This window comes from Robertmurraya mesotrionivorans (assembly GCF_050971805.1).
Lineage (GTDB): Bacteria > Bacillota > Bacilli > Bacillales > Cytobacillaceae > Robertmurraya_A.
The window spans coordinates 57,672-115,342 of sequence record NZ_JBPCCH010000012.1; the positions used below are offsets into that span (position 1 = coordinate 57,672).

A 57,671-nucleotide genomic window follows, 5' to 3' on the forward strand; every position below is an offset into this window, starting at 1 on the left:
TTGCGGAAAAATTTTAAAATTATTTTCATTATCTTCTTTATTTTAGTTATAGTTATTTCTTACTTTTTAACTATTGTACTAAAAGATGATGTTAAAGAAATCGAAAGAGCAGTATCTTCTATGAACCAACCTTTAACAACTATTATCCATATTAATGTTTTAGATAATAATAAGGCAATCGTATTTTATAAGTACGAATCTGCTAATATAGAGTATTTTGGAAATGCAAGGTTAATGAAAAATATATTTGGTTGGAAATTAGTAAGTAGTAGTAGTAGTAGTAGTAGTAGTAGTAGTAGTAGTAGTAGTAGTCAATCCCCTGATGATTATAAATTAGGTTGGCACTTTTCTAATTTGGAATATGATTTCCCTAAGTATACAGATTTGTTGAGTGGAGAGATTTTAGATTCTGGAATAAAAGATGTTGTCATTGTAACAAAAAATAATAAAGAATATCACGCTAAAATCATCGAATATACCAATGGTGAGAGGTTTTGGTACTTAGTAACTGATGGACAGGAATTACCTGGTTCTACTGTTTCTGGGCTAACATCTAATGGAAAAGTAATAGAGCAGATAACTATGTGAAAAAACTACTGAAGCATATAGAAATTTGTGACTAACTTATTCAACAACGGGGACTTTCCTTTTAGAACAGGCTGCGATCCAGTCGGGTTCTTTCTTCTTCTTTAACAATAGAAGCAGTTTTGTGGAAGAAGAAATTGTTTAATAGCAATTGTTGTGACATTCAAAAAAGACGGGTTTCCCCGTCTATTTGATTGGTTTATCAAGCTTATCTGAAATCGATTTGAGTATAATATTCTTTTCCTCTTGTATCTTAATTATTTTAATTAAAAACCAAATAACAAACACAATAGGGGCTAGGGATAGTAAAAGCGGAAGAATAGTGCCAAGTGTAGCTGCCATTAGTAAGTCTCCTTTTGTTTAGGATAATTGTACCACATAGGGTAATTGGTTAGTTTGAAAATTATTTGAATTATTACTGGATAGTAAAATTCTAAAGTATTAAAGAAATGTCTTGTTGAATAAAAGAAGCAGGTTTTCGTTTCTTTATAGAGGGAGTTTTGTTTAAGAAGGAAAAAAACTAGTTAGAATAGAATTTATTATATAATAATAAAAGGGAGTGTTTTCCATTGCTTTCATCTCGTACGTTAAATGAAAAAATTGCTTTTATAATTGGTTTAGTTGGAGCAATCCTTGGAGCTACAGTTTGGGGGCTATACCATTGGGATGGAAGTTTATTATGGGGGTTAATTAATTTTAATACCTCATACCTATCAACTAGTGGTACAGAAGCAAGTATTAGTGAAATGCAATCAGAGAGAATGATGTATTACATATTATTGTTTATCCCTGCTTGTTTAGCTTTTACATCAGTATTATTTAATAAAAAATACCTGATGTTTTTAGCAGTTTTCTTACACCTACCAATTGGTGATTTCATCAGTGGTTCAACAGGTTTTTCTTCTTTTACAACTATTCAAATTGTTTGGCTTTGTTATTTACTTTCAGGGGTCATTTCCATAATAAAAATAAATCCGTCTAGTAATAAGAATGAACGTGTTAGTACAGTAAGTAAACCTAGGGGTATTTAAAAAAATCTAATTGGGCGCTGTGTAAACAATGTCCTTTTTATTTGGCTCACATAATATAGTAAGAATGTGAAACTTTACACTTAAATTATAGGGGGCAATAACTTAATAAAAAACTATAAATCTAGTATATTTAATAGTTTTCAGGTGAATACTGTAGTAAAAGAACGATCGGGGAGATGTTCAAAATGCTTGTATCCGAAGCCTGGAATTTATATAAAGCAGATAAACAAATTCAGGGATATTCTACTCAAACATTGAAGGTGTATAGTGTTCAGTTATCCTTATTGATTAGATACCTTGGCGATATCCAGATCACTGATATTACGACTGAATCTATTAAACTATATCTTGGAGAAGTAGCTGCCGAATTGAAGGCCTCTAGTCTTTGCCATCGAATTCGATTTATAAAATCATTGTTTAAGTGGGCTCAAGAGGAGAAGTATGTCTCTACAAATCCAGTGTCTACAATTAAAGAACCAAAGCCTGAAAGCAGAATTCCTAAGTTTTTAACAGAGGAAGAAATCGAGTTATTGCGTGAAGCTTGTGATTCTACTTTTGAGAAAGCGTTATTTGAGTTTATGTATTAAACTGGTTGTAGAATCGGGGAAGTTGTAAACTTAGATAGAAATTCAATCAACTTTTTTGAGCAGTCTGTCATTGTATTCGGGAAAGGAAAAAAAGAAAGAGAAGTGTATTTTAATACTCGGTGTAGTATTTGGTTAAAAAGGTATTTAGAACAACGAACAGATGATCAAAAGGCGTTATTTGTCACTATCCGGGCACCACATCGAATGAGTATTGCTCAAATGAGATATGTTATAAAACAGATTTCTAAAAGAGCAGGAATCAATAAGAGTATTCATCCACATCAATTACGACATAGTTATGCCACAACACTTATAAATAATGGAGCACCATTAGAGGTTATACAGAATTTAATGGGACACGAAAAGAGTGAAACTACAAGAGTATATGCTTATCTGAGTGGGCATTTGAGACGTGAGTTATATAAGAAATTCTTTTAAGTGCTGATTTGATACAGCACTTTTTATTGTGCTAAAGGAGCAGGTTTGTGGAAGAAGGATTCCCTGCTTGGGAGGTCGAATTTAGGTTTTATTATATTGCGCCTATGTAGGGAGAATCTTATGAGTTATAAAATAGTTTTTTTCGATGTTGATGGAACTATTACACATCACGAAGATGGTACCATCCCTTCTTTTACTATTGAAGCTATAAAAACTTTGAAAAGCAAAGGGATTAAAGTGGTAGTTGCAACAGGGAGACCGTTATCAATGTGTAAAGAACTACAAGAAATTGGTATAGAAACGTTTATAACAGCAAATGGTGGGTACGTAAAGCACATCGATAATATTATTCATAAAGTACCAATGGATAAAAGTATTATCAAAGAAGTAATGGAATTTGCCAAATTAGAGAATAATGGTTTGTCATTCTATACAGAAGAATTTAGTATGAATGGTGTAACAGAGAAGGAAATCTTAACAGCTTTGAAAGAAACTTTGTCTCTGAATGAGTATCCTGAAAATAATCAATTAATCCATAATGAAGAAGTATTTCTATTGTGTTTGTTTGCAAATGATCAAACAGTTGAGAAGTACATACAGAAGTTTCCTCAACTAACATTTAAACGATGGCATCCTTATGTGTTAAATGTTTTACAGGAGAATGTCTCAAAGTCTCTAGCTATATTGAAAACTTTGGAGTTTTTCGGCATTGATAGATCGGAAGCTGTTGCTTTTGGTGACGGTGAAAATGATATTGATATGTTGGAGGTAGTTGGGCTTGGTATAGCAATGGGGAATGGAAATGAAAAACTAAAAAAAATTGCAAATTTTGTTACTAAGCCATCTAGTGAAGATGGAATTGACTACGCATTAAAAAAATATGGACTTATCTAGATTTGGTTCAGACAGCAATGGTTCTGTGAAAGAATATTGCTGTTTCTTGTTGTGCTAAAGGAGCAGGATAGTGAAAGAAGGAAAAGATAAAATGAGTCGGAGTTGTAAAAACTAAATGACTTGTATCTTGTTGGTCTTAAATTTTAATACCACCTTCTTGATGAAACATAGAAGATGGTAGGGAAGTAACTATAGAGTAGATGTATGCTGTTACTAATCATGACAGCATGGTTAGAGAGACGTTTTAAAGATAGCCTCGACGTGGATTTAGTTTAAACGTACTCATAACTAATTAGTATTTTGACATATTGCAAATATACAATGTATAATAGTGTTCATGAACAATCCAGTAGATATTTTTAAGGCATTAGCTAATGAGTCGCGTATTCAAATACTAGAATGGTTAAAAAACCCAGAAGCTCACTTTTCACCCCAAGAAGGGATTGATCTTGTTGAAGTAGGGGTATGTGTGAGTCAAATAACTAGTAAAATGAATATGAATCAATCCACTGCGTCTCAATATCTCTCAATATTACATCGAGTTGGTTTAATTAATGCCAAACGTATTGGTAAATGGACATATTATAAGAGAAACGAAGATGCAATTAATCAAATTGGTCTGTATCTCCAGAAAGGTGAATGATACTGAATTAACAATCGTTCAGTATCATTCACCTGATTTCCACAACAACATATTGTTAGTTTGCAATATATAAATATGTTATTCCGAATAATTCTTAAGGGGGGATGATGTTGGTGGTGGAATCACACAAGTTGTTCCAGAATGCACAAATAATGCACCAATCCTTATACAAGGATTAATTAAATGTAGTTAGAAAGAAGGCTTATCAATGAATAATAGAAAAAAACTAAAACTGGGAGCTGCGATTGAAGGGGTTGGGTTCAACTATATGGGGTGGCGACATCCAGACATGCCTAGCAATGCAAGTGAAAATATTGATTACTATGTAAAACAAGCAAAAATAGCAGAAGCAGGAAAGTTTGACACAATATTTTTATTCGATGTCAGTCATGTTGGACCAGGGAATATTCCACATCACTTGAGTATGTTTGAGGGTATCAGTATTTTGTCGGTACTTAGTATGGCAACGACAAATATAGGTCTTATAGCAACAATCGCTACGTCGTATGCTGATCCATTTACTGCTGCGAGACAGATCCTTTCACTTGATAAAATTAGTAAGGGACGAGCAGGTTTGAATGCCGTTACGTCAAATCCGGGAGGTATGGTGAATTATAGCAGGTCACATCTTTCAAAAGCAGATCAATATCCTATGCAAAAAGAATTTATGGAAATTTTATTAGGTCTATGGGATTCATATGAAGATGATGCATTTATACGTGATAAAGCGAATGGTATTTACCTCGATCCGCAAAAAATGCACGCTTTAAGATATAGAGGGAAGTATTTCTCAGTAGATGGTCCGTTGAATCTTAGCCGTTCGATTCAAGGCAGACCGGCACTCTTCACGGCGGGTAGTTCTTCTAATTTTGTAGAAAACGCTGCGAAATATACAGATGGTGGTTTTATAGCTTCTTCTTCACTTGAATATGCTAAAGGAATTGCAGCAGAGCTTAGAAAGCGAGTAGCTTTGGAAGGACGATCAACAGAAGATTTTATTGTTGTGACTTCACAAATGCCGATTGTCGGTAGTACTGAAGCAGAAGCAGAAGAAAAATTCCAAGAAATGCAAAGTTTGATGCCAGTTTATAGAATACCAAGACCTTTGTTTTTTGGTTCAGCCGAGAAAGTAGCCGATCAAGTTCAGGAATGGTATGAAGAAGGTACGATGGATATGTTATTGATACAACAGGAATATCCAACAGGGTTACAAGATTTCGTTGATTTAGTTGTTCCGATTTTACAGGATAGAGGCATTTTTCATACAGAATATGAATCAAATACGTTACGGGGTAATTTGGGTCTACCTTATCCAGAAAATAAATATTCATTATAAATTACATTTTATTTTGATTAAGTAGTAAAAAACAGAGGAATAACAAAATAATCCATTAATCGTTACGTAGAAAAGTGATTAGGTAATTACTAATGGTTACTCGCCCATTTGGGTTGACTAAAGGGAAGGGAGGAACAAAGAATTGGTTAGAGTGGAGATTACAAGAAGCACTACTAACGGTAAAATAATATCTTACAAATTGGAGGGTCACGCATACTATAACGAATACGGCAAGGACATTGTTTGTGCCGGTGTTTCAGCTGTATCAATTGGAACGGTTAACTCAATAGAAGCATTGTTGGGAATTGTGCCAGAACACACAATATATGAAGGTTTTTTGAAAGTAGACATACCTGAACGAATTGAGTCAAAAACTTTTGAGCAGGTACAGCTTTTGTTGGAATCAATGGTAATTATGCTGAAATCTATCCAAGAATCTTACGGTGAATTTTTAACAATTGAAGAAACTATACAATAGACTATAGAGAATTTGGAGGTATTGAAAAAAATTATGTATCCTTTTTATACTATGGTCTATACAAATTAGGGGCATTTCTTCAATGAAGAAAAGCTCCTTTTTTAATGTTACTATAGGGCTGCATTACTAAAATAAAAGAATTGTAAAGGAGGGCAGTTTGTGAATGGTTACACTTAAACTAACGGGTGCTTTTATGAAATAAGACCTGTTACTTTAAGTTTCACCAACGTACAATTAAACTCGTATAGAGAGATCATGTTGATTAATAAGAAGAAGGTATAGTTCTCTATATATTGTTACTATTTTAGTATCTTTTCCCTCACATAGATAAAGAGTATATAGAAGCGGGTACAGACACTGTATTAACCCACCGACATCTCATGTGTTGCCACATACACTATAGAAATGGTGAAGCGTTCGCAAGGTTGGAGTTTGTATAATAGAAAAGCAGTTGATATAGAAATCTATACCAGCTGCTTTTTTGTTTAAAAAAATACCATTTTGGGCCGATTTTCGTTAAAATAAACATTGTCGATTTTCACAAATGATAAATGTCCAAATGTACTTGTGTTTGATCATAAGTTATTAAGCATGATATAAGTGTAAAAGAAGTGGAACATTTGACTTTATTTTTATTAACCCAGAGTTTGAAGTTGTATTCATAGTGAGAGGATTTGAGTTTGAAATGATAGATAATTTTTGGCGTGATTTACCACGGCCATTTTTTGTACTTGCCCCCATGGAAGATGTGACAGATGTTGTTTTTCGTCACGTAGTAAGTGCAGCCGGTCGACCGGATGTATTTTTCACAGAGTTTACAAACTCGGATAGCTATTGTCATCCAGAGGGCATGAAAAGTGTGCGTGGCCGTTTGACTTTTACAGAAGATGAACAGCCAATGGTGGCACATATTTGGGGAGATAATCCCGACTATTTCCGTCAAATGAGTATTGGTATGGCAGAGCTAGGATTTAAAGGTTTCGATATTAATATGGGCTGCCCTGTACCGAATGTGGCATCGAGAGGGAAGGGTAGTGGCCTTATTCTGCGTCCAGACGTGGCAGCAAAACTTATTCAAGCAGCAAAAGCGGGCGGCCTGCCTGTCAGTGTAAAAACACGACTTGGCGATAAGAAGGTTGAGGAGTGGGAGGAGTGGCTCACGCATATTTTCAAACAGGATATTGCGAACCTTTCTATTCATTTACGTACCAGAAAGGAAATGAGCCAGGTAGATGCGCACTGGGAGCTCATACCGGAAATCAAAAAATTACGTGACCGTATCGCACCAAATACGCTGCTAACAATTAATGGAGACATTCCTGACCGTCAAATCGGGCTACAACTTGCTGAACAATATGGGATTGATGGCGTTATGATCGGGCGAGGTATTTTTAAAAATCCTTTTGCTTTTGAAAAAGAGCCCAAAGAGCATAGCAGCAAAGAATACCTTGATCTATTAAGACTGCAGCTTGATCTTCAAGATCAATATGCGGAATTAGTGCCACGTTCAATCACAGGGCTTCATCGCTTTTTCAAAATTTATGTCAAAGGATTCCGTGGAGCTGGGGAATTAAGAAATCAGTTGATGAACACAAAATCAACAGATGAAGTGCGTGTGTTGCTTGATAACTTTGAAAACTCATAACTTGACGGTAATAACAGAAAATTCTAGTTTAAATCCCTGGACTTAAAGTAAAAATTGATTTAAGAGAAGCAAAAATGATAATAATAAACAATAAAAAAGATCAACTAATGAAGGAGCTCCTCAGTTTTGGACTCCTTTTTATTATGTAGTCAACCACAAAAACATATTTTTCCATTATAATATATTTAAAAACTCCAAAAAGGTGACCCAATATGATAGTCTACGAATCCACAAAACAAGAATTCCTAAACGACGTGTTCGAAGACCAGCTAGTAACTAACATATGTAATAACTACAATGAGAAGATTGGTCGAATTAATGAGAGAGAAGTGCGAGCTTGGGATAACTCGATGCAATATATGTATAGAGTTTTAAGTGATGCTGAAATTCCTACTAATGCTGGGGTAGCCATTGAGTTTAAGATTCCTCATACCTCAAGAAGAGTCGACTTTTTGATCACTGGATCTGATCAGGACTCTCGTCAATCTGTTGTAATCGTTGAGCTTAAGCAATGGGAAAGCATTGAAAAGGTGGAAGGCAAGGAAGCAATCGTAAAGACGGCAATGAATAGAGGAATTGTTGAAACCACTCACCCATCGTATCAGGCATGGTCGTACGCTGCTCTTATCAAAGATTACAATGAGAGTGCTCAAGAAGAAAATATGGGATTGTATCCTTGTGCATATTTACATAACTATATTAACCAAGGGGAAGAAGACCCCCTAACGGATTCTATTTATAGTTACTATGTGGAGCAGGCACCTGTTTTTGTTAAGGGTGATGCAGGGAATCTTAGAAGTTTTATAAAGAAGTATATTCAATATGGTGATGATAAAGAAAATCTTTATAAGATTGAAAATGGTAGAATTCGTCCGTCGAAGTCGTTACAGGATACGCTTAACAGTATGTTGCAGGGAAATCAAGAATTTATCATGATTGATGATCAGAAGGTCGTATACGAGACAGCCCTTCAGCTAGCAAACACTGCTCTACGTACCAATACGAAGCAAGTTGTTATTGTGCAAGGTGGGCCAGGCACAGGGAAGTCCGTACTTGCGATTAACTTATTAGTAGAGGCAACAAATCGTAGCTATGTGGCGCAATATGTTACTAAAAATGCAGCCCCTAGAAATGTCTATGCAACTAAGTTAAAACAGAACTTTAGAAAGGGACATATTGATAACTTATTTACTGGTTCAGGTAGTTACATAAATGCTCCTAAGAATGAGTTTGATGTGTTAATTGTGGATGAGGCTCATCGATTAAATGAAAAATCAGGCCTTTTTAGTAATCTTGGTGAAAACCAAATTAAAGAAATCATGCATGCCTCTAAACTCTCGGTCTTCTTTATAGACGAACGTCAAAGAGTGACCCTCAAGGACATCGGAAGTATTGGAGAAATAGAGAAGTATGCAAAAGAACAATCTGCAAGTATTACTCGTGTTAAGCTAGATTCACAGTTTCGCTGCAATGGTTCAGATGGTTATATAAGCTGGCTAGACGATGTTTTACAGATTCGTGAGACTGCAAATAGTAACTATTTAGGGATAAAATACGATTTTAGAATATATTCGGACCCTAATGAGCTAAGAGACGAGATAAATAAATTGAATAAACAAGCTAACAAGTCACGATTAGTGGCGGGCTATTGTTGGAACTGGTTAAAAGAGGGGAAAGCAAACACGAATGTTCATGATATAACCATCCCTGAGCATTTATTCGGGATGAGTTGGAATCTAAATAACTCTGAAACATGGGCCATAGATGAGACCTCTGTCCAAGAAGTGGGATGTATACATACCTGTCAGGGACTTGAATTTGATTATGTTGGAGTAATTATCGGTAATGATCTTATCTATCGAGATGGAAAAGTACTAACAGATCATATAGAACGAGCTAAAACAGATAATTCCCTAAAGGGATTGAAAAAAATGCTAAAAGAATCACCAGATGAGGCAGAGAGAGTAGCTGATGAGATTATAAGGAATACTTACCGAACCTTAATGACACGAGGGCAGAAGGGGTGTTTCATTTATTGTACAGATAGTGAGTTAGGTGAGTATTTTAGACAAAGGGTTAGTAGACTTGAAACAGAATATGTTGAAAATGAGTTTTTTAAATTGAATTCGAGGGTAGCTGAGGAGAAAGGAACGTATAAAAATTAGTACCAACTTAATGCTCGTAGTGACTATAAAGAACCGTCCCTGTGTTTTAGCGCGAGGACTACGAGTGCTTGAGGATGATAAATTCAGCCAGATAATATGTCTCAGCATATGTCAGGTAGAGTACGTATCAGAAATAATTTTAAAAGAAGAAGCAGGATCCCGTTAACGGTTTACCTGCTTCTATTCAAATTGGGGAGCCGAGAAAATTTAATTTATCACTCCAATACTGCCTAGCAATTTGAATAAGCTCTTCCATAACATCTGTATCAAGGTTTGAAACACCCCAACGTAAGATCTTACCTTCTTTTTTCAATTGCTCCATGCCTTCAATCGTTTCCTCTAAAGGAACTCCACCTCTGGCATACATTTCAGCTGTATCAATTAATGTAATTCCTAATTCCATTCCAAGCTGCAACGCTTGAATTTCTTGCTCTTTTGTTCGTGGATTTTCACCCATTAACCATGTGCCTTGTCCTAAACCAGGTACTACCGTGCCATCCCCTAAAGTGACCTTTTTGCTTTCTACATGACTTATAATTGTTGCGATCTTCATGTCATCAAGGGATTTCATTTCCCTTTCTCCAATTATTTACTAAGAAGTGTAATAGTACTTTACGTAATTAATAAATTATTAAAAGGAAATAATTTGAGGAGGGGATATTATTAAAATAATTATAGCTCAAAAGGGAGATACATTATGGAAAATTGCAGCAAAATATGAAACAGACATTCAATCATTATTCAATCTTAATCATCACATTTCAAGTCCTGATCAAGTACTTACAAATATGATGGTGTATCTTCCAACAATACCTACCTCTAAAAGCGGGATTCCTCCAGTATGTTATCCAGAAATGCCTGAGAAATATTTAGATTATTGGATTCCAACAACCCCAATTGAAAAAATGGCAACAGAAGAATATGACGTTCTTATAGTAGGAAGTGGAGCAGGGGGAAGTGCAGCTCTTTATCGAGTGTGTGAACAGTGGAAAGGAAAAGGAAAAAAGATTGGAATAATTGAAGCTGGAGGATTATTGTTGCCAACTCATGCACAAAATATTTCAACGTTAGAAGTGGAACGCTTCCAAAGGTATTTTTTAAATCCAAAAATCTCCACACCTATTGGGTGGGAGCTTCCACAATTCCCTGGAGCAAGACTTGTGTTTGCTTTGGGAGGAAGAACATTATTTTGGTCAGCCGTTTGTCCAAGGATGAATGAAATGGAGTTTGAGCTCGGGGATTGGCCAATTTCTTATAAAGAGTTAATCAGTTATTATAATAACGTTGAGAAGGTATTGAGTGTTACGCAGGAATTTACAAAAGATTCTCAAATTACTGATATACTACTAGACCGTCTTAGAGAGAACGGTTTTCCTCAAGCTACTGCAGTACCAATCGCAACGGATATTTCACAGGCGAAGTTTGGGAAAGTTGGTTCGGATGTTTTCTTTAGTTCTATTGATTTCTTTGCAAGGTCTCTTAATTTAAGTCCATTTGATTTGGCAATCTATTCTCGTGCAGTTCAGGTGTACGTTGAAAATAATAAGGCTACAGGAGTTAAGGTTCTAACATGGGGAGGGAAAACTTATAAAGTAAGAGCGAAAAATATTATTTTATCAACTAGTACACTTGAGACCCCAAGAATTCTATTGAATTCAGGAATTGAGGGGAAAGCCATAGGACATTATTTGGTCAATCATTCCTTTTTAGAGGTAAATGGCAATTTTGATCGTTCGGAATTTCCCGAAAACTTCGGGAACCTGGGTATATTAGTACCGCAAGCAGAAGAAGATTCATATCAACTTCAAATGTATGGACGTGGAGGGACCTTTTTTTATCATGAGAGAAGAATACCATTAAGAGATAAAGTTCCTTTTTATTTACAAGGATTTGGAAAAGTTGAACCTCAATTCAATAATAGAGTAACATTACATCCTACGAAAAAAGACTATTTTGGTATCCCAAAAATTCATGTTGATTTTTCTTATAGTGAAAAAGATATTAAACTTATTAGCATTATTCAACAGAAAATGGAAGATTCCTTAGTTGTTATGAAGGGGACAAAGGAAGAAGAAATTTGTTTACGACCACCTGGACTAGATTATCATGAAATGGGAACATGTAGAATGGGACATAATAGTGAAACATCTGTTACAAATAAATATGGGCAAGTCCATAATATTTCTGGCCTTTTTATAGCTGATAATAGTGTATTACCACATTCAGGTGCAGCGAATCCAACCCTTACAATGATGGCCTTAGCTTTCCATACCGCAGATTATATTTCACAAAGATAGAATATTAAGCGAATAGAATAGTAATCTAATATACTGTTATAGTTCTCATCTTGTGTAATTCACCTTGATTTTCAATCATTTTATAGAGAAAATTCCTGATGCCTGATCCCAAATACTATGCTGGGGGTCAGGCACTTTTAATATCTTGTATGAATGACAATAAAGAATGATGGACGATTTCACAAACAAACCCTAAATGCAAAAAAAAGGACACTGAGATCATCTCAGAGGCCTTTCCTTTTACTATTTATCATTAGATAAGAAGTTATAAATATTAGCTTCGCCAGCTCCATAAAGTGGATCTGCTCCGACTTTACCAAAATCAAGAGCACTATTTCTGATGGCTGCCGCTACTTGAGCAGGTGAGTACTCAGGATGAGCTGCTTTAATGACTCCAGCTACACCAGCAACTTTAGGAGCTGCCATGGAAGTTCCGTGTAAATAGGAATATCCATGCCATTGAGCGTCACTAAATTGAGTTGTAGCATTTGTGCCACCATTAGCTCCTACAGGATAGGAAGGGTAGGTTGATAATGTACGATACGTAAAGTCACGTTTATTTAAATAGTCTCCTTTTGGATCTTTACGATATAAGCTATCGTATAATGGACCGTTATCTCCACCAGGGCCAGCAACGTCAATTGGATTTCCATAATTAGAATAGAAGGCAATGGTATCTGTAGACCACTGACTAGATGATGAAACGGTGATCACTCCAGGGATTTGGGCTGGTACTACACGGGAAGGTCCTTTAATGTCTAAGCCGTAAGTATCCTTCCAATAGGCTTGCATATCGTGTAAATTATTTAGGTCTTTGGAATCGTTACCAGAGGATACGACTACCGTAACTCCTTTTTGAGTCGCATATTGAACGGCACGATGATAAGCAACCATTGAAGCAGAGTCACCTTTATCTTCGAGGTTATGAGCCATCCAACGCCAGCCACCAATCGACATATTTATAACTTCCACACCATCGTTAGCTGCTGCGACAATCGCGTCAGTAATCCAAGATTGTTGTGCTCCTCCTGAGGCACCAAAAACACGATAAGCTCGGACGGTTAAATTTGGTCCTACTCCTTTAACCTTTCCATTAGCAGCAATGGATCCAGCAACATGTGTACCATGACCGTTTTTATCCCAAGCATCTGTTGTTCCAGGTACAAAGGTTTTTGATCCCTCAAGATCAGCATTCTCTTTCAAATCAGGATGGCTAAAGTCAATTCCCGTATCAATAACAGCCACGACGGTTTCGGCGTTCCCCTCATTTAGCTTATAAGAATCACCATCATTTGTTAAACGTTGCATATCCCATTGTTTGTCCCAATAGCTGTCTGCATTTGGATCTAATGTCACTTTGCCTCCATCAGGGGTACCAGGAGTAAAATTTATTCTATTATCTGGATCAGTTTCTAAGTACGCTTCAAGTTCTCTGCCGGCAGTCTGAATATTGGTATCTTTTTTTACATTCGAAAGAAAAGTTGGATCAGATGACGCAACCTCAATAACTCCAATTTCAGGAATTACTCTTTCAACTTTCCCTCCGGCCTTCAAGATGGTCTCTGAGTAATTACCTGGCAACTTACCTTTATACGCTATCACGTAATGTTCATTCACCGCGGTTGCCTTCGTTTTATTGGGCACGACACCAACCAATAAAGAAAATGATAGAGCAGAACAAATTGATAGGATTGCTAGTTTCTTTTTCATACCCATTTCTCCTTTATGTAAAAGTAATTTGATCCACGAACAAACTAATTTTAATACAACCTCTGTAATAAGATTGTCGGTTGATGGGCTGGAAATTTTAAATATTATGACGAAAATCGACTGAATAATCTTTTTAATTGAAATTAGAAGTCGACTCACTAATTTACCAGGTAACAAAGGTTTTGCGCCAATTTATTTATGTGTGGTTTGGCAGTGTGTTTATAGCTTGTTATATATTATTAAACCTATTGATATTGTAAATAGACTAACTATTATAAAAGCTGAGATAGGTGTCGCTTATGACGGTGACCCTTGGTTTATGATTGGGTTACTTGTAAAGAATATCGATGGAAATATGTTATTGTTGATGCCTTTGGGTTATTTAGTTCCTATCCTGTGGAAAAAGTTTAAGAGAAAGCAAATCATATTATTAGGTTTATGTGTATCTATATTGATAGAGTTTTTACAGTTTTGGGAAATTAAACTTGGAGCGTTTAGTCATGTAACTGATATAGATGAGGTAATCTTCAATGTTTTAGGAGTTTTTGTAGGTTATTTATTTTACCGATTAACTACAATAATAATTGCTAAACTTACTAATCAGATAAGCTCTAAAATACAGGTAAAAGCGTAAATTAAGAGAATAAACATAGCCCATCAAAAAAATGATGGGCTATACCTATACCAGTTTGAATATTTCATTGTTCAATTAAACTGGTCACAGAAACAGTTTGCTTTTTATTGGGTTCATCTAGGGGATGAATAGTGGCCATTCCTTTTTGTTGATCCACATGTTCTATGTAGATTTGCTTTCCGTTATAAGTTACATTGGTCATTACCGATGAAGACGATATTTCTTGTGCCCTTTGTGAGTCCATAATTTGTCTTCCTCCTTTTTTGATTAACAACATATTTAATATTTACCAGAGTGGAACAAATTATGTGAAGAAACGTACTTAAGCATTATTAATAGCACTTTACTATTCTATTATTTATTAGAGAAAAGTGAATGATTATATGATTTTAACTTCGAAACTATGAATATAAATAAAAAAAGAGGGAATAATGAGTGTAAGACCATGTTAGAGATGAGGGATATGAATGACTGAACAGGAGAAAAAATTGTGTTATAAAACTACGATTATATTAGGGAAAGATACTAGTCAGATGAAGTTAAACGATATTATCGAGGAACTAGTTTATGTGATTGAACAAAAAGGTAACGTTAAAACAGTAAACATCTAAAATAAGTAGAAAATAAGAACGGGAAAATTCAATCAAACGTTTGATTGAATTTTTTTCTCGAGCAAACTGCCTCCGAAAAACAGTTTTCAAAACTCAAATGGGAACCTATAAGATAACGAAAAAAAGGATTTGGGCTATTTGATTGAAAGGGTGCATTCGTTAGTGGGACATTTTTACCATAAAAACCCGGTTGACGAATTCAAAGATAGTATTGTAGTATAAGAAGATAATTGAATAAGACCTCACTTTTAACAGTGGGGTAGAGGCGCGATATTTAACAGTCTTTAGTGGAGTTTGAGAAGCAATGATGCTAAGGAGAAGGAAATGTCGCCGAAGTTTGTAATATTCTCAGTATTACATGCTGGGTCTGTAGTTAAGAGCTGCAGGACTGTCTCGATAAACGGTTCCGTTTATTGAGTTGTGCTATCTCATTTGGGATAAAAGAGAGGACTTTGGGCTACTATGCATAACGCGACCTGAGTTTATCTCAGGTCGTTTTTTGTTGTTTTAGTACCATAGAATAACAGGGGGAGAGACTTCATGAAAAACAAGTTATCATTATTCATAGTTTTGTTGGTTTCATCTATTCTACTATTAGCAGGATGCGGGACAAGTAACGGTTCTGATTCTGGATCATCAGAGGATAAAACATTTAAGGTTGGTCTTGAAGCGGGTTATGCTCCTTTTAACTGGACTCAGAACGACGATTCTAACGGTGGAGTTAAAATTGATGGTTCTGCAGAGTATGCAGGTGGATATGATGTGGAAATCGCTAAGAAGGTCGCTGAAGGATTAGGAAAAGAATTAGTGATTGTTAAAACAGAGTGGGATGGCCTAGTACCAGCTTTAACATCAGGTAAAATTGATGCCATTATAGCTGGAATGTCACCAACAGCTGAGCGTAAAGAAACAATTGATTTTACGGATAATTACTATAAATCTAATCTAGTTATGGTTATGAAAAAAGGAAGCAAGTATGAAGGTGCTACTTCTATCCAAGATTTCAAAGGTGCGAAGATTACAGCGCAGTTAAATACATTCCATTACAATGTAATTGATCAAATTGAAGGTGTAAACAAGAAAACGGCGATGGACAACTTCCCAGCAATGAGAGTTGCTCTTGAATCAGGGATCATTGATGGATACGTTTCAGAACGTCCAGAAGGAGTTAGTGCATCAGCTGCAAATGAAAACTATGTGATGGTTGAATTTGAAGATGGTTTCGAAACATCAGAAGATGATACAGCGATCGCTGTCGGTTTGAAAAAAGACAGTGATTTAACAGAAAAAATCAATGAAATTTTAGCAGGGATCTCAGAGGAAGAACAAACAAGCATCATGGATGCCGCTATTAAGAATCAACCAGCAGCAAAATAAGATATAGAAACCGGCTGTATATATGCATACAGTCGGTTTTATACGGTAAGGAGGAGAAAAGATGAGTGTTGAGTGGGTTATTAAAATCATCGCGGAAAACTGGCCTATGTTCCTTCGTGGTGCTGGTTTAACACTTTTAATTGCTCTTATTGGAACGATTTTTGGGGCAATGATAGGATTATTAGCAGGCGTTATACGAACGATTCCCGTACCTGAACGTGGTGCGAAAAAAATACTTTTAAAAGTGATTAACCTAATCCTTTCTATATATATTGAGTTTTTCCGTGGAACACCGATGATTGTACAAGCAATGGTTATTTTCTATGGATCCGCATTAGCATTTGGTATAGATATGAATGTGTTTGTGGCAGCTATTTTTGTAGTATCGATTAATACAGGAGCCTATATGGCTGAGATTGTTCGTGGTGGAATTGTTTCGATTGAAAAAGGACAGTTTGAAGCCGCTCATGCGATCGGAATGAATCATCTACAAACGATGTGGAATGTGGTTTTGCCACAGGTAATTCGAAATATTCTACCTGCAACAGGAAATCAATTTGTTATTAATATTAAAGATACGTCCGTTCTGAATGTGATTTCCGTGACAGAATTATTTTTCGTTACCAAATCGATTTCAGGCAATAACTTTAGATATTTTGAATCCTTCTTCGTCGCATGTCTAATTTATTTTGTGATGACTTTTATCGTAACAAGAATCTTGCTATATATTGAAAAGAAATTAGATGGCTCTGACAGCTATACGGTTATTGGAAACGACGCACAAGTAGAAGTAGCTCAAAAATAATGAGAGAAGGAGGAGAGACTATGGAAAAGATTATCGATATACAGCATTTAAACAAATCCTTTGGAACTCATGAAGTATTAAAAGACATTAATTTTTCCGTGAATAAAGGAGAAGTAGTCACCATTATCGGTTCCTCAGGTTCTGGTAAATCAACTCTTCTTCGTTGTGTGAATCTTTTAGAAAAACCAAGCGGCGGAAAAATTATCTATCATGGTGAAAATATATTGGATGACAAGCATGATGTAGCGGCCTACCGACAGCATTTAGGTATGGTATTCCAACAATTTAACCTTTTTAACAATCACAACGTTCTTATGAACTGTGTGGTAGGACAAGTGAAAGTATTAAAACGCTCCAAGGAAGAAGCCGAAAAAGTAGCGATGAAGTACTTGAAAGTTGTTGGAATGGATAAATATATTAACGCAAAGCCAAAGCAACTGTCCGGTGGTCAAAAGCAACGTGTGGCAATTGCTAGAGCCCTCTCCATGGATCCAGATGTGATGTTATTTGATGAACCAACGTCTGCTCTTGACCCAGAAATGGTAGGAGAAGTTCTGAAAGTCATGAAGGAACTCGCAGAATCAGGTCTTACGATGTTGATCGTTACGCATGAAATGGAATTTGCCAAAGAAGTATCTGATCGAGTGGTCTTCATGAACCAAGGAGTGATTGCAGAAGAAGGCACTCCAGAGCAAATTTTCTCTAATCCAACACAAGAACGCACAAGAGAATTCCTGAAGCGTACGTTAAATTAATCGCAATTATTATACGGTTTAAGGTTGAACTAGACCTCCAATTGTTACCTACTAGAGAGCAATTGGAGGTTTTTTTCATCATTTCCAGGTGCTCAAGGAACGTAACCCATACTTTGATTCCCGTTCAACTCTTTTTCAAGCGGTCACGGGAACCAAACCCATACTTAGATGCCCGTTCAACTCATTTCCGAGAGCTCAAGGGAACCAAACGTCTACTTAGATTCCCGTTGAGCTCTTTTTCAAGGGCTCACGGGAACCAAACGCCTACTTAGATTCCCGTTGAGCTCTTTTTCAAGTGCTCAAGGGAACCAAACGCCTACTTAGATTCCCATCGAGCATTTTTTCAAGTGCTCAAGGGAACCAAACCCCTACTTAGATTCCCGTTGAGCTCTTTTTCAAGTGCTCAAGGGAACCAAACGCCTACTTAGATTCCCGTTTAGCTCTTTTTCAAGTGCTCAAGGGAACCAAACCTATACTTTGATGCCCGTTCAGCTCTTTTTCAAGCGTTCACGGGAACCAAACCCATACTCTGATTCCCGTTTAGCCCTTTTTCAAGTGCTCATGGAATCCAGAAGCCTACTCCATCAAAACCCCATTTCATATAACTTTTCGAAATAAAGCTCTTCAAACTTTTTATTCAGAATTCCGTAATAATAGGCAATTGGCTTTTGTATGGTGCTTACTTTGAGTTTACTAATCATTATTCATCAGTAGGTTCGGATGATAAACCTATAGCGTGAGGAGTCAAAAGAGAATAACCGATAACTCAGAAAACTCGAACAATAATTGTTGAATATTTTGAATTATTAAGATAGAATGAAAAAAAGTAAGCGCTTAACCACTATTGTAACTATTAAATGAGTTGTAAAGGAGGAGTGAAGATGAGGAATGTCCAATGGGGAATTCTTAGTGCAGCAAATATTGCCTATGATGAATTAGTCCCAGCACTACGACGATCAAAGAGGGCGGAATTACTTGCGGTTGCTTCGAAAAGCAAAGAAAAGGCGGAGCGATTCAAAGCTCCAGTCACATACAGCCGATACGAAACATTGTTAGAAGACAAAAACATTGATGCAGTGTATATTCCACTACCAAACTCACTTCATGCTGAATGGGCTATTAAAGCGATGCAGCATGGAAAGCATGTCTTGCTTGAAAAACCTGCTGCGCTTACCGAGCATGACATGCAGGCTATGAAACAAGCAGCAGAAGAAAATGATGTCATCTTCATGGAAGCCTTTATGTACCAATACCACCGTCAACATGCCCGTGCAAAGGAATTACTTTCGTCTGGAATCATTGGTGACGTCCGTTATGTGAAATCCCACTTTTCCTGGATGCTAGAGGATACCGGAGATATTCGCCTAAATAGTGAACTAGGTGGTGGAGCTATGCGTGACGTGGGTTGTTATGGGTTGCATGCAGTCACTCAAATCGTTGGTTTTAAGCCTAGTAAAATATCAATGAGTGGGAAAGTTCCTTTGGAATTTGGCGTTGATACAACCTCCACATGTGTGATGATCGATGATCAAAACAGAACGGCAGAAGTAACAGCTTCAATGGAACTTCCATTTACTAATCGTTATGAAATCTACGGGCCAAAAGGAGTGATCACGGTTGACTCTGCTTTTCGCCCAGATGTGTCTGTTGATCAATTTGGGAAAATCACGGTAAAAGACCATGATGGAAATGTCATTCTTTTTGAGAGATGGAAGGACGATCAATATTTAAATCAGGTCGAGCATTTTCAGGATTGCATTCTTCAGGCGAAACAACCTGATTACAATGCAGAGCATTCGCTTGAAATGGCACGTTATCTAGAAAAGGCGTACCAATCGCTTCAAAATAACTCTATGATGATAAAAATTGATTAAAGGGGAAATGTATAATGGCTAAAAAGGTTCGTACAGCAGTATTTGGACTCGGAAGACTTGGGTATTGGCATGCTGTAAATGTCGCTAAAAACCGAAATGCAGAGCTAGTATCTGTATGTGATGTCAACTTCGAATCGGCGCAAAGGGTAGCAGCTGAGTTAGAAGTCCCAAAATTTACGACAAATCCTGAAGAAATCTTCCAGGATGAAACCATTGAAGCGGTGGTCATTGCTTCTCCAACTAGTACACATTTTGACTTATTAAAAAGAGCTTCAGAAACGGGAAAGGCGATTTTTGTTGAAAAGCCGCTTACTATCGACTTAAAAGAGTCCTTTGAAATTAAATCAATTATTGAACAAAACCAAGTGATTTGCCAAATTGGCTTTATGCGTCGATTTGATCCAGCGTATGATGCAGCCAAAAAAAGAATCGCGGCGGGTGATATTGGAGACCCGATATATTTCCGTGGGATTTCGCGTGACCCAGTTTCTCCGCACGAAGCGTTTATTAAAGACAGTGGTGGATTGTTTGTTGACGTATCAATTCATGATTTTGATATTGCAAGGTATTTAATGAATACAGAGGTGGAATCTGTAAGCGCTCACGGAAGGGTGCTAAAATATCCGTTTATGGAGAAATACAAAGATGTTGACCAAGCCCTAACCTATATAGAGTTTGTTTCGGGTGCAGCAGGAGATGCGGAGGCAAGCCGGAACGCTTATTATGGCTATGACATTCGGGCGGAAGTAATTGGGACAGAAGGATCCATCTTTATAGGAAACCTTCGTCAGCACGATATTCAAATTTTAACGAAAGCAGGAAATACGCACGACATCCTTCCTGACTTTCCAACTAGATTTACAGATGCCTATACGCTTGAATTAGAGGAATTCTTTAAAGTGGTCTTAGAGAAAGCGGTTCCGCGTGTGACTGTTGACGATGGGGTAAAGGCATTAGAAATCGCTTATGCAGCTAAGGAATCTTATCTTTCAGGGAATAAGGTGGAGCTTTCAAAAGTAACTGTTGGTTAAGTTTTGGTAAATACATTGTTACATTTATAAATAATGTTTCAAAACATTCAAAAAACTGTTGATATTTTGACACACTATGGATATAATCAGGCTTAAGGTAAGCGCTTACTTAAATCTCAAGGGGAATAAAAAGAAAGGGGTCTGTACATGGTAGCTCATGCAGGGTGCCTTCTCGAAATGAAAGGAATTAAAAAAAGCTTTGGGTCAAACCATGTGTTAAAGGGGATTGACTTGGATGTCAAAGCGGCTGAGGTTCATGTTTTACTAGGGGAGAATGGTGCTGGAAAGTCTACTTTCATAAAAATCCTAACCGGTGCATATGAAAAGGATGCTGGAGAAATCTACTGGGAAGGGAAAAAAGTCCAGCTCCATAACCCTCTTGATGCTATGGAACTTGGAATCGCCACTATTTATCAGGAACTAAATGTTATACCAGAGCTGAAAGTCTATGAAAATATTTTTCTAGGAAGAGAGCTTAAGCGTGGTGGAAAGTTCTCCATACTTGATCGAAAAGCAATGATTGCAGAAGCAAAGCGTTGTTTAGCTCTTTTAGGTCAAAAACCAGAGCTTGCCGAAATGGAGCTTGGGGAATTGGGAGTAGGTCAGCAACAGCTTGTAGAAATTGCGAAAGCGCTCACCCTTGATGTGAAGCTCATCATCATGGACGAACCGACTTCTAGCTTAAGTGCTCAGGAAGTAGAGCAGTTATACAGTTGCGTTGAAGGCTTAGTTGAAAAAGGAATTGCAATTGTTTTTATTTCTCACCGTTTAGAGGAAATCAAACGAATGGGAGATCGGATTACAATCCTTAGAGATGGTTTCAAAATTGATACTTTATCAGTAAAGAAGACAGATCCGGACTATTGGATCGAGTTAATGGTAGGACGTTCCTTAGATGAAAAGTTTCCAAAGCAGTCTTTTACACTTGGTAAAGAAGGCTTCCGTGTTGAAAATATGCTGGTGGAAGGAACGAAAGAACCAGTTGGTTTTTCAGTTCATTACGGAGAAATTGTTGGGTTCTCTGGACTTGTCGGTGCAGGAAGAACGGAGCTTGCAAGAGCTATTTTTGGCGCTGACCCAAGGAACAAGGATGCGAAGGTTTTCATCGATGGTAAAGAAGTCCAAATTAAAAATCCTCGTGATGCCATCGATGTAGGGATTGCGTTTATTACGGAGGACCGAAAAAGCGAAGGACTTCTCCTTGATCAGCCGGCAGATATCAATATTGCTTTAGCAAATATGAAAGGGTTTCAAAACAAAGCGAAGCTTATTAACCTAAAAGATATCCGAGCGAAGGCACAAGAGTATATTAAAGAACTACAAATTCGTCCAGATAATATTGAACTTCACGCACGCAACTTTAGTGGAGGGAATCAGCAAAAAGTCGTCATTGCAAAATGGTTATGTACACAGGCGAAGGTATTTATCTTTGATGAACCGACAAGGGGTATTGATGTTGGAGCAAAGGTTGAGGTTTATCGCTTAATGAATCAACTTGTTGAAAGCGGTGCCATTGTCATAATGATTTCTTCGGATTTACCTGAAATTCTTGGAATGTGCGATAGGGTATATGTCATGAGTGAAGGTAAAATAACTGCGAATTTATCAATTCAAGAGGCTTCTCAAGAAAGAATAATGAAAGCAGCTACAGGGGGATGAAGCAATGAGTCAAATTGTAGTAGAAAAAAAACAGGAAAACTTGACGGAGAAGAAAACCATTAAATCGTACTTAGCGAAACTAGCCCCACTACTAGCATTAATTCTTCTATCAGTCATACTCACCTTTTTATCGGATAAGTTCTTAACAGTTAATAACTTAATGAATATTTCACGGCAATCTTCCATCAATGCGCTCCTTGCGATTGGAATGCTTCTTCCAATCCTGACAGCAGGGATTGACTTATCAGTAGGTTCTATTCTCGCCGTATCCACCATGATTATGGGAATTGTCTCCGTTAATATGAGTTTAAACCCAGTACTTGGAATTCTTGCTTGTCTTGTAGTCGGTGCAGGCTTCGGATTGCTAAACGGTGTGCTATTAACAAAATTACACTTACCACATCCATTTATTTCAACATTGGGTACCCAGTTTATCGGACGTGGTATTGCCTTACTTATAACAGCAGCAGCACCGATTGCAGGTTTCCCGTTTATAATTCAATATGTTGGACGTGAGTTTGTTGGTCCGATTCCAATTAGTTTTATCTTAGTCATCCTCGTTTATGTCATCATGCATATTTTCTTAACAAGAACACAGACAGGTCGATATATTTATGCGATAGGGGGTAACCCAGAAGCAGCAAGGCTTTCTGGTATAAAAGTAGACCGAGTATTAATTATCGTATACACCATCAGTGGATTCATGGCCGGTCTTGCTGGGTTAGTCATGGTGGGACGCGTTAACTCCGCCTTCCCTTTAGCTGGTGTTACGTATGAGCTTGATGCGATTGCAGCCGTTATTATCGGTGGAGCTAGCTTCCTAGGCGGAGTTGGAACAGTTGCAGGTACATTAATAGGAGCTATGATAATTGCTGTTCTTCGAAATGGTCTAAATCTTCTTAATGTATCGGCTGACTCTCAGATGGCGTTAATTGGAATTGTAATCATTGCGGCAGTTTACGTCGATGTTTTACGTCAGCGTAAAAAAAGAAAGTAAGAGGTTTTTAGTTAGTAGTAATTGATTAATTAGAAAAATCAAACGGGGGGTACTACTATGTTCAAAAAGAATTTCAAACTATTCGGAGCTGCATTAGCTCTATCGGCAATGACTTTGGCAGGTTGTTCAAATAGCGGAGAAACAGGCGCAAGTACATCGGGTGATGGCAATGGTGGGGGAGAAAATGTATCTGTTGTCTTAAAAACTTTATCCAGCCCATATTGGAAGTACGTAGAAGCAGGGGCTAAAGCTGCCGGGGAAGAATTAGGTGTAGATGTAACTGTTGTCGGGCCTGCGGCAGAATCAGAGGTTATCCAGCAGGTCAATATGCTTGAGGATCAGGTTAGTCAGACACCGGGTGCGATTTTAGTGGCCCCTTCTCAGCCGGAAACGGTTGTCCCTGTATTGGAAAATGCCGCAAGCTCAGGGCTTCCCGTTCTTTTGATTGATACAGACGTTGATTTTGAAGGGAAAACAACCTTCATTGGAACAGAAAACTTTACCGCTGGTCAAGAAGGCGGTAAGCTCCTTGCCTCAATGCTTGAAAAAGGGGATAAAGTCGTGCTTATATCCGGAGCTTTAGGAAATCCAGCAACCGATGAGCGTATTAAGGGTGCGAAGGATGCTCTTGAAGCAGCAGGTATGGTAGTAGTTGCAGAGCAGCCGGCAGATAGTGATAAAGCAAAGGCGATGTCTGTAATGGAAAATATCCTTCAGAACAATAAAGATGTAAAAGGTGTATTCGCTGCAAACGATGACATGGCAATCGGTGTGTTGCGTGCAGTCCAAGCAGAGAATCTGGATGTAAAAGTAATTGGTACAGATGGTACTGAGGAAGCAGTTCAATCCATTATAGATGGTAAGCTTGCGGGAACAGTTGCTCAATCTCCTTATAATATGGGATACCAAGGTGTTGAAAATGCGTTGAAGGTAATGAAAGGTGAGTCTATTGATGAAAGAATCGACGCAGGTATTGACCTTATTACAAAGGAAAATGCCCAAAAGCAATTAGACTTCTTAAAGAGCATCTCGGAATAACAGTTTTCTAAACAAAATTCTTCATGCTAATATAGAAGCAGGAAATTAACTTTTAAGGAGTATGAAGATTATGAAGCCCACTATATATGATGTTGCTAAAAAAGCAGGGGTTTCGATTGCGACTGTGTCGAAAGTGATTAATAATACTGGCAGAATCAGCGAAGAAAGACGGAAAATGGTCACGAAAATTATGGAAGAATTGGAATACCAACCAAGCAGCGTGGCCGCGGCATTAACGGGAAAAAAAACGTTCACAATCGGAATGCTTATCCCAGATATTGCAAACCCTTTCTTTGCCGAAGTTTCCCGTGCACTGGAGAATCATGCACGGGAAACCGGCTATGCCATCATATTATGCAGCACTGATTACCAAACAGAACGAGAACATGAATATTTGGAGCTTCTGTTAAAAAAACAGGTAGACGGCATTATTATTGCAACGGAACCAAAAGATCTGAATGTTTATAAAAAACTAGCGAGTAAAAAAATTCCACACATATTCTTCTCTATCGACCATCCGTCTTTTATTTCACATGTCGTGACAACAGATGATGTTCGAGGGGGATATCTTGCTGGGCGATATTTATTAGAAAAAGGCCACCGCCATTTAGCTGTAATAGCTGAGACTAACCGCACAAGCGGCCGTTTGCGAATCGAAGGCTTTATCCAAGCCCTTAAGGAAGAAGGGATTGGATTTGATGAAAACCTCTTGATCCACTCGAAATCGAAGATTGAAGATGCAAAAAGTGCTGCACAAATCATTTTAAGTATGGAAAATCGACCAACGGCCGTTTTTGCCGGAACTGATTTAATTGCGACCATATTCGTAAATCAAGCAAGGAAAAAGCAGATTTCCATCCCAGATGAAATCTCAATCATTGGCTTCGATAATACCATACAAGCGGAATTAGCCGAACCAGGATTAACCACCATTGCTCAACCAATCGATGAATTGGCGCATTATGTGATTCAAAACCTATTAAAGTCAGTTGAAAATCCAACCATGCCGGGTCATCGAATAATGCTAGTTCCGGAATTGATTGAGCGCCAGTCGGTAAAGCAATTAACACAGAACCAAAATGTAGACTAAGTAACCAGTAAGTAAGGCTGGTTATACAGTCGGGTTAAGCGCTTAACTTTTTTGATAAAATATTTCGAATACTCTTGTTATTAGATATATATCGTGTATATAATAATAATTGGGAAAACGCTTAACCTCAAAATGTATTGGGAGGATAATGTAAATGCAAAAGTTAACTTTGGGGATTATTGGTGCAGGAAGAATTGGAAGATTACATGTTGACAACTTACTATTAGTTCCAGAAATCAAAATAAAAGGTGTTTCCGATGTGGTGATCGATCATCTTGAAGCATGGGCAACAGAGAAACAGATCGAAGTATTAACAACAGACTACAAGGTTTTACTAAATGATCCAGAGATTGACGCCGTGTTTATCTGTTCACCAACTACAACTCACGCGAATCTTATTAAAGAAGCTGCCGCAGCTGGAAAACACATCTTCTGTGAAAAGCCAGTTAGCTTCTCGGTTGAAGAAACAGAGGGAGCACTTGCGGAAGTTGAAAAGGCTGGTGTAAAACTTCAAGTAGGTTTTAACCGCCGTTTCGATCCAAACTTTAAGAAGATCCGTTCTCTTGTTCAAGACGGAACGATTGGAACACCACATATTTTGAAAATCACATCTCGTGATCCTCAACCACCAGGGATTGATTATGTAAAAACTTCAGGTGGCCTGTTTATGGATATGGCAATTCATGATTTCGATATGGCTCGCTATGTAATGGGAAGCGAAGTTGTGGAGGTTTCCGCTCAAGGTGCGGTACTAGTTGATCCAGCTATTGGGGAAGCAGGAGACATTGACACAGCGATCGTTACTTTGAAGTTTGCAAATGGTGCACTTGGAGTCATTGATAATAGCCGCCAAGCAGTCTATGGATATGACCAGCGTCTAGAAATTTTTGGTGACAAAGGTGCCGCTCAAGCTGACAATAACCGTGCTACGAATGTAGAGGTTTCCACTGCTGAACATGTGACAAAAGAGAAACCGCTTTACTTCTTCCTTGAGCGCTATACCCAAGCATATATTGATGAAGTAACCGAGTTTGCAAAAGCAATACTTGAAAATGGTGAGTTAAGTTGCTCTGGCTTTGATGGCTTACAAGCAGAGCGTATTGCAAGAGCTGCAAAACAATCACTTGAAATAGGTGCTCCAGTAAAATTAGAACAAGTAACTGAGACAGTAGCAAACCTATAGGCGAAAGGGAGGATAATATGAAACCGCTTAAGTTTGAACAAAATCGGCCACTTGATATTATCGCTGTTGGCCGCCTATGTATCGATTTAAATGCGAATGAAACGAACCGTCCAATGGAAGAAACTATTACTTTTACAAAATATGTTGGGGGATCACCAGCTAATATCGCAATCGGGTCTGCAAGATTAGGTCAGAAAACAGGCTTTATTGGAAAAGTATCTGATGACCAAATGGGTCGTTTCATTACAAACTACTTAGAGAAAAACAACATTGATACAAAAGGTGTAACCGTTGACAAAACAGGTGCAGTCACTGGCCTTGCCTTTACAGAAATCAAAAGCCCAACTGATTGCAGCATCTTAATGTACCGTGATAACGTAGCGGATTTAAAACTTCATCCTTCTGAGGTTGATGAAGACTATATTAAACAATCAAAAGCACTATTAATCTCTGGCACGGCGCTAGCAAAAAGCCCGTCCCGTGAAGCTGTATTTTTAGCACTTGAATATGCAAACAAACATAATGTCACTGTCTTCTTTGACCTTGACTATCGTCCGTACACTTGGACGGACGAAGCAGAAACAGCCATGTATTACAACTTGGCTGCTGAAAAATGTGAAGTGATTATCGGTACTCGTGAAGAGTTCGATATGATGGAAAAATTACTTAATATTGAAGAATCTGATGATTACTATACAGCATCTCGCTGGTTCTCTTACCGAGCTGACCTTGTAGTGATCAAGCACGGTGGCGAGGGTTCCATCGGTTACACGAAAGATGGCAACTCTCACCGTAGCGGTATCTTCCCTGCAAAAGTTCTTAAGACGTTTGGTGCTGGAGACTCTTATGCTTCTGCTTTCATCTATGGATTGATGAATGGAAAAGAGGTTTCTGAGGCAATGAAGATGGGAAGTGCATCTGCTTCCATTGTTATTTCTCGTCATAGCTGTTCTGACGCAATGCCTACATATGAAGAGCTATATCATCATATGGAAACAGCAGTTTACGAGCCATCTAAGTAATCAGATTTCTAGAATTATAAACTTGGACGTGTTTCTGGTGACATAACTCTTTACTTCACTAGTAAGACTTATAAAAAAATTTAACTTGGTAGAAAAGGGAGATTTTTATATGACACAAACAGCAGTAAAAACATTGAAAAACTACATTGGTGGCGAATGGGTAGAATCAACTTCAGAACAAACAGAAATCGTATATAATCCAGCGACAGGAGAAGAGCTTGCAATTGTTCCTCTTTCTACGAAAGAAGAAGTAGATCAAGCGGTCCGCGCAGCAGATGAAGCTTTCAAGACCTGGTCTCAAACAGCAGTACCAAAACGTGCTCGTATTTTATTCAAGTATCAACAGCTTTTAGTTGAAAACTGGGATGAGCTTGCAAGATTGGTAACAATTGAAAACGGAAAAAGTTTCAAAGAAGCACAAGGTGAAGTTCTTCGCGGGATTGAGTGCGTTGAATTCGCAGCTGGAGCTCCCAATTTAATGATGGGTAAGCAGCTTCCAGATATCGCAAGCGGACTTGAGTCTGGTATGTACCGTTATCCAGTTGGGGTCGTTGGCGGAATCACACCATTTAACTTCCCAATGATGGTTCCTTGCTGGATGTTCCCACTTGCGATTGCTTGCGGTAACACATTCGTATTAAAGCCATCTGAGCGTACTCCACTTCTAGCACAGCGTCTTGCTGAACTATTTGAAGAAGCTGGTCTACCAAAGGGTGTTCTTAGCATCGTAAACGGAGCTCATGATGTGGTTAACGGTCTTTTAGAGCACAAGCTTGTTAAAGCCATCTCATTCGTAGGTTCTCAGCCAGTTGCAGAATATGTGTATAAAACGGGTGCAGCTAACCTTAAGCGTGTTCAAGCACTTGCTGGTGCAAAGAACCACTCTATCGTATTAAGTGATGCAAACCTTGATAATGCAGTAAATCAAATCATCGGTGCAGCATTCGGCTCTGCTGGTGAGCGTTGTATGGCAGCTGCAGTTGTAGCAGTAGAAGAGTCAATTGCTGACGAGTTGGTGGAAAGATTGAAGAAAGCGGCAGATGATATTGTCATCGGAAACGGGCTTAATGAGGATGTATTCTTAGGACCAGTTATCCGTGAAAGCCACAAAGCTCGTACACTTGGCTATATTGAGTCAGGTGTTGAGCAAGGTGCAACTCTTGTACGTGACGGTCGTCAAGATTCAGAAGTAACTGGAAATGGATACTTCGTTGGACCAACAATTTTTGATCTTGTTACACAAGAAATGAAAATTTGGCAGGATGAAATCTTTGCACCAGTTCTTTCCATCGTACGTGTGAAAGATTTAGCGGAAGCAGTTGATGTTGCGAACAACTCTAACTTCGCAAACGGTGCTTGCTTATACACAGATAGCGCAATCGCTGTGCGTCAATTCCGAGAAACAATTGAATCTGGTATGCTTGGAATCAACATCGGTGTTCCAGCACCAATGGCATTCTTCCCATTCTCTGGATATAAAGATTCCTTCTACGGAGATCTTCATGCTAATGGTACGGACGGTGTTGAATTCTACACTAGAAAGAAAATGCTAACTGCTCGTTACATGAAGTAATTTAATCTATAGAAGGGGAAGTGGTGGGATGAAACAGCTCGTGCCACTTCCCTTTTTCTTTATGTAGAAATATAGGCCATTATCGAGAGGAGAATAGATTGTGACTACCAATCGTTTAACAACAGCTCAGGCACTTATAAAATTTTTAAATGCACAATATATAGAATTTGACGGGAAACAAGAACGATTTATTAAAGGGATTTTCACGATCTTTGGCCATGGAAACGTGGTTGGTCTCGGCCAGGCACTTGAAGAAAACCCAGGAGACCTTAAGGTGTACCAAGGACGTAATGAGCAAGGCATGGCAAACGCGGCGATGGCTTTCGCAAAACAAAAGCATCGCAAGCAAATCATGGTTTGTACTTCATCCGTAGGACCGGGAGCGGCAAATATGGTGACTTCAGCTGCGACTGCAACTGCTAACAATATACCGATTCTTTTGTTACCTGGTGATGTGTTTGCATCTCGTCAGCCAGACCCAGTTTTGCAGCAAATTGAGCAAACACATAATCTATCCATATCAACAAACGATGCGTTTCGTGCGGTAAGTAAGTATTGGGACCGTGTTTCACGTCCAGAGCAGCTGATGTCAGCGATGCTGAATGCGATGCGTGTTTTAACAAACCCAGCTGATACTGGTGCGGTAACCATTGCTTTGCCACAGGACGTCCAAGGGGAAGCATGGGATTTCCCTGAAAGCTTCTTCAATAAGCGTGTTCACCGAATTGAGCGACGCCAACCATCAGTGGAAAGCGTTCAAGATGCGGTAACACTCATTCAATCAAAGAGGAAGCCATTCCTAATTTTAGGTGGCGGGGTTCGTTACTCGGAAGCCGCTGATGCATTTGTATCGTTTGCAGAAAAGTTCAATATTCCGTTTGGCGAAACGCAAGCTGGGAAGAGTGGTGTCGAAAGCAGCCACCCATTGAACTTAGGTGGTGTTGGTGTAACAGGGAACCTTGGGGCCAACACAATTGCCAAAGAAGCAGACTTGATTATCGGTGTAGGAACTCGTTTTACTGATTTCACAACGGGCTCTAAGCATTTGTTTGCTCAGGCGGATGTATTGACAATCAATATTTCTGAATTCCATGCTTCCAAGCTTGATGCAGTAAAGGTTGTGGCTGATGCAAAAGCAGGACTAAATGCAATTTCAGAGGAACTAGGTTCTTTCAAAACAGCTTATGATAACGAAGTTGCTGAAGCAAAGCAAGCATGGCAGAACGAATTAAATCGTCTATATGGAATTGAATATAGAGAAGGATTTAAGCCAGAAATTGCTGGCCAGCTTGATGAGAAACTTCCTGAATATGTTGAGGTTTTTGGGTCTCAATTAACACAAACATCTGTACTTGGTGTTATCAACAACCTTGTTGATGATCATGCGATTATTGTTGGTGCAGCAGGAAGTCTTCCAGGTGATCTTCAGCGTATGTGGGTTTCAAAAACACGTAACACATACCATATGGAATATGGCTATTCTTGCATGGGTTATGAAATAGCCGGTGCACTTGGTACTAAACTAGCTGAACCTGAACGTGAGGTATATGCAATGACAGGTGATGGAAGCTACTTAATGCTTCACACAGAGCTTGTTACCTCCTTGCAAGAAGGCAAGAAAATCAATGTTGTTTTGTTTGATAACTCAGGCTTCGGTTGTATTAACAACCTACAGATGGGCAACGGAATGGGTAGCTTTGGTACGGAGTTTAGAAAGCGTAATCCAGAGACCGGTAAAATGGATGGAAGTATCATGACTATTGACTTTGCCAAAGTAGCAGAAGGATATGGGGTGAAAACCTATTCTGTTCGTACACTTGAAGAACTCAAAGCTGCCTTGGCTGATGCGAAAACACAAACCATCAGCACCCTTATCGATATAAAAGTACTGCCAAAAACGATGACCGATGGCTACGGTTCCTGGTGGCATGTAGGGGTAGCAGAAGTCTCCGAAAAAGAAAGCATCCGTAAAGCATTCGAAGATAAAGAAACGAATTTAGATAAAGCACGCGTATACTAGGAGGAAACGGATATGTTTAAAGAGGGTCAAGTAAAATTAGCGATTGCACCTATTGGCTGGACGAACGATGATATGCCTGAACTTGGCGGAGAAGTGACATTTGAGCAATGTATTAGTGAAATGGCTTTAGCAGGCTTTACAGGTAGTGAAGTAGGAAATAAGTATCCGCGTGATCCAGAAGTATTGAATAGATACTTATCACTTCGCGGGTTAGAGATTGCTAGCGCATGGTTTAGCTCTTTCTTAACTTCAAAGCCATTTGAAGAAACGGCTGAGGCTTTTAAAGTCCATCGTGATTTTTTACACGCAATGGGTGCGAAGGTTATAGTTGTTTCCGAGCAAGGCAACAGCATTCAAGGACAAATGGACACGGCATTATTTGAAAATAAACCAGTGTTCACAGAGGAAGAATGGACATTATTCCTTGATGGAATTCAACGTCTCGGGGAACTTGCAGCTGAAAAAGGGATGAAGGTTGTTTACCATCACCATATGGGCACAGGTGTTCAAACGACAGAAGAAATTGCTCGTTTAATGGAAGGAACCGATCCGAATAAGGTATCCCTTCTATATGATACAGGGCATCTCGTATTTTCTGGAGAGGATCATCTAGAAATTTTAACAAAGTATATGGAACGAATTCATCATGTTCATTTAAAAGATGTTCGTCCTGATGTGGCTCAAAAAGTACGTGATGAAAAAATGAGCTTCCTTCAAGGTGTTAAAGAAGGAGTCTTTACCGTACCGGGAGATGGTCAAGTTGACTTTAAACCTGTCTTTAGGCTGCTAAGCGAAGCGAATTACGAAGGATGGTTTGTTGTCGAAGCCGAACAGGACCCAGCCATTGCCAATCCTTTTGAATATGCAGTTAAAGCACGTAAATATATCCAAGAGAATAGTGGGTTGTAAAAAACAACATACATTAACCTGCGTGCATGAAGCTCGCAGGTTCCTTCATACCTCCATAGCATGGGGGAAAATGGGAAGGAGAGACAGTATGGGAAATAAGGATAAAAGGCAAATGAATTCTAAGCAATTTCAAACTCATTTTCTGAGTATCGTTTTTTGCTTTTGGTTTTCAATGTTTATTTACGTCCAAACCTTTGGGGTCTATTTGGAGTTACTAGATTTTGGTTTTTATGCAACCGGAATTATTATGGGGAGCTATGGAATTATGCAGATTATCATTCGCTTTCCCATTGGGATTGTTGCAGACCGCTTTCAAATCAGCGGCAAACTTTTAGTAGGGATTGGATTTATCGCGTCGTTTACTGGTACCTTATTGCTTGCATTAACTACGGAGTTTCTTCCTATATTTATGGGGCGGTTTCTAGCAGGAGTTACGGCTGCGATGTGGGTCGTTCTTACAATTTGGTATAGCTCGTCTTTTAGTAAACAACAATCATTAAAAGCAATGAATCAACTTCAATCCACAATGGTAGGATCCCAACTAATCGCCATGTCACTTAGTGGCGTAATTGTTGATTTGTATAGTTTTACTCATTTGTTTTGGATAGGCGCTGTTTTCGCATCACTTGGATTCACCCTTGTCCTTTTGCTACCAAGCCAAGAAACATTTCAAGCTCATGAACCCATTCAAAAGAAACATACTCCTACTTTGGGTGGAATCCTAAGATCACGAAAGCTATGGTCATTAAGCATCATGTCACTTCTTGCTCATGCTGTTCTATTTTCAACGATTTTTGGTTTTTCATCGGTTTATTTCACACAGCTAAATGAATCCTCAACAGCTATCCTCTTTCTTGTAGTTTCATTTATGCTCCCACATGCCATGGCTCCAATGTTTTTATCGATGAAAAAAGGACACCTGAAAAACCCATTTAACCTATTGCAACTTTGTTTCGCTGCTGGAATTGCTGCACTTTTCCTTCTAGGATACTCAGATAGTTGGGTGATCTATTGTATCTTACACGGAATTCTTGGACTTTCTTTAGGTTTTGTGTTTCCAGTTATATTAGACGAAGTATGTAAGGCGGATGAAATAGGTGCCCCAAAAACGATTATGGGATTCTATCAATCTGTATACTCCATAGGAATTGTCGCTGGTCCAATCGTGGCAGGGTATCTTGCTAGAGAAGTGGAAATAGGTGCTGTCTTTGTCTTATCAGCAGTCATTCTTTTATTAGGAGGACTGGTGTCAATGGTAGAAAGCTTGAAGCTGGAGGAAGGACAAGTGATTAATAAGAAATTAGGGGGTTTTTAATAGTAAGAATATTAAAATATCCCCTATCTACTATTGACTGAAAACAGTTTCAATATTATTATATACTTATAAAGTTACTCAAAACTTACTCAAGTTTACAAAAATATGATAATATCTTGAGTAAAAATGTTCAATTTGTTCATGAAGAATGCTGCATAATATATTTAAAATTAGCATTTACAAAATGCTAAGGGGGAGAAAAATGAGTAAATTATTGCGTAAACCAAACAAAGCAGAGCAAGAAGTTACTGTTGTTCATGAGGTTACGACAGAAAATTCTCCATTGGAATATGTGGAGTTTAAAGTTATCGATTTATCTCCTGGTGCAAAGTACGCTGAGGAGCTAGGTAAAAAAGAGGTCTGCATCGTCGCGGTAACCGGGAAGATCAATGTAACCGATCATGAGCAAACATTCGAAAATGTGGGAACTCGTGAAAGCGTTTTTGAGAAAAGGCCAACTGATAGTGTGTATATATCCAATGATTGCAGTTTTGAAATTGAAGGGGTAAGCAATGCACGCGTAGCACTTTGCTATTCACCTTCTGAAAAGAAATTGCCAACAAAACTGATCAAAGCTTCTGACATCGGAATTGAAAACAGAGGCGTTCAAAATAATAAGCGATTAGTACATAATATTTTGCCAGATTCAGACCCATCTGCTAACAGCTTATTAGTAGTGGAGGTTTTCACAGAAAGTGGGAATTGGTCAAGTTATCCTCCTCATAAGCATGACCGGGACAATTTACCAAGTGAATCATACCTTGAGGAAACCTATTATCATGAAATGAATCCAAATCAAGGATTTGTTTTTCAAAGGGTTTATACCGATGATCGTTCCATCGATGAAACAATGACAGTAGAACATGGTGATGTTGTCATTGTCCCAGCAGGTTATCATCCTGTAGGTGTACCGGATGGATATGTTTCTTATTATTTAAATGTTATGGCGGGGCCAAAGCGTATTTGGAAGTTCCATAACGATCCAGATCATGAATGGATTCTTAGCAGTCGTCAATAAACGCTGAAAGAAAAGGTGCTAATTCCTTTCTGGAAATAGCACCTAAAAGATATTCCAAAATGAAACCGCTTTTAGTTATTTATAAGTTTTTAATATTAGAAAAATTATAGATTAAGAGAGCCGTCACCCATTATTTGGATACTCTGGATGAAACGCAAAATACGTATAAAAAGGTGAAAATCTATTGATATCGAGCAAAGGGGGCAACTGAATATGCTAGTCTCTATGAATGAAATGCTGAGAAAAGCAAAAGAAGATCGGTACGCAGTCGGTCAGTATAACATTAATAGTTTCCAATGGGTGGAAGCGATCTTGGAAGCTTCAGAGGAGGAGCAGGCTCCGGTTATCCTGGCAGCTTCTGATCGACTTGTTGATTACCTTGGTGGTTTTAATGTAATTGCCACTTGGGTTAGGACGTTGGTGGAAGAAAAGAAAATTACTGTTCCCGTAGCATTGCATTTGGACCATGGTAGAAGTGTAGAAAGGTGTAAAGAGGCAATTGATGCAGGATTTACATCTGTCATGATTGATGGTTCACATGATCCCATCGATATAAATATCGCTATGACGAAGGAAGTCGTTGAGTATGCAAAAGCTCATAGCGTATCGGTTGAAGCCGAGGTTGGAACCGTTGGAGGTAATGAAGACGGTCTAATTGGCGGGATTAACTATGCAGATCCTGAAGAATGCGTAAGGCTAGTAAGAGAGGCTGGAGTTGATGCCTTGGCAGCCGCCCTTGGTTCAGTCCATGGACCTTATCAGGGAGAGCCAAAACTTGGCTTTGATGAGATGAAGCAGATTTCTGAGATGACAGGAATTCCACTAGTTTTGCATGGTGGGTCTGGAATTCCATTATACCAAATTCAAAAGGCAATTGAATATGGTCATGCCAAGATTAATGTGAACACAGAATGCCTACAGGCTTGGACAAAGGCGGTTCGGGAAGTATTAGCAAATGATTTTGAGCTTTACGACCCACGTTTCATCCTTACTCCGGGGAAAGAGGCAGTAAAGGCGACGGTGAAAGCGAAAATTAAAGATTTTGGGACAAGTAACAAGGCCATTTTAAGCAATCGTTTACATGCTTAATTGAAAAGGGGATATTTATTAAAAAAATATCCCCACAACTTAGGGGGAATTCAGACGTATGATTTGGGTGATTTTTCTTAGCTTTTTAGCTTACACGTTATTTGTCATGTGGTTTTCTTGGTATAAAACAAGAGGGACAGATATGTCAACAACAGATGGTTACTTTCTAGGCGGTCGAAGTCTGACTGGTATTGTCATCGCGTCTTCATTGATCCTAACAAACCTTTCGACTGAACAAATCGTTGGTTTAAATGGTCAAGCTTTCGGGGAATCAATGGCTGTAATGGCATGGGAAGTCTCATCCCCGCTGGCATTGATTGTAATGGCCCTTATTTTACTACCGAAGTATTTAAAAGCTGGTCTAACAACAATTCCCGATTTTCTTGAACAGCGTTATGACTTAAGAACAAGACAAATTGCATCTATGTTGTTTTTAATTAGTTATGCCGTTGCCTATCTACCAGTTGTTCTATACTCGGGTGCTCTAGTATTAGACAGTATTTTCTCGTTAACCTCGATCACCAATTTAAGCCCATTTATGCTTGTTCTTGTTATTTCCGCTGCTATTGGAGTAATTAGTTTAGGGTATACCATTCTTGGTGGTCTTAAAGCAGCTGCTATGAGTGATACGATTAATGGAATTGGTTTAATTATTGGTGGTTTACTCATTCCTATTCTTGCTTTAGTTGTGCTCGGCGGAGGAAACTTGGCTAGCGGGGTCTATGAGTTGCTTCATGCAAACCCAGGAAAGCTGAACTCCATTGGTGGTGCTGAGTCTTCTGTACCATGGCCAGTATTAATCACAGGGATGCTTTTCAACAACATTTTCTATTGGGCAATGAATCAATCAATTATTCAACGTACATTTGCTGCGAAAAACCTTGCAGAAGGGCAAAAAGGGGTATTGTTTGCAGGGTTATTTAAGGTATTTGGAATGACTTTCTTAGTATTGCCTGGTATTATTGCTTATCTACTTTATGGGAATTCATTAGGCAATAATGATGCCGCTTACCCAACTCTTGTTATTGATGTTCTTCCGGTAGCGTTATCAGGGTTCTTAGCAGCAGTGTTGTTTGGAGCGATTTTAAGTTCATTTAATAATACATTAAATAGTGCGATTACATTATTCTCACTGGATATCTATAAACCAATCTTTAAACCGCAAGCGGAAGAAAGAGAACTTGTTAAAGCCGGCCGAGTTTTTGCATTTGGTCTAGCAATTGCATCTGTTATTGTTGCTCCGTTTATTATGTATGCGCCTTCAGGACTATACGCATATTTACAGGAAATGAACGGTTTCTATAATTTGCCAATTATTGCGATGCTCCTTGTAGGCTTCTTTAGTAAACATGTACCAGCATATGCCGGTAAAGTGGTCATCGTTGTTCATATCGTTTTATATTCACTATCAAAGGTATTCTTAAGTGATGTGAACTTTCTTTATGTGCTATCAATCCTCTTAGCTGTTGACATTTTTGTCATGTTGGTACTAGGAAGATTGAATCCAAGAGAAACACCATTCGTGTTAAAGGATGCGAAGAAAGTTGAGCTAACACCGTGGAAGCATGCAAAAACTTTTTCAGTTTGCCTTATTGTTGTTATGTTGGGCGTATATGCGTTCTTCTCTCCTATCGGGATTGCAGATGCAAGTTTGGCAACATATTCACTATCACAGGTTGTCTTTTTATTAGTGAATCTAGTGATTGTTGGAGCAGTTGCTTGGTTCTGGTATAGAACAAATAAAAAACTAGATCTTGCTGATAACAAAGATGAGTTTAAGAGAAAGATCATTTAACCTTTTACCAGAAAGAAAGCGGTAACGGTTATTGGACTTTTTTGAAAAAAATGAGCGAAAAATTAGATGAAATAGGAGGGGGAAACATGCCTTTAGTTCGGTTGGATATAATTGAGGGAAGGGACGAACATTCAATAAGAAAGCTCTTAGATGCTGCTCATCGCGCTATGGTGCAAGCATTTGAAGTCCCTGAGAGAGATCGTTACCAAATTGTCACTCAGCACACGGCAAGTGAAATGGTGATTGAAGATACAGGTTTAGGATTTGAGCGAAGTAAAGACGTCGTTGTCATAAGCGTGACAAGTAAACAAAGAACGGAAGAACAAAAAAAGAAACTTTATCAATTTATGGTTAGGGAATTAGGAGAACATTGCGGAATTGAACCCAATGATATTATGATATCTATTGTGACAAATGGAAATGCTGACTGGAGCTTTGGTTATGGTCAGGCTCAATTTCTAACAGGAGAATTATAACAGTAAAAAGCGGACCATTAGGCTGGGTCCGCTTTTATGATGGGTTCATCTTAATAAATTAGGTTAATATTATGTTCAATTGCAAATTGTTGATAATGTTGATTTGGTTTTCGGTCAGTAATGAGGTAATGGATTTCCTCTAAGTTACAATAAGTAGTTAAGGCATATTTATCGAACTTATCATGGTCGACTAAGAGAAAGACCTGTGAACACTTTTTCACTGCAGAACTTTTGAGTTCACTTTCGAGAGGAGCAGAGTTTGTCACCCCATTTGAGATTGAAATACCTGTTGAAGCCATGAAGGCTTTGTTTATATTGTAGGTCTTAAAAAGGTCCAACCCTTTATAACTAGTAAAGGATTTTGTTTCGCGTTCGAGCATTCCTCCAGTAGAGAAAATGTTTATATTTTTATAAGGCATGGATTCTACGATAAAGTCAACATTGTTGGTTACAACGGTTATACTTTTCTCTTTAAGAAAATAGAACATTTCAAGAGTAGTTGTTCCTGAATCAATAAAGATAATATCTCCATCTTCTACATAAGTGGAAGCTAGTTTTGCAATCTGTACCTTTTCTGTCTGATTGCGAACCTTTCTATCACTGAATGAGACTAGTGTAGAATGATTAACTGAAACTCCACCATATACCTTTTTTAAGTCACCATTTTCAACTAGCAATTGAACATCTCTTCTTATGGTGTTTTTGGATACACCAAATACCTTAACAAGCTCATCCAAAGAAACCGTTTCATGTTCCAAGACATACTCTAAAATTTGATGTATCCTTTTGGTTTTTATCATCAGGGTCCCCCTTGAATACATTAATGAAGGCACTAAAATACTGAAATGTATACTATTATTATATCAACAAATAACCAAAACTTCATCAATATTTGTATAATAAACCAGTGTTAATGAAATCCGATTAATTTGTCATTCAGAATTCTCCCCCATTCAAAACCCCATGTTATACAAATCTTCAAAATAAAGCTCTTCAAACTTTTTATTCAGGATTCCGTAATAATAGGCAATAGGCTTTTGTATGGTGCTTACTTTGAGTTTACTAATCATTTGTTTAAATGAATGAACGGCCATATTTACTACGAGATCTGTCCGGCTTTCACAATTATTCCGGTAGGCAGAAATTTGGGCCATTTTCCAGAATTCCTCGATCTGCTTCGCTTCTGGAAAGAAGTATCTGACGACTTGTGAGAAGGAGTAAGGAACCCGATCGCTTGTGTAAGTGTAATCAAGAGGCTTGTTATTCTTATTCTCGGAAGGTTCGGATGAATCCATTTCTTTACGTTCTTTAATACTTATAATATTAGTTTTAGAAGGATTACTAGTTTTATTATGGTGGTTCAAATCATCTTCCTTAGGTAGTCCGTTTGTAGGAAAAGGTTGAAATACATACAAGTTACTAGACTGAGAACCATTATTTCTTTCGGTTTCATGAACAATCAACAGACCTAAACCAATCGCCTTTTGAATCATTCGCTTAAAAGTAGAACGTGAGATACCGTATCCGTTGTAGTCATCATAAATCGCTTTTAACACGGTCCCAATTTTGGCATTGCAAACGCCAGGAATTTTCGCAGCAAAACGAATGAGTCGCTTCAAGCCAACTCGTTCTCCCTTAGAGAAATCATCCCTATGAACAGCCAACCACATTTCCATATGAGTATTAAACTCTTTTAAAGAAGAAAATTGAGAATACTGTTCAAATTGGTCAATACCACCATTTTTTAAACTCATTTCCTTTGCACCATCCCTTTATTTTTTATATAGAGAGGGGTGGTTAAAAAGGACAGGGTGATATTTGAATAGTTGTGACTGATTTTTGAACAGTTATGGTGTTGGTCGTTTGGTATAAAAATGTAAAAGGATTAGCTATTCTTTAGTCGAATTATATTATTAGCATATAAAACTAGGAGTAGATACCAAATATCGGAGAAAAAACGTGAATCCAAGAGTGAGGCCTAGGAGGAAATAAAGTGAAGCATGTTGTTGTTTACCGAAAATTACAACCCAAACACTTAGAGTTATTACGTGAGCAATGTCACGTATCGTACTATCCTGGTGTTAATGATGATAATCGTAATGAATTTCTAAATGATCTTAAAACAGCTGATGCCTTATTTGGTGCAGCAATGAAAATTACTCCGGAAATGTTAGATATAGCTCAAAATTTACGTGTCATTAGTAACTTTTCAGCTGGTTATGATAACTTTGATTTAGAAGAATTAACGAATAGAGGAATCATCGCTACGAATGCTCCTGATGCTTTAACAGATACTGTGGCTGATTTATATTTTGCTTCCTTGTTAGCGACTGCAAGAAGGATTGCTGAGTTAGACTCATTTGTACGAAATGGGGAGTGGGACAATTCTGTAGGTGAGGAACAATTTGGTATCGATGTGCATCATCGTACGATTGGTATTGTTGGACTCGGTCGGATCGGGCGAGCTCTTGCGAAAAGAGCCGCTTTAGGTTTTGACATGAATGTGTATTATACTAAGCGAAATCGGGACTTAGAAGCAGAACAAAAATATGGAGCCAAATATTGCAATGAACTTAGTGAACTATTGGAAGTGTCCGATTATGTGTGCATTACTGTCCCTTTAACTGCTGAAACACGAAACATGATTAGTCATCAAGAGTTTAAGGTAATGAAATCTACTGCAATTATAATCAATGGGGCAGGGGGACCTGTTATTGATGAATCAGCATTGATTCGAGCCTTACAAAAGGGGGAAATTCTTGGGGCTGGTTTAGATGTTTTTGAGAACGAACCACTTGAAGCAAGAAGTGATCTGGTATCCATGAAGAACGTCGTGCTAACTCCACATATTGGCTCAGCAACACTAGCCACACGCTCCTTAATGGTGGAACGAGGGATTGAAAATATGTTAACCGCATTAAAAGGAGAGAAGCCCGCCAATATCTTAAATGAACAAGTATTAAAAGGGGTTTCAAAGTAAATAGTTAATATTCAAATCACTTGAAAGAAAGGGTTTTACAATGATCGCAAACAAAAAGTGGCTTTCCATACCAAAAGAGATGAGAAGGAGTCTTCTAAGTAATGTTTGGTGTGGGAATTGCTCAGATGTAACAACCATTACTGCTTTTACAGTAGAAGAGCATAATTTCGGTATTGTGTTAAAAGGTAAATGTAAAAAATGCGGGAATGATGTGGCTAGGGTAATTGAGGAAGATTGAGCAGGGACACAAGTATATGGGGACGGTTCTCCTGTTTCATTTCAAGATGAAACTTGGGAACCGTCCCCTTTGTTTTTTCACTCCGGATACGTTGTGTGAGTGGAAAATAGTTACCAATAGTATCAAAAAAATTCAATCAAACGTTTGATTGAATTTTTTTCGTTCTTTTTACGTTTCACTTATCATTAATTCCGGGAACTTTTTAGACCGGGAATATCATTTTTCGAATAGATAAATAGACTATAAAGAATTAGAATAAGAATATAGCATTCCAAAAAATGTTAGAGGGGGGACATATATGATCCCGACAAAGATAGATTCCACTTCTATCACTATGATAAGAGAAAAAGGCTTCGAATCCGTCATTAATTGGTTTGAGCAGCATAAGCAATCATTCTATACTCTAGGTCGGTTCTATCTTAATCATCAGCACCAAATAGAAGAGCTATTTTACCGGTCTATTTTAAACGTTCACAAAGAATTGCCTCGATTTAAACATGACACATCATTCGATTTGTGGGTTACGTCCCTTTTCATACAAAACTGCCGAGAGCTTTCCCAGGATAATGGCAAACAGGCTGGAGAGGAAAGTGATTCACGTCCGGGATTACTTAAAGCACTTGACCAACTAAAAGACGATGAAAAAGAAGCAATGATCCTTAGGTATGTAAAAGGACTTTCTCAGGAGGAAGTGGCAAAAATTCTCCAAGTTTCAGTGGATCAGATAAAAGGTCGTCTGTTTTCTGGAATCGTATCACTGAGAGAACAAACGGAGAGTGGAGAATCCTTTAATGGCTGTACAGAATACCATAAGAATTACATTGATTATTTAGAAAGAACGATGGAGCGGCCGAAGAGGGTCGATTTTGAAGTACATATTTATCATTGCGAAAAATGCCAGGAGGATTTAGCTACCTTTCAGGAGGTTAGGTTATCTCTATTAAACCATACAGATAGGTTGGAAGATGTTCATGTGCCTTCAGGTTTCATGGAGAATGTCAAAGAGAGACTGGTAGAAAAGGAGAATCATAGACGTCAGAAAAACAAAAAACGTAAAAAAGTTGGGATTGTTTTCGCAAGCGTATTCAACGTACTGATGGGGATTGGCTTTTTAACAGGGTTATTTCCTAACCTCTACTATACATGGACAGAAGATGACGAGCAGCTGCGTTCCTTTTTACAGCAGGACCTGGGTCAAAGGGTAAACCTGGAAGCGGAAAGCGACGGGGTGATCGTAAAGATTAAGGGCGTGGTAGCTGATGATATTCAGACGCTTGTTTTTTATGAAATAGAAGATACAAATGAGAATAATCAATATTTTATGAATTATGATGATGGGGTTATTGTAGAGAACATGTATAAAATCATGAATCATGATACCTATCCGAAATACTTTCCTCCTGATCTTGAATCGGAAGTAAATAAAAGAGAAAAGAACGTTTATCAGGGGAAAATTAGTCTGCTGCCACTTCAGACGGATAACGAGACCATTCATTTGAAGATCAATAAGATTCTGAAGATTGATCGTGATGCCTCTGTGGAGAATCAATTCTGGGGCTACGGGAACAATCAATATCAAACAGGGGAATGGAACTTCGAAATTCCTGTGACCAAACAACCTTCCACCGAATATACGTTAAGTGGACAAACTCATATCGAAGGGATCCCCGTTCGATTTGAGAAATTAATCGTTGCACCAACAGCAACCTCTTTGCAATATAGTATTAATAGAGAACAGACGGAGAAACGGGTAGAGTTCCTTAATTTTAACAACCTAGAAGTCAACGATAAGATCGTAAATGTGGATATGTTTGGGGGCGTTCCGATGAATACACAGCAAGACATGAATTGGTACACTTTTCAAGCGCAATTTGACACTCTTATAGGAGAAAAACCAAAAGAGGTTAGCGTTCAATTTACGTCTGCTTATTTAACATATGAAGACGATAAAAGCATCCCACTTGATGTGACTCAGGAATATCCTCAAACCTTTGAATATGCAGGAAGTACCATCAGCATTGATAAAGTAGAAGTGGGGGTGCCAACGACGGTTGTTATAAGCAATCATGAAGTGGAAAATCGAGCATATGAATCCCTTCAAATCAATATTGTTGGAGAAGATGAAAGTGTACCTAGTTCAATGGGGATGGAATCGGAAGGAGTCATTGTGGACAAAAATGGAGTAATATACGACCCGAATTCAACTCCATTTTCCTATGAAAAGATTGAGCAACCGCGTCATTTTGAAACAGTCCAAATCATTAGGTTGGACGATAACAGGGTAATTCCAAAAAGACTTGATATTTATGGGTATAATACAACGAAATATTTGAATGATATTGTGAAGATTTCGTTGGAATAACATGCACTAATATGAAGAAAGCACACGAAACCCCTATGTACCGGGAGTTTTGTGTGCTTTTATTTATCTAGTAAAATGAAACCCTATTCTAGTGATATGGTTTCATTTTGGAATTTTGTGTGAACAATAGGTCTCTGTTTCCAAACCGGTTGTATTTTTACAGAAAAAAAGTATTGAGTTGTTAGACCTCTTACCTTTATAATGTGGGAGAGAAGTCGTTAACCGAAATGAAAGGGGATACAAAAGACAAATAATAGCTAGTTACTTTTTCATCTAAGTTGCTATTTTGCTTATAGTTGTCGGACGTCTGATAACATATGTCCATCGAAAAAGGGAATAATGAAAATTTTTTACATGAATTAGTAAGCGCTTTCGAACAGTCTATAAATGCTTTTTAACGTTTTACACTACATTATAGAGGTGAACATCATGAATATATTATGGGGAATTTTTGGGATCTTTGTTGTTTTAGGAATAGCATTTCTTTTATCAAATAAAAAGAAAGCGATTAATTATCGAACGATTCTTGGTGGTTTAGCAATACAGCTAACGTTCGCGTTTGTCGTTTTAAAATGGGAAGCTGGTCGTTCTGCCTTACAATGGTTCACAATGAGAATTCAAGATGTCATTAATTATGCTAACGAGGGACTTTCATTTGTTTTTGGGCCTTTAGCAATTGCTGATAAATTTGGATTTATCTTTGCATTCCAAGTACTAGCAATTATTATCTTCTTTTCATCGTTAATTTCGGTTTTATATTATCTAGGTATTATGCAGTGGTTTATTAGAATTATTGGCGGAGGATTATCAAAGCTATTAGGAACAAGTAAAGCTGAGTCGATGTCGGCAGCGGCTAATATTTTCGTAGGTCAAACAGAAGCGCCACTTGTTGTTCGTCCGTTTATAGAAAAAATGACACAATCAGAATTGTTTGCTGTTATGACGGGAGGACTAGCTTCTGTAGCGGGTTCAGTCCTTGTAGGCTACTCTCTTTTAGGTGTTCCGCTTGAATATTTACTAGCTGCTAGTTTCATGGCAGCTCCAGCAGGTTTGGTTTTGGCTAAATTAATGATGCCTGAAACGGAAGAATCAGAGACTTCTCATGAGTTAAAAATGGAAAAAGATACAGAATCAGTTAATGTGATTGATGCAGCTGCTCGAGGTGCTGGAGATGGTTTAAAGCTTGCTTTAAATGTAGGTGCCATGTTAATCGCGTTTATTGCATTAATTGCATTAATCAATGGGATCTTATCTGGTCTGGGTGGATTATTTGGTTTTGAAGGACTATCACTTCAAGCGATTTTAGGAATATTGTTTTCACCAATAGCGTTTGCTGTGGGTGTACCGTGGTCTGAAGCAGTAGCGGCAGGTAGTTTTATTGGTCAAAAGCTAGTTTTAAATGAATTTGTAGCTTATTCTTCATTTGCACCACAAATTGACCAATTAAGTCCAAAAACCGTTATTGTAGTAAGTTTCGCACTTTGTGGTTTTGCGAACCTAAGTTCAATGGCGATTCTTTTAGGAGGTTTAGGTGGACTAGCTCCGAGTCGTCGATCTGATATTGCAAAGCTTGGGCTTCGTGCAGTAGTTGCTGGGATGTTAGCTTCATTACTAAGTGCAGCAATTGCAGGAATATTTATTTAGGTGAAAGGGGATATCTCCCCTTTATAACACTTTATTTAAAAAACTAATGTTTAAGGATGCGATATCATGAGAATGGTAGATTTAATAGAAAAAAAGCGTGATGGTCATGAACTAACCAAAGAAGAAATTGGTTTTATGATTAAGGGTTATACGGATGGAGATATACCAGATTATCAAATGTCAGCAATGGCGATGGCGATTTTCTTTCAAGACATGACCATTTCAGAACGTGTACATTTAACGATGGCAATGGTTAAGTCAGGTGACCAAATTGACCTTTCTTCGATTGAAGGAATTAAAGTCGATAAACACAGTACAGGTGGAGTTGGTGATACAACAACACTGATTCTTGCACCACTAGTCGCTTCTGTAGGTGTTCCTGTTGCTAAAATGTCAGGACGTGGACTTGGACACACAGGCGGAACGATTGATAAATTGGAATCAATAAGCGGCTTTCAGGTTGAAATTGATGGTGAAACGTTTAATAACCTTGTGAATAAAAATAAAATTGCTGTTGTTGGGCAGAGTGGAAATTTAACACCTGCTGATAAAAAGCTATATGGATTACGAGATGTAACAGCAACGGTTAATTCAATTCCGTTGATTGCAAGTTCGATTATGAGTAAAAAAATTGCTTCTGGTGCAGATGCGATCGTTTTAGATGTCAAAACAGGATCAGGCGCATTTATGAAGGATTTAGAAGGTGCGAAGGAACTTGCCCATGCAATGGTGCAAATCGGTAATGGTGCTGGCCGTAAAACGATTGCGGTTATTTCTGATATGAACCAGCCGTTAGGTTTTGCAATCGGAAATGCACTAGAAGTAAAGGAAGCTATTGATACTTTAAAAGGTCAAGGACCAGAAGATCTATATGAGCTATGTTTAACACTTGGTAGTAAAATGGTCTATCTAGCAGATAAAGCAGAAAATGTGGACGAAGCACGGAAGATGTTAGAGGAATCGATCAAAACAGGAAAAGCAATTGAAACGTTTAAAACATTTATCGCTGCTCAAGGTGGAGACGATTCGATCATTGATGATCCATCAAGGCTTCCAACAGCTTCTTTTACCTTTGAAGTGGAGGCCAAAGAGGATGGTTATATTACAGAAATCATTGCTGATAAGATTGGGATTGCTTCAAGTATTTTAGGAGCAGGAAGAACAACAAAAGACTCAGAAATTGATTTAGCTGTGGGACTTGTATTAAATAAAAAGATTGGTGATTCAGTAAAAAAAGGGGATTCACTTGTGACCATTCATAGTAATACTCAAGAAGTTACTGAAGTAATCAATCGAATTTATGATGCTTATCATATTTCGCAAAGAAGTGTAGAATTGAATCCTTTGATTTATGACATTATTTATCAATAGTAAGCAGGGCCCAATGAGTGGGCCTGACTTTTAATTTAAGACGTCTGACATCCTACAACGTATAAAATATTAATATCAAAAAAGGAGAATGAAAATGAAGGAGTTACTTTTAAGTATCTTAGCAGGAATTGTGATAGGGGTTGTTTTTAAGTTCTTGCGTCTACCATTACCAGCCCCACCTGTGCTTGCGGGTGTGTTAGGTGTTTTCGGTGTGTACCTCGGTGGTGTACTAGTCGATTTTATTTTTAAAACTTTTACAAACTCATAATTGAGGAATTCTCATAGAAATGAACGTGAAGAGAAAGGGGGTTGAAGGATGAAAAATCAATTCATGTTTGAAGAAGCGAAAATAGCTAGAGAGAAGGCATATGCTCCATATTCAAAGTTTAAAGTGGGGGCTGCACTACGAACTAAAGATGGGAAGGTATATCATGGCTGTAATATCGAAAATGCAGCATATTCAATGTGTAATTGTGCGGAGCGTACAGCACTTTTTAGTGCTTATGCAAATGGAGACAAGGAATATGATCTACTTGTTGTCGTGGCAGACACCAATCGTCCTGTTCCACCGTGTGGTGCATGTCGCCAAGTGATTTCAGAGCTATGTAATCCAGATATGACAGTGATTTTAACGAACTTAAAGGGAGACGTAGAGGAAATAACTGTTAAAGAACTATTACCAGGCGCGTTTTCTCCGGAGGATTTAACTTAAACAAATAAGTTCCAAAAGGAAGAAGGAAAGGTGAAGCGAATGACTAAAAATATTGCAAGCATGATTGACCATACACTGTTAAAAGCCGATGCCACAAAGGATCAAGTTGAAGTTCTCTGTCAAGAGGCGAAAACACACGGATTTTTCTCCGTTTGTGTAAATCCAACTTGGATAGAAACTGCAGTCGAATTATTAAAGGATTCTGATGTGAAAGTATGTACAGTAATTGGATTTCCATTAGGGGCAACCACTTCTGAGACAAAGAGTTTTGAAACAAAAGATGCGATTCAAAAAGGTGCGCATGAAGTGGATATGGTTATAAATATTGGCAAGTTAAAAGACGGTGATGATGCTGCTGTTGAACAAGATATCCGTTCAGTAGTGGAGGCAGCAGAAGGAAAAGCACTAGTAAAAGTGATTATCGAAACAAGCTTGCTGACTGAAGAGGAAAAGGTCCGGGCTTGTAAGCTTGCTGTAAAAGCAGGTGCTGATTATGTGAAAACATCTACGGGCTTCTCAACCGGAGGAGCAACTGTTGAGGATATTAAGCTCATGCGTGGAACGGTTGGTCCGGAAATTGGAGTGAAGGCTTCAGGTGGTGTTCGTAACCGTGAAGTAGTAGAAGCAGTGGTAGAAGCAGGTGCGACACGTATTGGAGCAAGCTCTAGTGTAGCGATTGTCCAAGGTGAGACAGGGACTAGTGCTTATTAATAGGTTTACCATAATAAAAGGTTAAAAAGAGATTAGAACAATCTAATCTCCTTTTACATTTCATTTTTTCTACAAATGCTTCTTATCTTTAATGAAAGAGCTAGCCTTTATTACATGGTCTCGAGAAGCAACGTCAATCCAATACCTTTTAGTTTGCACTAGAGTCAACAGCCGCAGTTATCAGATATATGATTAACATGGGTAGATTCTGAAACAGGAAAGTTCATTTCTTTCCATGCCGCAATTCCCCCGGTCAACTCTTTAACTGTATAGCCACGTTCTAATAATAATTTTGCAACTTTGGCAGCAGTATTGCACCAGACATCCCAACAGTAAACAATAATTTCCTTTTCTAACGGTATTTCAGCTATATGATCTAGTATTTCTTGTTCAGGTATAACATTAGCATCCGTAATGGTTAAACTTCTTACATGAATTGGACCGTTTCTAACATCAATTAAAAAGTATTTCTCAGGGTCCATTTGTTTAGATTTCAAATAATCCATAGGGCTTATAGTTGCTTCCAGACGTGCATTAAAATAATCAAGTGCGTGCATTGTATAACCTCCAGTTTATTATAGTGATCGCCAAATTTTCACAAGAAAATCTTTCAGTAATTGTCTTTCTTGCTGATTTAAAGGGGCTAAAACTGCTAATTCCGTATTAATTAAAAATTCCCAACGCGAATCCAAAACATCGTTACCTTTTTCAGTAATCATAAGGCTATAGGATCTTCTGTCATTTGGATTTTTTTTTCTCTCGACAAACCCCAAAGTTTCCAAATGATCGATATGACTCACCATAGTTGTCCGATCAATTTGTAGGTTTTCAGAAATATCTTTTTGTGAAGAGTAAGGGTTTCCTTTAATAAATAAAAGGACTCCATATTGTCTGGCGTTAATCTCATAGGGGATAAGTCCCTCAGCAAACTTACTTTCCATTTGCTGAAGAACTTTTCCAAGTAAAAAACCATAAGATTGATTCCATTTTTCCAATTTCATATTTCCCCCCTTAAAAAATAATCAGTATAATATATAATCAGTTTAACTGACTAATTTTCATAATGCAAGCTCCAAATGAAATATAGAAAATGAGTTTGAAGTTGAGCATTTTTACGTTGAAGTTACTTATTGAAAACAATAGGGGATTTTTTGGAGCAGAAAAAAGCTATATTTATAAGTTATTACTAAGAGTTAGTATAAAAACCTTGTATAAATAATATAAAAGGTATACAATATTGTAAATAAATACACAGGTTAGGTAAAATATGTAAAAACACTGTGTTGTTTCTTGGAATCGGGACTTCTTCTTCTTATCTATTAATCATTAAATATAGAAACCTTCTAGAGAGATAGTAATCTCAACCTCCTTAAATTGTTTTACTGATTAATTGTACGGGTGGAAGAAGGATATATATCCTTATCTGCCTAGAGGGTTATTAGAAGTTAAAGAAAGTTCAAGCTTGGTGGTAACTAAATTTTGGACAGGAACCATTTGGAGCACACTGATTGCAGGTTAATTCTAACAAAATCACTTAAAAAGGTAGGTGCTAAAAAACAGTATCCAACCTTTTTTTCGTGACATAATATCCAAGTTATGAATCACAATCAGTAATTATACTGATTAATTAAAGATCTAATTCCAACAAAAAATACACAATTCCAGTACGGAGGAATTGTGTGCTTTATAACCTAATAGAAACCTCTGTTCCGTCTTTGAGGCTTGTTTCAACCAGCAGAAGACCTCTTTGCTTTGAAAGTTCCCTTAGCAAAGGCTTCAAATCATGGCTGTTTATATAAGGAATTTGAAATTTATTATTTGCTTTTTTTTCAATTGCACGATTTACAAGCGCCAGGATTCGCTTGGAAGTGAGGATCCTAATGAATAGATGTAAAAAAGCATACGGGACTGGAATAATAAATCGTTTGGCTTTTACTTTGATTGTTATCTTTATCATATTACTCAATAATAACCAGTACTTTGTCACCTTTTGCTGAGGTAACATCTACAATTTGTCCGTCCAATTCATTTTCAATAGCTTCAATTAACAGTTCCATGTCGATATCCTTCACATACTTTTCGGATTCGGGAATCATTTTAGCAATATTTGTTCCTACCTTTAAAACAGCTTTTATGAGTTTTATTGGCAGATTCACATTTACATTGTCACCATCCTCAGAAGTAACACGGATTTTAAGCATTTTGTTTAAGTAGGAGTTTGAGGTCCGTTTATTTAGATCGACCTGATTATCCTTTCCTTGCAGTACTCCGATTAATTCAGCAGCCTTCTCTTTGTTCAACTTTCCTTCTTCAACCATTGTTAATACTCTTGAAATTTCGTCACTCATTTAATTTTCCTCCCCATTTAATATCCCAATAGCTTCTTCGGCTGTTATTTCGCCCTTCTCCAGCATTAAGATTACTTTTTTGCGATCGATTTTTTCGACCTTCTTAGTGGTGGAATATCCAAGAGAAGAAATAATGTCATCTAATTTCCCTCTTACAGTGGGATATGATACTCCAAGTTCTTTTTCAACTTCTTTAATATTTCCACGGCACTTTAGAAAAGTTTCAATAAAACTAAGCTGTTCCTTGCTAAGAGTTGCAAAATTTGATAGTTCAAATTCATTTTCAATTGTGGTATGACAATGAGTACACTGCAGCTTAGTAATTTTTAATTGCTTACTACAAACGGGGCACTCTGAAATAAGAGGATATGCCATAATTCCCTCCTTCATTATTTATAATTCAAATATACATCAAATGATTTAAAAATTAAATAATTAAATTAAAAAATAAAAAAATAATTAAATATAAATTAATATAATTAACTTCGTTATTAAATAATTTAATTATAAAGAGAGTCTACTTTATTTAAGTGCCTTACTTTACAAATTAAAAAAGCTGACATTCCTAATTTGGAATATCAGCTTTATTCTGATCAGTCTTTAAATAGATAAAGATCTCCTTAACTGTTGATCATATTCTTTTCAATTAAGCAATCTTTAATGGATTGTACTGCCCGTACCTCGTCAGTTCCAATAGCCTTTATATATATTTTGCTTCCAGGTTTAATTCCTGATGCTAGAATATTCATGATAGACTTGACCGAGTGTTTTAGGTTAATAGTTTCTCCTTTATACTCTAGAAAAATATCGGATTTAAATTTATGAGCTAAACTTACTAAGAGGGTTGCTGGTCTTGCAAATCCAGTTTCCTTAATAATATTTAACTGCTGTTTAATCATTTTTCACCTCAAATGTATAAATTAATTATGACCCACTATACGATGTGGTACATATGGTTCTTCAAGGAATGCAATCTCTTCAGGTGATAGCTTTACTGATAAAGCACCTACAGCATCCTCAAGATGGGATATTTTCGTTGCCCCGATAATTGGAGCTGTTACTGTCTCTTTTTGTAATAACCATGCAAGTGCAATATGTGTACGAGGAACATCGTGTTTTTCTGCCATAGATGCTACTCGCTCAACCACTAATCGGTCGGCATCGGCAGTCGCATCGTATTTAAACTTTTGGACTTGATCCGTTTCAGAACGTTGTGTGGTTACTGACCAGTCGCGTGTTAATCTACCTGATGCAAGGGGGCTATATGGAGTAACACCTATTTTCTCTTCCTTGCAAAGAGGTAGCATTTCTCTTTCCTCTTCACGGTAGATGAGATTGAGATGGTTCTGCATAGAAACAAATTTTGTCCAACCATTTTTTTCAGCCACCTGTAAAGCTTTTTGGAATTGCCATGCGAACATCGCAGAAGCGCCAATGTATCTTGCTTTCCCTGACTTCACCACGTCATGCAACGCTTCCATTGTTTCTTCAATAGGAGTATGGTAGTCCCAGCGATGGATGATATAAAGATCTACATAATCTGTTTCCAATCTCTTAAGGCTTTGATCAATTTCACTCATGATGGCTTTTCGAGAAAGGCCTGAACCATTTGGCCCTTTATGCATTTGACCGTGTACTTTTGTGGCTATGACTACTTCGTCACGATTAGCGTAATCTTTCAGAGCCCGTCCAAGATACTCCTCACTTGTGCCAAGAGAGTAGACATTGGCAGTATCAAAAAAATTAATCCCTAATTCAAGCGCTTTTTTTATCACGGGGCGAGAGTCATGTTCATTAAGGACCCATTGGTGAACCCATTTTGATGCGTCCCCAAAACCCATACATCCAAGACAAAATCGAGATACATCTAAGCCTGTATTACCAAGTTTTACATACTCCATTAATTGTTACCTCTCTTTAATTGATTTTGCCATGTTTATCGTGGCCTCTTTTGAAATAATTATGCCATAAATCATAGGAAACCCTTATCCCATTCCTACCAATTTTTTGCCTAATCCTCTCAAACTCTCTTACCCAACCAAAGAATATTAGATATAATGACTGAAGTTAAAGGAAAAGGAGAATAAAGTTATGCTGGAGAAAACCTACAAACAGCAAATAGAACTAGCTAATCTCATAGAGTGCTTTTCAGGGGAAGATGGTGTCCATCCTACTTCCATACCTTCTTTGTTTCTCATCCGTGAATCTAATATAACTGAACCTGTTTCTAGAGTTAATGAGCCGTCTTTTTGCATTATTCTACAAGGGGAGAAGGAAGTGTTATTAGGAGAGGAACGATTTTTATACGGACCCGGTCATTATATTGTTGCCTCCGTTGATTTGCCAGTAACAGGGCAGGTGATCAGAGCCTCAATGGAATCTCCCTATTTAGCAGTCAAACTTGAATTTACACCAACCGAAGTATTAGAAATGATTAATGAATCAGATATTACATTTCAACAGGGGAAAAAGTCAAAACGGGCTATGTTTATTAGCGAAGTAGAACCATCCTTGTTAGATGCAGTACTAAGATTGGCTTGTTTATTAGAGAATGCAAAGCATATTCCAATCCTAGCTCCAATAATTAAAAAAGAAATTATCTATTGGATCCTACAAGGTCCACATGGAGGAGCACTAGAACAAATAGCATTAGAGGGTAGTAGTGCATCTAGAATAAGAGAAGTGATAGACCATATCGTTAAAAATTATCAACAGCCTATTCGAATTGAAGTCCTAGCGGAAATCGCGAATATGAGTGTGTCATCTCTACATCGACATTTTAAAGAGGTAACAGCTATGAGTCCTATTCAGTTTCAAAAACAATTAAGGTTGCAAGAAGCAAGGCGCTTGTTATTGGCTGATTCAACAGATGTAGCTGATGTTGCATTCAGAGTGGGGTACGAAAGTCAATCACAATTTAGTCGTGAGTATTCTCGTATGTTTGGGTTTTCACCTAGAGTAGATATTAACCGACTGAAAGAAAACCAAGTATAAGTAAACAAAATGTTTAGATTGTGAAGAGTCTACTTGAAAAATAGGGGCATTGATTCAAGAAGGCAAAAAAACATTAGGGCTAATCCCAATGTTTTTTTTATCTTATTGTTGTTTATCTAAGGCTAACTTTAATCCAAATCCAATTAAGACGAGTCCCGTTGCTTTATCCATTATCCTTTGTACTTTTGGAGACATTAGCCATTCACGTAAATAGTTAATGAAAAAGACATAAATAAAAAACCAAGAAATAGACAGTAGTGTGTAAATAACACCCATTATTATTAGTTGTTGGGTTGCGTTTTCTCCGGTTTTAACAAATTGAGGTAAAAATGTTAAGAAGAACATTGCAACCTTTGGATTGAGTACATTCGAGAATAGACCTTGTTTAAAAGCTGACTTTTTCATTTCGAAATTATTTTGTTTTTCAGCACTTGTAGATTTCTTCTTTTTCCTAGAGATGAATGAAGACAATCCAAGGTATATCAAGTAAATTGCACCAACATATTTAACGATTTCAAATGCAACAGCAGACTGTATCAAAATAGCTGAAAGTCCAAAAGCAGCAGCGAATGTATGGACTAAAGATCCTGTTGTAATACCTAGAGCCATTTTATAACCATCTTTTCTTCCGTCTGTAATGGTCCTTTTCGTAATAAGTGCTGTGTCGATACCTGGGCTCATCACAACAAATAACGAAAGGACTAGAAACGTAAAAAATTCATTCATTTTCCCCACTCCCTTACTGACTTGTAAAATACCATCTGGTACAATAATATTTAACATTTATTAAGTGTAGTTTAACAGATGTTCGATTATAAGTTAATTATAATTTAATAAAATTAAATTATTTTTAATTTTATTTATAAGGAGTATAGTAATGGAGAATATAGATATTGGTAAAAAAGTAGAGAAATACAGAAAAGCCAAAGGGTGGAGCAGTAGAGAATTAGCGAGAATAGCCGAAATAACACCTTCAATGTTAAGTCAGATTGAACGGGGGTTGGCTAATCCCTCAATTCAGACTCTAAAGGTTTTAGCTAAAGCCCTAGATGTTCCCACCTTTAGTTTTTTACTAGAAGAATCTAATACCGAAGATTTAGTTGTTAGATCAAATGATCGTAAAAAAATGGTTGTTGAATACCTTTCGTATGAGTTATTGTCACCTGATTTTACAGGAACACTGGCAACTGCGATTATGAATGTTCCTCCCAATACATCCTCATCTGAAAAGCTTTTGGAACATAAAGGGGAAGAAGTCGCTTTTGTATTAGAGGGGAAAATTAAACTGTTTTTAAATGATGAAGAATATATATTAGAATCTGGTGATAGTGTCAAAATTCCAGCTTATATGAAGCATAAATGGGAAAATAATTTTGATAAAAATACCTCAATTTTATTTTCAGTGACTCCACCAGCGTTTTAAGTTTCTTGTTGAACTAACGGGTGCTATTGTTAAACAAAGGGTTGCTGCGGCAGCCTTCTTTTTTTCGCAATAATTACAGTTTGTATTTTAATTGTTCCTGCATTTTTTTATCCTTGCTGAAAATAATAAGATCGGGGTGATAAAATGGCAACTGCTAAAATCGGGGACAATATATTGTTTAAGCGTGAAGGGCAAAGCTATAAAGGAAATGTTACGGTTGTTAGAGAAAATTCTGTTATTGTTGAGTACGGGTACAATAAAGAAAAAAACCAACCACTTATAACCATAGTCAATCATAAAAATTATAAAATTTCTAATTAAGCTTGTGAAAAAATATACTCAAAGTAACGGGGCATTAATCCAAGAAGGATTAATGTCTTTATTTGTTGAAGTTACCTATTGAACAATAGGAGGATAGTTAAAGGATCAATTACCTAATATTATAAGACCTATCACTACAACCTTTGCAAACATAACTTTTCTAAACTTTTGCCCTTGTCATATTGGTAATGCCGTACATATAAAAATCATCTTCCTTACAATAAGAGCATTGTTCTTGCACCCAATACCTATAAAAAACGCCTGGACCTCTTGAGATGTAAAGGCAGGCAGGTGTTTTTGGTGTTTTACTACATTAAAATATTTATGGCGGTGTTTGGATAAAATACAACCAAGTAAAATGATTATATTATTATCGGGAGGGTAAGGAATGTCTGAATTAGAACCATTTGAATATGAAACAGGTACTGCCATACGTGACTACGATATTATCGAAATTAAACCGACAGAAATTGGATACGAAGTAACACTAGATGTGAATTTAGACAGTGGTTATTCACTATCCAAAACAAAACTTGAAATTTCACAGGAAGATTTAGAAGGATATGAAACGAATGAAGTCGAAGAAGGAATTAAATATGCATTAGGATTTTTTAGTTAGGGAGCCATCCAAAGGGGCCGGGCTATCCCTAGAAGTTCAGATGTATTCTGAAGATGGCGCTAAATATTATGATTAAAAATGGATGGTTAGAACAGTCTCCAATGGCATCCGATAAGATGAATTATAAGAAATAAGAAATAATCGTAAATCACATTTAAAGTCCTTCTGCATTTAACTGTAAGGACTTTTTTTAATATCATAATGGTTTTGTTTTATGTATTGTGAAGAGTTGCACTTAAACAAAAGGGGGCTAGAGTTAAAGATAGGGATTGCTACGGCTATCTCTATTTTGTTATAAAAGTGCAGTTTATCAGTCCCACTTAATGGGGGCTGCTTTTTAGGTAATTAAGTATAATACACATAGAATAGAGATTGATTTTTAAGATTGTGTAACTTTGTACTTTAACAAGCCGTAGGTAAGATGGATTAGTAGAGTATTCTATTCTATGATCCCATTAATAGATTTGTAAAAAAACGTAAGAAAAAAGATTGAATTTTGTTAACGCATTCTTTATAAAGCTATAAATATATCTACACACTAGTTCAACATCCATTTTCTAGAATATATTTGAATTCAATTTTAGATAGGAGATGGAGAGCATGAGAAAAAAATTATTAATAGGTACAGGAGTGGCCTTTTCGTTGTTATTCAGTCCGTTCAGTCAGGCGTTTGCAGAAGAACCAACAGTAGGAGAAAGAAAACAAGTGGATAATGTAGCACACCGTGGTGCAACAGCTTATGCACCTGAAAATACGATTGCTGCTTTTGATCTAGCAGTTGATATGAAAACCGATTATATTGAAATCGATGTTCAAAGAAGCAAAGATGGTGAATTAGTATTGATTCATGATACAACAGTGGATCGTACAACAGATGGAACGGGAAAAGTAGGGGATTTAACATTCGAACAGCTTAGAAGTCTAGATGCAGGCAGTTGGAAAGGGGAACAATATGAAGGAGAACCAATCCCAACATTTAAAGAAATTCTTGATCGTTACCATGGAAAGGTCGGAATATTAATAGAATTAAAGGCTCCAGAGCTTTACCCTGGTATTGAAAAACAAGTGGCAGAAGCATTAAAAGAACGAAATCTCGATAAACCACAAAATGAAAAAATCATTATTCAATCATTTAACTTTGAATCAATGAAAAAAACGAACGAGTTTCTTCCACAAGTTCCAATTGGCGTATTAACTTCTAACCGTGCACATACAACACCGGAAGCTTTGCAAGAATTTTCAACCTATGCGGATTGGTTTAATCCAAGCTATGGAATTGTGACAGAAGAATTAGTGAATCAAGTTCACTCTCTTGGTATGAAAATTGGATCATGGACAGTGCGTAGTCAAGAAGCAGCAGACTTTCTATTTGAAATGAAGGTTGACGCCATCATTACTGATTATCCGGATTATGTAGATCCTAGAAACTAATATTCTTGGTGGACAAAAATATAAAAAGAGTAGTATTTACGTAGAAAACGTTAAATACTACTCTTTTTCTCATTAAATATATCAATCACAAAGCATTGAAAAAAATGTGATTCTGTGGTAAATTTATATAGATATACATCGCTTAATTAAATTTTAGTATATTATCCCTATCTTAATTATACGATGTAATCAATACGTTAGTCAACCTTTTTATAAAATTTTTTAAGGAGTGTTGCTATGAATTGGGAACTTCAGCAGGAGCAAAAACGAGTAGACCGTGTAATGGAGACAATCACGGAGGAAATCAACAGAGTGGAAGAAGAAGCTGCCAGGAGTAGGAATGAAGTGGTTCAGATCCGCAAGCACTTTTGGGATGAAGTCAAGGTGAGTACAGATACCTTTGATGATTATCTAGAGACCATTATCGGCTTGCGGCA

56 protein-coding genes, 2 pseudogenes and 1 riboswitch (1 of these 59 only partly in view) are annotated in these 57,671 nt (G+C 37.5%); of the genes and pseudogenes, 45 read left to right on the forward strand and 13 right to left on the reverse strand.

Annotated features, from left to right (window positions below):
- On the forward strand, nt 1-588 hold the full coding sequence (locus tag ACRX5O_RS17485) for a hypothetical protein (RefSeq protein ID WP_433907112.1): 588 nt from the start codon (nt 1-3) through the stop codon (nt 586-588).
- Nucleotides 589-771: 183 nt separating this feature from the next.
- On the opposite strand, the gene ACRX5O_RS17490 is transcribed toward ACRX5O_RS17485, so the two are convergent.
- Nucleotides 772-927: a hypothetical protein gene (locus ACRX5O_RS17490; protein WP_433907113.1), complete on the reverse strand. Its 156-nt coding sequence runs from the start codon at nt 925-927 to the stop codon at nt 772-774.
- Between the two features lie 227 nt (nt 928-1,154).
- Here ACRX5O_RS17490 and ACRX5O_RS17495 point away from each other — a divergent pair, with 227 nt between their 5' ends.
- The 8 genes and pseudogenes from ACRX5O_RS17495 to ACRX5O_RS17530 all read left to right on the forward strand — a co-directional run bounded on the left by ACRX5O_RS17495 (nt 1,155) and on the right by ACRX5O_RS17530 (nt 9,802).
- Nucleotides 1,155-1,616 (forward strand): hypothetical protein, encoded by a 462-nt coding sequence (locus ACRX5O_RS17495; RefSeq protein ID WP_433907114.1) that lies wholly within the window; start codon nt 1,155-1,157, stop codon nt 1,614-1,616.
- Between the two features lie 185 nt (nt 1,617-1,801).
- A pseudogene (locus ACRX5O_RS17500) lies at nt 1,802-2,641 on the forward strand (tyrosine-type recombinase/integrase).
- A gap of 120 nt (nt 2,642-2,761) precedes the next feature.
- Nucleotides 2,762-3,535: a Cof-type HAD-IIB family hydrolase gene (locus ACRX5O_RS17505; RefSeq protein WP_433907115.1), complete on the forward strand. Its 774-nt coding sequence runs from the start codon at nt 2,762-2,764 to the stop codon at nt 3,533-3,535.
- Between the two features lie 337 nt (nt 3,536-3,872).
- Nucleotides 3,873-4,178, forward strand: a complete 306-nt coding sequence (locus tag ACRX5O_RS17510; RefSeq protein WP_119706836.1) for an ArsR/SmtB family transcription factor — start codon at nt 3,873-3,875, stop codon at nt 4,176-4,178.
- 208 nt (nt 4,179-4,386) lie between these two features.
- A complete protein-coding gene (locus ACRX5O_RS17515; RefSeq protein WP_433907116.1) occupies nt 4,387-5,514 on the forward strand; it encodes an NtaA/DmoA family FMN-dependent monooxygenase in 1,128 nt (375 codons plus the stop codon).
- 151 nt (nt 5,515-5,665) lie between these two features.
- Nucleotides 5,666-5,992 carry a ribosomal-processing cysteine protease Prp gene (locus ACRX5O_RS17520; RefSeq protein ID WP_346426614.1) on the forward strand — a complete coding sequence of 109 codons (327 nt, stop codon included), beginning with the start codon at nt 5,666-5,668 and terminating at the stop codon, nt 5,990-5,992.
- A gap of 664 nt (nt 5,993-6,656) precedes the next feature.
- Nucleotides 6,657-7,637 carry a tRNA dihydrouridine synthase gene (locus ACRX5O_RS17525; protein ID WP_433907118.1) on the forward strand — a complete coding sequence of 327 codons (981 nt, stop codon included), beginning with the start codon at nt 6,657-6,659 and terminating at the stop codon, nt 7,635-7,637.
- Between the two features lie 212 nt (nt 7,638-7,849).
- Nucleotides 7,850-9,802 (forward strand): DNA/RNA helicase domain-containing protein, encoded by a 1,953-nt coding sequence (locus tag ACRX5O_RS17530; protein ID WP_433907119.1) that lies wholly within the window; start codon nt 7,850-7,852, stop codon nt 9,800-9,802.
- Nucleotides 9,803-10,046: 244 nt separating this feature from the next.
- Here the strand turns inward: ACRX5O_RS17530 and ACRX5O_RS17535 are convergent.
- A pseudogene (locus ACRX5O_RS17535) lies at nt 10,047-10,373 on the reverse strand (aldo/keto reductase); the annotation flags it as partial.
- A 217-nt stretch (nt 10,374-10,590) separates the two neighbouring features.
- Here ACRX5O_RS17535 and ACRX5O_RS17540 point away from each other — a divergent pair.
- Entirely contained in the window at nt 10,591-12,099 is a 1,509-nt protein-coding gene (locus ACRX5O_RS17540; RefSeq protein ID WP_433907120.1) for a GMC oxidoreductase, read from the forward strand.
- Nucleotides 12,100-12,342: 243 nt separating this feature from the next.
- Here ACRX5O_RS17540 and ACRX5O_RS17545 read toward each other — a convergent pair whose 3' ends face one another.
- Entirely contained in the window at nt 12,343-13,809 is a 1,467-nt protein-coding gene (locus ACRX5O_RS17545) for a S8 family serine peptidase (RefSeq protein WP_433907121.1), read from the reverse strand.
- 226 nt (nt 13,810-14,035) lie between these two features.
- Here ACRX5O_RS17545 and ACRX5O_RS17550 point away from each other — a divergent pair, with 226 nt between their 5' ends.
- Nucleotides 14,036-14,443: a VanZ family protein gene (locus tag ACRX5O_RS17550; protein WP_433907122.1), complete on the forward strand. Its 408-nt coding sequence runs from the start codon at nt 14,036-14,038 to the stop codon at nt 14,441-14,443.
- A gap of 64 nt (nt 14,444-14,507) precedes the next feature.
- On the opposite strand, the gene ACRX5O_RS17555 is transcribed toward ACRX5O_RS17550, so the two are convergent.
- Nucleotides 14,508-14,687 carry a small acid-soluble spore protein H gene (locus tag ACRX5O_RS17555; protein ID WP_433907123.1) on the reverse strand — a complete coding sequence of 60 codons (180 nt, stop codon included), beginning with the start codon at nt 14,685-14,687 and terminating at the stop codon, nt 14,508-14,510.
- A 244-nt stretch (nt 14,688-14,931) separates the two neighbouring features.
- Here ACRX5O_RS17555 and ACRX5O_RS17560 point away from each other — a divergent pair, with 244 nt between their 5' ends.
- From ACRX5O_RS17560 to ACRX5O_RS17655, 20 genes are all read left to right on the forward strand, one after another.
- Entirely contained in the window at nt 14,932-15,054 is a 123-nt protein-coding gene (locus ACRX5O_RS17560; protein ID WP_433907124.1) for a hypothetical protein, read from the forward strand.
- A gap of 252 nt (nt 15,055-15,306) precedes the next feature.
- Nucleotides 15,307-15,488: riboswitch (Lysine riboswitch) on the forward strand.
- Between the two features lie 106 nt (nt 15,489-15,594).
- Nucleotides 15,595-16,431: a transporter substrate-binding domain-containing protein gene (locus tag ACRX5O_RS17565; RefSeq protein ID WP_433907125.1), complete on the forward strand. Its 837-nt coding sequence runs from the start codon at nt 15,595-15,597 to the stop codon at nt 16,429-16,431.
- A 61-nt stretch (nt 16,432-16,492) separates the two neighbouring features.
- Nucleotides 16,493-17,236 (forward strand): amino acid ABC transporter permease, encoded by a 744-nt coding sequence (locus ACRX5O_RS17570; protein WP_433907126.1) that lies wholly within the window; start codon nt 16,493-16,495, stop codon nt 17,234-17,236.
- A gap of 20 nt (nt 17,237-17,256) precedes the next feature.
- Complete coding sequence (locus ACRX5O_RS17575; RefSeq protein WP_119706484.1) at nt 17,257-17,991, forward strand: amino acid ABC transporter ATP-binding protein; 735 nt, start codon at nt 17,257-17,259, stop codon at nt 17,989-17,991.
- Between the two features lie 881 nt (nt 17,992-18,872).
- Nucleotides 18,873-19,865, forward strand: coding sequence for a Gfo/Idh/MocA family protein (locus ACRX5O_RS17580; RefSeq protein ID WP_433907127.1), 993 nt, complete (start codon nt 18,873-18,875; stop codon nt 19,863-19,865).
- Between the two features lie 14 nt (nt 19,866-19,879).
- Nucleotides 19,880-20,896 carry a Gfo/Idh/MocA family oxidoreductase gene (locus tag ACRX5O_RS17585; protein WP_433907128.1) on the forward strand — a complete coding sequence of 339 codons (1,017 nt, stop codon included), beginning with the start codon at nt 19,880-19,882 and terminating at the stop codon, nt 20,894-20,896.
- Between the two features lie 177 nt (nt 20,897-21,073).
- Nucleotides 21,074-22,555 (forward strand): sugar ABC transporter ATP-binding protein, encoded by a 1,482-nt coding sequence (locus ACRX5O_RS17590; RefSeq protein WP_433907129.1) that lies wholly within the window; start codon nt 21,074-21,076, stop codon nt 22,553-22,555.
- A 4-nt stretch (nt 22,556-22,559) separates the two neighbouring features.
- Nucleotides 22,560-23,552 (forward strand): ABC transporter permease, encoded by a 993-nt coding sequence (locus ACRX5O_RS17595; RefSeq protein ID WP_433907130.1) that lies wholly within the window; start codon nt 22,560-22,562, stop codon nt 23,550-23,552.
- A gap of 57 nt (nt 23,553-23,609) precedes the next feature.
- Entirely contained in the window at nt 23,610-24,590 is a 981-nt protein-coding gene (locus tag ACRX5O_RS17600; protein ID WP_433907131.1) for a sugar ABC transporter substrate-binding protein, read from the forward strand.
- 70 nt (nt 24,591-24,660) lie between these two features.
- Nucleotides 24,661-25,680 (forward strand): LacI family DNA-binding transcriptional regulator, encoded by a 1,020-nt coding sequence (locus ACRX5O_RS17605; protein WP_433907132.1) that lies wholly within the window; start codon nt 24,661-24,663, stop codon nt 25,678-25,680.
- A 154-nt stretch (nt 25,681-25,834) separates the two neighbouring features.
- The gene (gene iolG / locus ACRX5O_RS17610) at nt 25,835-26,863 is read left to right on the forward strand and encodes an inositol 2-dehydrogenase (protein WP_433907134.1); all 1,029 of its coding nucleotides are present in this window, start codon (nt 25,835-25,837) and stop codon (nt 26,861-26,863) included.
- A gap of 17 nt (nt 26,864-26,880) precedes the next feature.
- On the forward strand, nt 26,881-27,885 hold the full coding sequence (iolC, locus tag ACRX5O_RS17615) for a 5-dehydro-2-deoxygluconokinase (protein WP_433907135.1): 1,005 nt from the start codon (nt 26,881-26,883) through the stop codon (nt 27,883-27,885).
- Nucleotides 27,886-27,994: 109 nt separating this feature from the next.
- Complete coding sequence (locus tag ACRX5O_RS17620; protein ID WP_433907136.1) at nt 27,995-29,458, forward strand: CoA-acylating methylmalonate-semialdehyde dehydrogenase; 1,464 nt, start codon at nt 27,995-27,997, stop codon at nt 29,456-29,458.
- Nucleotides 29,459-29,558: 100 nt separating this feature from the next.
- Nucleotides 29,559-31,478 carry a 3D-(3,5/4)-trihydroxycyclohexane-1,2-dione acylhydrolase (decyclizing) gene (gene iolD, locus ACRX5O_RS17625; RefSeq protein ID WP_433907137.1) on the forward strand — a complete coding sequence of 640 codons (1,920 nt, stop codon included), beginning with the start codon at nt 29,559-29,561 and terminating at the stop codon, nt 31,476-31,478.
- A 12-nt stretch (nt 31,479-31,490) separates the two neighbouring features.
- Nucleotides 31,491-32,387 carry a myo-inosose-2 dehydratase gene (gene iolE / locus ACRX5O_RS17630; RefSeq protein WP_433907138.1) on the forward strand — a complete coding sequence of 299 codons (897 nt, stop codon included), beginning with the start codon at nt 31,491-31,493 and terminating at the stop codon, nt 32,385-32,387.
- Nucleotides 32,388-32,475: 88 nt separating this feature from the next.
- Complete coding sequence (locus ACRX5O_RS17635; RefSeq protein WP_433907139.1) at nt 32,476-33,702, forward strand: MFS transporter; 1,227 nt, start codon at nt 32,476-32,478, stop codon at nt 33,700-33,702.
- Nucleotides 33,703-33,904: 202 nt separating this feature from the next.
- Nucleotides 33,905-34,720, forward strand: a complete 816-nt coding sequence (gene iolB / locus ACRX5O_RS17640; RefSeq protein WP_433907140.1) for a 5-deoxy-glucuronate isomerase — start codon at nt 33,905-33,907, stop codon at nt 34,718-34,720.
- Between the two features lie 213 nt (nt 34,721-34,933).
- On the forward strand, nt 34,934-35,809 hold the full coding sequence (gene fba / locus ACRX5O_RS17645; protein ID WP_433907141.1) for a class II fructose-1,6-bisphosphate aldolase: 876 nt from the start codon (nt 34,934-34,936) through the stop codon (nt 35,807-35,809).
- Nucleotides 35,810-35,867: 58 nt separating this feature from the next.
- On the forward strand, nt 35,868-37,604 hold the full coding sequence (locus ACRX5O_RS17650; protein ID WP_433907142.1) for a solute:sodium symporter family transporter: 1,737 nt from the start codon (nt 35,868-35,870) through the stop codon (nt 37,602-37,604).
- An 86-nt stretch (nt 37,605-37,690) separates the two neighbouring features.
- Nucleotides 37,691-38,080: a tautomerase family protein gene (locus ACRX5O_RS17655; RefSeq protein WP_433907143.1), complete on the forward strand. Its 390-nt coding sequence runs from the start codon at nt 37,691-37,693 to the stop codon at nt 38,078-38,080.
- Nucleotides 38,081-38,130: 50 nt separating this feature from the next.
- Here ACRX5O_RS17655 and ACRX5O_RS17660 read toward each other — a convergent pair whose 3' ends face one another.
- Both ACRX5O_RS17660 and ACRX5O_RS17665 read right to left on the reverse strand, forming a co-directional pair.
- A complete protein-coding gene (locus ACRX5O_RS17660) occupies nt 38,131-38,880 on the reverse strand; it encodes a DeoR/GlpR family DNA-binding transcription regulator (protein ID WP_433907144.1) in 750 nt (249 codons plus the stop codon).
- Nucleotides 38,881-39,033: 153 nt separating this feature from the next.
- Nucleotides 39,034-39,834 (reverse strand): hypothetical protein, encoded by an 801-nt coding sequence (locus ACRX5O_RS17665; protein WP_433907145.1) that lies wholly within the window; start codon nt 39,832-39,834, stop codon nt 39,034-39,036.
- A gap of 239 nt (nt 39,835-40,073) precedes the next feature.
- Here ACRX5O_RS17665 and ACRX5O_RS17670 point away from each other — a divergent pair, with 239 nt between their 5' ends.
- The 8 genes from ACRX5O_RS17670 (at nt 40,074) to deoC (ending at nt 48,098) form a co-directional block, all read left to right on the forward strand.
- A complete protein-coding gene (locus ACRX5O_RS17670) occupies nt 40,074-41,060 on the forward strand; it encodes a 2-hydroxyacid dehydrogenase (protein WP_433907146.1) in 987 nt (328 codons plus the stop codon).
- A 40-nt stretch (nt 41,061-41,100) separates the two neighbouring features.
- Nucleotides 41,101-41,298: a hypothetical protein gene (locus ACRX5O_RS17675; RefSeq protein ID WP_433907147.1), complete on the forward strand. Its 198-nt coding sequence runs from the start codon at nt 41,101-41,103 to the stop codon at nt 41,296-41,298.
- Between the two features lie 298 nt (nt 41,299-41,596).
- The gene (locus ACRX5O_RS17680; protein ID WP_433907148.1) at nt 41,597-43,660 is read left to right on the forward strand and encodes a DUF4179 domain-containing protein; all 2,064 of its coding nucleotides are present in this window, start codon (nt 41,597-41,599) and stop codon (nt 43,658-43,660) included.
- Between the two features lie 429 nt (nt 43,661-44,089).
- Nucleotides 44,090-45,304 (forward strand): NupC/NupG family nucleoside CNT transporter, encoded by a 1,215-nt coding sequence (locus ACRX5O_RS17685; protein WP_433907149.1) that lies wholly within the window; start codon nt 44,090-44,092, stop codon nt 45,302-45,304.
- Between the two features lie 66 nt (nt 45,305-45,370).
- Nucleotides 45,371-46,675 (forward strand): pyrimidine-nucleoside phosphorylase, encoded by a 1,305-nt coding sequence (locus tag ACRX5O_RS17690; RefSeq protein ID WP_433907150.1) that lies wholly within the window; start codon nt 45,371-45,373, stop codon nt 46,673-46,675.
- Nucleotides 46,676-46,769: 94 nt separating this feature from the next.
- Nucleotides 46,770-46,943, forward strand: a complete 174-nt coding sequence (locus ACRX5O_RS17695; protein WP_066057713.1) for a XapX domain-containing protein — start codon at nt 46,770-46,772, stop codon at nt 46,941-46,943.
- 48 nt (nt 46,944-46,991) lie between these two features.
- Nucleotides 46,992-47,387 (forward strand): cytidine deaminase, encoded by a 396-nt coding sequence (cdd, locus tag ACRX5O_RS17700; protein ID WP_433907151.1) that lies wholly within the window; start codon nt 46,992-46,994, stop codon nt 47,385-47,387.
- Nucleotides 47,388-47,426: 39 nt separating this feature from the next.
- Nucleotides 47,427-48,098, forward strand: a complete 672-nt coding sequence (gene deoC, locus ACRX5O_RS17705; RefSeq protein WP_433907152.1) for a deoxyribose-phosphate aldolase — start codon at nt 47,427-47,429, stop codon at nt 48,096-48,098.
- Nucleotides 48,099-48,262: 164 nt separating this feature from the next.
- Here the strand turns inward: deoC and ACRX5O_RS17710 are convergent, their stop codons facing one another.
- The 6 genes from ACRX5O_RS17710 to ACRX5O_RS17735 all read right to left on the reverse strand — a co-directional run bounded on the left by ACRX5O_RS17710 (nt 48,263) and on the right by ACRX5O_RS17735 (nt 52,347).
- Nucleotides 48,263-48,655 (reverse strand): rhodanese-like domain-containing protein, encoded by a 393-nt coding sequence (locus ACRX5O_RS17710; RefSeq protein ID WP_433907153.1) that lies wholly within the window; start codon nt 48,653-48,655, stop codon nt 48,263-48,265.
- An 18-nt stretch (nt 48,656-48,673) separates the two neighbouring features.
- Nucleotides 48,674-49,099 carry a MarR family winged helix-turn-helix transcriptional regulator gene (locus ACRX5O_RS17715; protein WP_433907154.1) on the reverse strand — a complete coding sequence of 142 codons (426 nt, stop codon included), beginning with the start codon at nt 49,097-49,099 and terminating at the stop codon, nt 48,674-48,676.
- 957 nt (nt 49,100-50,056) lie between these two features.
- Complete coding sequence (locus ACRX5O_RS17720) at nt 50,057-50,446, reverse strand: SHOCT-like domain-containing protein (protein ID WP_433907155.1); 390 nt, start codon at nt 50,444-50,446, stop codon at nt 50,057-50,059.
- Entirely contained in the window at nt 50,447-50,821 is a 375-nt protein-coding gene (locus tag ACRX5O_RS17725) for a DUF2089 domain-containing protein (RefSeq protein WP_433907156.1), read from the reverse strand.
- Nucleotides 50,822-51,066: 245 nt separating this feature from the next.
- A complete protein-coding gene (locus tag ACRX5O_RS17730; protein WP_433907157.1) occupies nt 51,067-51,345 on the reverse strand; it encodes an HPr family phosphocarrier protein in 279 nt (92 codons plus the stop codon).
- A gap of 21 nt (nt 51,346-51,366) precedes the next feature.
- Nucleotides 51,367-52,347, reverse strand: coding sequence for an aldo/keto reductase (locus tag ACRX5O_RS17735; protein ID WP_433907158.1), 981 nt, complete (start codon nt 52,345-52,347; stop codon nt 51,367-51,369).
- Nucleotides 52,348-52,537: 190 nt separating this feature from the next.
- Between ACRX5O_RS17735 and ACRX5O_RS17740 the strand changes: the two genes are divergently transcribed.
- Nucleotides 52,538-53,440 carry an AraC family transcriptional regulator gene (locus ACRX5O_RS17740; RefSeq protein WP_433907159.1) on the forward strand — a complete coding sequence of 301 codons (903 nt, stop codon included), beginning with the start codon at nt 52,538-52,540 and terminating at the stop codon, nt 53,438-53,440.
- Between the two features lie 102 nt (nt 53,441-53,542).
- Here ACRX5O_RS17740 and ACRX5O_RS17745 read toward each other — a convergent pair whose 3' ends face one another.
- Nucleotides 53,543-54,166 (reverse strand): LysE family translocator, encoded by a 624-nt coding sequence (locus ACRX5O_RS17745; protein WP_433907160.1) that lies wholly within the window; start codon nt 54,164-54,166, stop codon nt 53,543-53,545.
- Nucleotides 54,167-54,317: 151 nt separating this feature from the next.
- Between ACRX5O_RS17745 and ACRX5O_RS17750 the strand changes: the two genes are divergently transcribed.
- The 5 genes from ACRX5O_RS17750 to helD form a co-directional block, all read left to right on the forward strand.
- Entirely contained in the window at nt 54,318-54,863 is a 546-nt protein-coding gene (locus tag ACRX5O_RS17750) for a helix-turn-helix domain-containing protein (RefSeq protein WP_433907161.1), read from the forward strand.
- A gap of 144 nt (nt 54,864-55,007) precedes the next feature.
- Nucleotides 55,008-55,184 (forward strand): DUF2187 family protein, encoded by a 177-nt coding sequence (locus ACRX5O_RS17755; RefSeq protein ID WP_433907162.1) that lies wholly within the window; start codon nt 55,008-55,010, stop codon nt 55,182-55,184.
- A gap of 388 nt (nt 55,185-55,572) precedes the next feature.
- Nucleotides 55,573-55,803 carry a hypothetical protein gene (locus ACRX5O_RS17760; protein WP_433907163.1) on the forward strand — a complete coding sequence of 77 codons (231 nt, stop codon included), beginning with the start codon at nt 55,573-55,575 and terminating at the stop codon, nt 55,801-55,803.
- A 600-nt stretch (nt 55,804-56,403) separates the two neighbouring features.
- Nucleotides 56,404-57,234 carry a glycerophosphodiester phosphodiesterase gene (locus ACRX5O_RS17765; protein WP_433907164.1) on the forward strand — a complete coding sequence of 277 codons (831 nt, stop codon included), beginning with the start codon at nt 56,404-56,406 and terminating at the stop codon, nt 57,232-57,234.
- A 237-nt stretch (nt 57,235-57,471) separates the two neighbouring features.
- Nucleotides 57,472-57,671, forward strand: the 5' portion of a protein-coding gene (gene helD, locus ACRX5O_RS17770; protein ID WP_433907165.1) for an RNA polymerase recycling motor HelD. The gene runs 2,137 nt beyond the window's last position; 200 of the gene's 2,337 nt are visible here — the first part of the coding sequence; the start codon lies at nt 57,472-57,474; its stop codon lies off the right edge, out of view.

Coding starts and splice junctions, on each gene's coding strand:
- ACRX5O_RS17490 (WP_433907113.1), bottom strand. CDS start 927: ATGGCAGCTACACTTGGCACTATTCTTCCGCTTTTACTATCCCTAGCC.
- ACRX5O_RS17505 (WP_433907115.1), top strand. CDS start 2,762: ATGAGTTATAAAATAGTTTTTTTCGATGTTGATGGAACTATTACACAT.
- ACRX5O_RS17510 (WP_119706836.1), top strand. CDS start 3,873: ATGAACAATCCAGTAGATATTTTTAAGGCATTAGCTAATGAGTCGCGT.
- ACRX5O_RS17515 (WP_433907116.1), top strand. CDS start 4,387: ATGAATAATAGAAAAAAACTAAAACTGGGAGCTGCGATTGAAGGGGTT.
- ACRX5O_RS17530 (WP_433907119.1), top strand. CDS start 7,850: ATGATAGTCTACGAATCCACAAAACAAGAATTCCTAAACGACGTGTTC.
- ACRX5O_RS17540 (WP_433907120.1), top strand. CDS start 10,591: ATGATGGTGTATCTTCCAACAATACCTACCTCTAAAAGCGGGATTCCT.
- ACRX5O_RS17545 (WP_433907121.1), bottom strand. CDS start 13,809: ATGAAAAAGAAACTAGCAATCCTATCAATTTGTTCTGCTCTATCATTT.
- ACRX5O_RS17555 (WP_433907123.1), bottom strand. CDS start 14,687: ATGGACTCACAAAGGGCACAAGAAATATCGTCTTCATCGGTAATGACC.
- ACRX5O_RS17565 (WP_433907125.1), top strand. CDS start 15,595: ATGAAAAACAAGTTATCATTATTCATAGTTTTGTTGGTTTCATCTATT.
- ACRX5O_RS17570 (WP_433907126.1), top strand. CDS start 16,493: ATGAGTGTTGAGTGGGTTATTAAAATCATCGCGGAAAACTGGCCTATG.
- ACRX5O_RS17575 (WP_119706484.1), top strand. CDS start 17,257: ATGGAAAAGATTATCGATATACAGCATTTAAACAAATCCTTTGGAACT.
- ACRX5O_RS17580 (WP_433907127.1), top strand. CDS start 18,873: ATGAGGAATGTCCAATGGGGAATTCTTAGTGCAGCAAATATTGCCTAT.
- ACRX5O_RS17585 (WP_433907128.1), top strand. CDS start 19,880: ATGGCTAAAAAGGTTCGTACAGCAGTATTTGGACTCGGAAGACTTGGG.
- ACRX5O_RS17590 (WP_433907129.1), top strand. CDS start 21,074: ATGAAAGGAATTAAAAAAAGCTTTGGGTCAAACCATGTGTTAAAGGGG.
- ACRX5O_RS17595 (WP_433907130.1), top strand. CDS start 22,560: ATGAGTCAAATTGTAGTAGAAAAAAAACAGGAAAACTTGACGGAGAAG.
- ACRX5O_RS17600 (WP_433907131.1), top strand. CDS start 23,610: ATGTTCAAAAAGAATTTCAAACTATTCGGAGCTGCATTAGCTCTATCG.
- ACRX5O_RS17605 (WP_433907132.1), top strand. CDS start 24,661: ATGAAGCCCACTATATATGATGTTGCTAAAAAAGCAGGGGTTTCGATT.
- iolG (WP_433907134.1), top strand. CDS start 25,835: ATGCAAAAGTTAACTTTGGGGATTATTGGTGCAGGAAGAATTGGAAGA.
- iolC (WP_433907135.1), top strand. CDS start 26,881: ATGAAACCGCTTAAGTTTGAACAAAATCGGCCACTTGATATTATCGCT.
- ACRX5O_RS17620 (WP_433907136.1), top strand. CDS start 27,995: ATGACACAAACAGCAGTAAAAACATTGAAAAACTACATTGGTGGCGAA.
- iolE (WP_433907138.1), top strand. CDS start 31,491: ATGTTTAAAGAGGGTCAAGTAAAATTAGCGATTGCACCTATTGGCTGG.
- ACRX5O_RS17635 (WP_433907139.1), top strand. CDS start 32,476: ATGGGAAATAAGGATAAAAGGCAAATGAATTCTAAGCAATTTCAAACT.
- iolB (WP_433907140.1), top strand. CDS start 33,905: ATGAGTAAATTATTGCGTAAACCAAACAAAGCAGAGCAAGAAGTTACT.
- fba (WP_433907141.1), top strand. CDS start 34,934: ATGCTAGTCTCTATGAATGAAATGCTGAGAAAAGCAAAAGAAGATCGG.
- ACRX5O_RS17650 (WP_433907142.1), top strand. CDS start 35,868: ATGATTTGGGTGATTTTTCTTAGCTTTTTAGCTTACACGTTATTTGTC.
- ACRX5O_RS17655 (WP_433907143.1), top strand. CDS start 37,691: ATGCCTTTAGTTCGGTTGGATATAATTGAGGGAAGGGACGAACATTCA.
- ACRX5O_RS17660 (WP_433907144.1), bottom strand. CDS start 38,880: ATGATAAAAACCAAAAGGATACATCAAATTTTAGAGTATGTCTTGGAA.
- ACRX5O_RS17665 (WP_433907145.1), bottom strand. CDS start 39,834: ATGAGTTTAAAAAATGGTGGTATTGACCAATTTGAACAGTATTCTCAA.
- ACRX5O_RS17675 (WP_433907147.1), top strand. CDS start 41,101: ATGATCGCAAACAAAAAGTGGCTTTCCATACCAAAAGAGATGAGAAGG.
- ACRX5O_RS17680 (WP_433907148.1), top strand. CDS start 41,597: ATGATCCCGACAAAGATAGATTCCACTTCTATCACTATGATAAGAGAA.
- ACRX5O_RS17685 (WP_433907149.1), top strand. CDS start 44,090: ATGAATATATTATGGGGAATTTTTGGGATCTTTGTTGTTTTAGGAATA.
- ACRX5O_RS17690 (WP_433907150.1), top strand. CDS start 45,371: ATGAGAATGGTAGATTTAATAGAAAAAAAGCGTGATGGTCATGAACTA.
- ACRX5O_RS17695 (WP_066057713.1), top strand. CDS start 46,770: ATGAAGGAGTTACTTTTAAGTATCTTAGCAGGAATTGTGATAGGGGTT.
- cdd (WP_433907151.1), top strand. CDS start 46,992: ATGAAAAATCAATTCATGTTTGAAGAAGCGAAAATAGCTAGAGAGAAG.
- deoC (WP_433907152.1), top strand. CDS start 47,427: ATGACTAAAAATATTGCAAGCATGATTGACCATACACTGTTAAAAGCC.
- ACRX5O_RS17710 (WP_433907153.1), bottom strand. CDS start 48,655: ATGCACGCACTTGATTATTTTAATGCACGTCTGGAAGCAACTATAAGC.
- ACRX5O_RS17715 (WP_433907154.1), bottom strand. CDS start 49,099: ATGAAATTGGAAAAATGGAATCAATCTTATGGTTTTTTACTTGGAAAA.
- ACRX5O_RS17720 (WP_433907155.1), bottom strand. CDS start 50,446: ATGAGTGACGAAATTTCAAGAGTATTAACAATGGTTGAAGAAGGAAAG.
- ACRX5O_RS17725 (WP_433907156.1), bottom strand. CDS start 50,821: ATGGCATATCCTCTTATTTCAGAGTGCCCCGTTTGTAGTAAGCAATTA.
- ACRX5O_RS17730 (WP_433907157.1), bottom strand. CDS start 51,345: ATGATTAAACAGCAGTTAAATATTATTAAGGAAACTGGATTTGCAAGA.
- ACRX5O_RS17735 (WP_433907158.1), bottom strand. CDS start 52,347: ATGGAGTATGTAAAACTTGGTAATACAGGCTTAGATGTATCTCGATTT.
- ACRX5O_RS17740 (WP_433907159.1), top strand. CDS start 52,538: ATGCTGGAGAAAACCTACAAACAGCAAATAGAACTAGCTAATCTCATA.
- ACRX5O_RS17745 (WP_433907160.1), bottom strand. CDS start 54,166: ATGAATGAATTTTTTACGTTTCTAGTCCTTTCGTTATTTGTTGTGATG.
- ACRX5O_RS17750 (WP_433907161.1), top strand. CDS start 54,318: ATGGAGAATATAGATATTGGTAAAAAAGTAGAGAAATACAGAAAAGCC.
- ACRX5O_RS17755 (WP_433907162.1), top strand. CDS start 55,008: ATGGCAACTGCTAAAATCGGGGACAATATATTGTTTAAGCGTGAAGGG.
- ACRX5O_RS17760 (WP_433907163.1), top strand. CDS start 55,573: ATGTCTGAATTAGAACCATTTGAATATGAAACAGGTACTGCCATACGT.
- ACRX5O_RS17765 (WP_433907164.1), top strand. CDS start 56,404: ATGAGAAAAAAATTATTAATAGGTACAGGAGTGGCCTTTTCGTTGTTA.